Source organism: Fibrobacter sp., from assembly GCA_024399065.1.
GTDB lineage: Bacteria > Fibrobacterota > Fibrobacteria > Fibrobacterales > Fibrobacteraceae > Fibrobacter.
On sequence record JAKSIB010000009.1, the window covers coordinates 1 to 57,671 of the forward strand.

At 49.6% G+C, this 57,671-nt stretch carries 44 protein-coding genes and 1 tRNA gene (1 of these 45 running past the window's edge); 28 read left to right on the top strand and 17 right to left on the bottom strand.

All coding sequences use genetic code 11. The features are described 5' to 3' along the window. The 5 genes from MJZ25_06000 to mqnE form a co-directional block, all read left to right on the top strand. The coding region (locus tag MJZ25_06000) for a tRNA (guanine-N7)-methyltransferase (GenBank protein MCQ2123722.1) at window positions 1–320 on the top strand (320 nt) is incomplete at its 5' end. Between the two features lie 54 nt (window positions 321–374). Next, window positions 375–2,024 carry a DNA repair protein RecN gene (recN, locus tag MJZ25_06005; protein MCQ2123723.1) on the top strand — a complete coding sequence of 550 codons (1,650 nt, stop codon included), beginning with the start codon at window positions 375–377 and terminating at the stop codon, window positions 2,022–2,024. Beyond that, window positions 2,021–3,190, top strand: a complete 1,170-nt coding sequence (locus MJZ25_06010) for a CDP-alcohol phosphatidyltransferase family protein (GenBank protein ID MCQ2123724.1) — start codon at window positions 2,021–2,023, stop codon at window positions 3,188–3,190. Before recN ends, MJZ25_06010 begins: the two co-directional genes overlap by 4 nt. A gap of 47 nt (window positions 3,191–3,237) precedes the next feature. Then, window positions 3,238–3,311: transfer RNA gene (locus MJZ25_06015), tRNA-Met, on the top strand. Between the two features lie 105 nt (window positions 3,312–3,416). Beyond that, window positions 3,417–4,457, top strand: a complete 1,041-nt coding sequence (mqnE, locus tag MJZ25_06020; GenBank protein ID MCQ2123725.1) for an aminofutalosine synthase MqnE — start codon at window positions 3,417–3,419, stop codon at window positions 4,455–4,457. A gap of 40 nt (window positions 4,458–4,497) precedes the next feature. On the opposite strand, the gene MJZ25_06025 is transcribed toward mqnE, so the two are convergent. From MJZ25_06025 to MJZ25_06035, 3 genes are all read right to left on the bottom strand, one after another. Further along, complete coding sequence (locus tag MJZ25_06025) at window positions 4,498–5,817, bottom strand: pyridoxal phosphate-dependent aminotransferase (protein ID MCQ2123726.1); 1,320 nt, start codon at window positions 5,815–5,817, stop codon at window positions 4,498–4,500. 142 nt (window positions 5,818–5,959) lie between these two features. Beyond that, entirely contained in the window at window positions 5,960–6,322 is a 363-nt protein-coding gene (locus tag MJZ25_06030; GenBank protein MCQ2123727.1) for a hypothetical protein, read from the bottom strand. Window positions 6,323–6,362: 40 nt separating this feature from the next. After that, window positions 6,363–7,934 carry a 2-isopropylmalate synthase gene (locus MJZ25_06035; protein ID MCQ2123728.1) on the bottom strand — a complete coding sequence of 524 codons (1,572 nt, stop codon included), beginning with the start codon at window positions 7,932–7,934 and terminating at the stop codon, window positions 6,363–6,365. 293 nt (window positions 7,935–8,227) lie between these two features. Between MJZ25_06035 and MJZ25_06040 the strand changes: the two genes are divergently transcribed. Genes MJZ25_06040 through MJZ25_06050 form a run of 3 tightly spaced genes read left to right on the top strand, consistent with a single transcriptional unit; the run spans window position 8,228 to window position 13,285 of the window. Beyond that, on the top strand, window positions 8,228–9,658 hold the full coding sequence (locus MJZ25_06040; GenBank protein MCQ2123729.1) for an alanine:cation symporter family protein: 1,431 nt from the start codon (window positions 8,228–8,230) through the stop codon (window positions 9,656–9,658). Between the two features lie 10 nt (window positions 9,659–9,668). Next, window positions 9,669–10,049, top strand: coding sequence for a hypothetical protein (locus MJZ25_06045; GenBank protein MCQ2123730.1), 381 nt, complete (start codon window positions 9,669–9,671; stop codon window positions 10,047–10,049). After that, the gene (locus MJZ25_06050) at window positions 10,046–13,285 is read left to right on the top strand and encodes a DNA topoisomerase (GenBank protein MCQ2123731.1); all 3,240 of its coding nucleotides are present in this window, start codon (window positions 10,046–10,048) and stop codon (window positions 13,283–13,285) included. The genes MJZ25_06045 and MJZ25_06050 overlap by 4 nt, the downstream gene beginning before the upstream one ends. A gap of 27 nt (window positions 13,286–13,312) precedes the next feature. Here MJZ25_06050 and MJZ25_06055 read toward each other — a convergent pair whose 3' ends face one another. Together MJZ25_06055 and MJZ25_06060 are read right to left on the bottom strand one after the other, a co-directional pair. Beyond that, complete coding sequence (locus tag MJZ25_06055) at window positions 13,313–13,489, bottom strand: hypothetical protein (protein ID MCQ2123732.1); 177 nt, start codon at window positions 13,487–13,489, stop codon at window positions 13,313–13,315. A gap of 144 nt (window positions 13,490–13,633) precedes the next feature. After that, complete coding sequence (locus tag MJZ25_06060) at window positions 13,634–15,040, bottom strand: sodium-dependent transporter (protein ID MCQ2123733.1); 1,407 nt, start codon at window positions 15,038–15,040, stop codon at window positions 13,634–13,636. Window positions 15,041–15,281: 241 nt separating this feature from the next. On the opposite strand from MJZ25_06060, the gene sufB reads away from it, so the two are divergent. Continuing rightward, window positions 15,282–16,697 (top strand): Fe-S cluster assembly protein SufB, encoded by a 1,416-nt coding sequence (gene sufB / locus MJZ25_06065; GenBank protein ID MCQ2123734.1) that lies wholly within the window; start codon window positions 15,282–15,284, stop codon window positions 16,695–16,697. A gap of 383 nt (window positions 16,698–17,080) precedes the next feature. Continuing rightward, complete coding sequence (locus tag MJZ25_06070; protein MCQ2123735.1) at window positions 17,081–17,626, top strand: DJ-1/PfpI family protein; 546 nt, start codon at window positions 17,081–17,083, stop codon at window positions 17,624–17,626. 92 nt (window positions 17,627–17,718) lie between these two features. Here MJZ25_06070 and MJZ25_06075 read toward each other — a convergent pair whose 3' ends face one another. The 5 genes from MJZ25_06075 to MJZ25_06095 form a co-directional block, all read right to left on the bottom strand. Further along, window positions 17,719–18,387 (bottom strand): hypothetical protein, encoded by a 669-nt coding sequence (locus tag MJZ25_06075; GenBank protein MCQ2123736.1) that lies wholly within the window; start codon window positions 18,385–18,387, stop codon window positions 17,719–17,721. Window positions 18,388–18,548: 161 nt separating this feature from the next. Then, window positions 18,549–25,751, bottom strand: coding sequence for a hypothetical protein (locus tag MJZ25_06080; GenBank protein MCQ2123737.1), 7,203 nt, complete (start codon window positions 25,749–25,751; stop codon window positions 18,549–18,551). An 11-nt stretch (window positions 25,752–25,762) separates the two neighbouring features. Beyond that, a complete protein-coding gene (locus MJZ25_06085; GenBank protein MCQ2123738.1) occupies window positions 25,763–27,151 on the bottom strand; it encodes a prepilin-type N-terminal cleavage/methylation domain-containing protein in 1,389 nt (462 codons plus the stop codon). Between the two features lie 39 nt (window positions 27,152–27,190). Beyond that, window positions 27,191–27,694 carry a type II secretion system protein gene (locus tag MJZ25_06090; protein ID MCQ2123739.1) on the bottom strand — a complete coding sequence of 168 codons (504 nt, stop codon included), beginning with the start codon at window positions 27,692–27,694 and terminating at the stop codon, window positions 27,191–27,193. Beyond that, a complete protein-coding gene (locus MJZ25_06095; GenBank protein MCQ2123740.1) occupies window positions 27,691–28,266 on the bottom strand; it encodes a prepilin-type N-terminal cleavage/methylation domain-containing protein in 576 nt (191 codons plus the stop codon). The genes MJZ25_06090 and MJZ25_06095 overlap by 4 nt, the downstream gene beginning before the upstream one ends. Before the next feature lie 250 nt (window positions 28,267–28,516). Between MJZ25_06095 and MJZ25_06100 the strand changes: the two genes are divergently transcribed. From MJZ25_06100 to MJZ25_06110, 3 genes are all read left to right on the top strand, one after another. After that, the gene (locus MJZ25_06100) at window positions 28,517–29,437 is read left to right on the top strand and encodes an Hsp33 family molecular chaperone HslO (GenBank protein ID MCQ2123741.1); all 921 of its coding nucleotides are present in this window, start codon (window positions 28,517–28,519) and stop codon (window positions 29,435–29,437) included. Window positions 29,438–29,505: 68 nt separating this feature from the next. Further along, the gene (gene thrH / locus MJZ25_06105) at window positions 29,506–30,123 is read left to right on the top strand and encodes a bifunctional phosphoserine phosphatase/homoserine phosphotransferase ThrH (GenBank protein MCQ2123742.1); all 618 of its coding nucleotides are present in this window, start codon (window positions 29,506–29,508) and stop codon (window positions 30,121–30,123) included. A gap of 1 nt (window position 30,124) precedes the next feature. Continuing rightward, on the top strand, window positions 30,125–30,439 hold the full coding sequence (locus MJZ25_06110) for a YbjQ family protein (GenBank protein MCQ2123743.1): 315 nt from the start codon (window positions 30,125–30,127) through the stop codon (window positions 30,437–30,439). A 72-nt stretch (window positions 30,440–30,511) separates the two neighbouring features. Here MJZ25_06110 and MJZ25_06115 read toward each other — a convergent pair whose 3' ends face one another. Then, window positions 30,512–32,005 carry a hypothetical protein gene (locus MJZ25_06115; protein MCQ2123744.1) on the bottom strand — a complete coding sequence of 498 codons (1,494 nt, stop codon included), beginning with the start codon at window positions 32,003–32,005 and terminating at the stop codon, window positions 30,512–30,514. Window positions 32,006–32,254: 249 nt separating this feature from the next. On the opposite strand from MJZ25_06115, the gene MJZ25_06120 reads away from it, so the two are divergent. The 13 genes from MJZ25_06120 to MJZ25_06180 all read left to right on the top strand — a co-directional run bounded on the left by MJZ25_06120 (window position 32,255) and on the right by MJZ25_06180 (window position 48,545). Continuing rightward, window positions 32,255–34,399 carry a RelA/SpoT family protein gene (locus MJZ25_06120; GenBank protein ID MCQ2123745.1) on the top strand — a complete coding sequence of 715 codons (2,145 nt, stop codon included), beginning with the start codon at window positions 32,255–32,257 and terminating at the stop codon, window positions 34,397–34,399. Then, entirely contained in the window at window positions 34,396–34,989 is a 594-nt protein-coding gene (locus MJZ25_06125; protein MCQ2123746.1) for a hypothetical protein, read from the top strand. Before MJZ25_06120 ends, MJZ25_06125 begins: the two co-directional genes overlap by 4 nt. Before the next feature lie 50 nt (window positions 34,990–35,039). Then, complete coding sequence (locus MJZ25_06130; GenBank protein MCQ2123747.1) at window positions 35,040–35,420, top strand: NADH-quinone oxidoreductase subunit A; 381 nt, start codon at window positions 35,040–35,042, stop codon at window positions 35,418–35,420. Beyond that, on the top strand, window positions 35,411–36,658 hold the full coding sequence (gene nuoB / locus MJZ25_06135; GenBank protein ID MCQ2123748.1) for an NADH-quinone oxidoreductase subunit NuoB: 1,248 nt from the start codon (window positions 35,411–35,413) through the stop codon (window positions 36,656–36,658). The genes MJZ25_06130 and nuoB overlap by 10 nt, the downstream gene beginning before the upstream one ends. Beyond that, complete coding sequence (locus MJZ25_06140; protein ID MCQ2123749.1) at window positions 36,655–37,806, top strand: hypothetical protein; 1,152 nt, start codon at window positions 36,655–36,657, stop codon at window positions 37,804–37,806. The genes nuoB and MJZ25_06140 overlap by 4 nt, the downstream gene beginning before the upstream one ends. An 8-nt stretch (window positions 37,807–37,814) precedes the next feature. Then, window positions 37,815–38,936, top strand: a complete 1,122-nt coding sequence (nuoH, locus tag MJZ25_06145) for an NADH-quinone oxidoreductase subunit NuoH (GenBank protein ID MCQ2123750.1) — start codon at window positions 37,815–37,817, stop codon at window positions 38,934–38,936. A 14-nt stretch (window positions 38,937–38,950) separates the two neighbouring features. Next, entirely contained in the window at window positions 38,951–39,427 is a 477-nt protein-coding gene (locus MJZ25_06150; protein ID MCQ2123751.1) for an NADH-quinone oxidoreductase subunit I, read from the top strand. Beyond that, window positions 39,427–39,990, top strand: a complete 564-nt coding sequence (locus tag MJZ25_06155) for an NADH-quinone oxidoreductase subunit J (protein MCQ2123752.1) — start codon at window positions 39,427–39,429, stop codon at window positions 39,988–39,990. The genes MJZ25_06150 and MJZ25_06155 overlap by 1 nt, the downstream gene beginning before the upstream one ends. Beyond that, window positions 39,990–40,295, top strand: a complete 306-nt coding sequence (gene nuoK, locus MJZ25_06160) for an NADH-quinone oxidoreductase subunit NuoK (protein MCQ2123753.1) — start codon at window positions 39,990–39,992, stop codon at window positions 40,293–40,295. Before MJZ25_06155 ends, nuoK begins: the two co-directional genes overlap by 1 nt. Further along, window positions 40,288–42,243: an NADH-quinone oxidoreductase subunit L gene (nuoL, locus tag MJZ25_06165; protein ID MCQ2123754.1), complete on the top strand. Its 1,956-nt coding sequence runs from the start codon at window positions 40,288–40,290 to the stop codon at window positions 42,241–42,243. The genes nuoK and nuoL overlap by 8 nt, the downstream gene beginning before the upstream one ends. A gap of 22 nt (window positions 42,244–42,265) precedes the next feature. Then, window positions 42,266–43,795 (top strand): NADH-quinone oxidoreductase subunit M, encoded by a 1,530-nt coding sequence (locus MJZ25_06170; GenBank protein MCQ2123755.1) that lies wholly within the window; start codon window positions 42,266–42,268, stop codon window positions 43,793–43,795. Between the two features lies 1 nt (window position 43,796). After that, window positions 43,797–45,233 carry an NADH-quinone oxidoreductase subunit N gene (locus MJZ25_06175; GenBank protein MCQ2123756.1) on the top strand — a complete coding sequence of 479 codons (1,437 nt, stop codon included), beginning with the start codon at window positions 43,797–43,799 and terminating at the stop codon, window positions 45,231–45,233. Window positions 45,234–45,392: 159 nt separating this feature from the next. Beyond that, window positions 45,393–48,545, top strand: coding sequence for a non-lysosomal glucosylceramidase (locus tag MJZ25_06180; protein ID MCQ2123757.1), 3,153 nt, complete (start codon window positions 45,393–45,395; stop codon window positions 48,543–48,545). A gap of 514 nt (window positions 48,546–49,059) precedes the next feature. Here the strand turns inward: MJZ25_06180 and MJZ25_06185 are convergent. Together MJZ25_06185 and MJZ25_06190 are read right to left on the bottom strand one after the other, a co-directional pair. Then, on the bottom strand, window positions 49,060–50,211 hold the full coding sequence (locus MJZ25_06185; protein MCQ2123758.1) for a hypothetical protein: 1,152 nt from the start codon (window positions 50,209–50,211) through the stop codon (window positions 49,060–49,062). Beyond that, window positions 50,208–51,056 carry a TIGR02147 family protein gene (locus tag MJZ25_06190; protein ID MCQ2123759.1) on the bottom strand — a complete coding sequence of 283 codons (849 nt, stop codon included), beginning with the start codon at window positions 51,054–51,056 and terminating at the stop codon, window positions 50,208–50,210. Before MJZ25_06190 ends, MJZ25_06185 begins: the two co-directional genes overlap by 4 nt. Window positions 51,057–51,221: 165 nt before the next feature. Between MJZ25_06190 and MJZ25_06195 the strand changes: the two genes are divergently transcribed. Together MJZ25_06195 and MJZ25_06200 are read left to right on the top strand one after the other, a co-directional pair. Further along, a complete protein-coding gene (locus tag MJZ25_06195) occupies window positions 51,222–52,967 on the top strand; it encodes a beta-mannosidase (GenBank protein MCQ2123760.1) in 1,746 nt (581 codons plus the stop codon). Window positions 52,968–53,138: 171 nt separating this feature from the next. Next, complete coding sequence (locus MJZ25_06200) at window positions 53,139–54,023, top strand: phosphoribosylaminoimidazolesuccinocarboxamide synthase (protein ID MCQ2123761.1); 885 nt, start codon at window positions 53,139–53,141, stop codon at window positions 54,021–54,023. A gap of 335 nt (window positions 54,024–54,358) precedes the next feature. On the opposite strand, the gene MJZ25_06205 is transcribed toward MJZ25_06200, so the two are convergent. From MJZ25_06205 to MJZ25_06220, 4 genes are all read right to left on the bottom strand, one after another. Further along, on the bottom strand, window positions 54,359–55,168 hold the full coding sequence (locus MJZ25_06205; GenBank protein ID MCQ2123762.1) for a hypothetical protein: 810 nt from the start codon (window positions 55,166–55,168) through the stop codon (window positions 54,359–54,361). 135 nt (window positions 55,169–55,303) lie between these two features. Next, complete coding sequence (locus tag MJZ25_06210; GenBank protein MCQ2123763.1) at window positions 55,304–55,993, bottom strand: DUF4261 domain-containing protein; 690 nt, start codon at window positions 55,991–55,993, stop codon at window positions 55,304–55,306. Between the two features lie 4 nt (window positions 55,994–55,997). Then, window positions 55,998–57,110, bottom strand: a complete 1,113-nt coding sequence (locus tag MJZ25_06215; GenBank protein MCQ2123764.1) for a glycosyl transferase family 28 — start codon at window positions 57,108–57,110, stop codon at window positions 55,998–56,000. Further along, window positions 57,107–57,671: the end of an NPCBM/NEW2 domain-containing protein gene (locus MJZ25_06220; protein ID MCQ2123765.1), read on the bottom strand. It continues 1,922 nt past the right edge of the window; the window shows 565 of its 2,487 coding nt (coding positions 1,923–2,487); the start codon falls outside the window, past its right edge; the stop codon is at window positions 57,107–57,109. Before MJZ25_06220 ends, MJZ25_06215 begins: the two co-directional genes overlap by 4 nt.

A 57,671-nucleotide genomic window follows, 5' to 3' on the forward strand; every position in this document is an offset into this window, starting at 1 on the left:
ACAACACCGTGGACGCATTCCACATGTACTTCCCGGATCCGTGGCCCAAGGAACGCCACCACAAGAACCGTTTGCTCCGCCCCGACTTCTTGGAACAGGTGGCACGAGTGATGAAACCCGGCAAGAGAATTTTCTACTGGGGCACCGACCACAAGGAATACAACGAAGTAGCTCTGGAAGTATTCGACAACTTCAAGGGTTGCAAGGTCCTGGTCCGCAACTCTGCTGAACCTACCGAAGGCATCATGACCGGCTTCGAAAAGAAGTACCGCAAGGAAGGCCGCCCCATTTATCGTTCCATTATCGAGTTCGAAAAATAACGCGAAGGTTAGTGTCTTCTTTTGACATTCGAGTTTTGCTAGTTTATCGTTGCTATGTTAAAGTCACTTTCTATTAACGGATTCACTCTTATAGCCCAGGCGGACATCAACTTCCGCAAGGGATTTACCGCCATTACAGGCGAGACTGGCGCTGGCAAGTCAGTATTGTTAAAGGCCCTCCGCATCGTTTGCGGCGACAAGGCCCAAGCCAGCATGGTTCGCAGTGGCGAGGAGAAAGCTGTTGTGGAAGCGACTTTCGATATCCAGAACGTCCCCAAGGTCCAGAAGATCCTGGAAGAACTGGAAATTGATTCTGACGACGAACTGGTTATCCGTCGCGAAATTCTGGAAAGCGGCAAGGGCCGCGCCCGCGTCAACGGTTCCATGGTGAACCAGGCTGATCTCCAGCGCATTGGCGAAGAACTGATCCAGATGCACGGCCAGAGCGAACAGCTTTTGCTTCGCGATACCCGTACCCACGCCCAGATGCTGGACGCCTACGCCGGTAACGGAAGCTTGCTTGAAGAATACGGCAAGTTGTGGACTGCATGGAACGAAATCCAGAACAAGATCGCAGCCACCGAAGAACGAGCCAAGAATCTTGCCGCACAAAAAGACTTCTTGAAGTTCCAGCACGACGAACTGACCAAGGCCGCCCTTAAAGAAGGCGAAGAAGAAGAACTAGAAGACAAGGTCAGCAGCGCCAGCAAGAGCGAAGCAGAACGCCGCCACCTGGGCGACATTCAAGGAATGTTGGCTGGCGAAAACGGCCTCCTGGACATGGTGCAAAGCCTCCAGGCCCGTATGCGTACTCTCGCCATCAAGTGTCCGAATTACGAAGAAGAATTCAAGGCTCTTGAAGAAGTGGCCGATCCTTTTGAAAGCATCTGTAAGGACTTGATGCGTTTGACTCCGTCTACCGCCATGAACGCGGCAGAAATCGACAGAGCCAACACCCGCATCGCCCAGATTCAAAAACTGAAGCGCAAGTACCGCACCGATGTGGCTGGCCTCATCGCCTTAACGCAACAGCGCAAGGAAGAATTGAGCAGCCTCGAGAATCTCGACGCCGACCTGGAAGAACTTTCCCGCCAGTCCACCAAGACTTTGGCCGAATTGGAAAAGGTTGCCGCCAAGCTCACGGCGGCCCGCGTCGAGGCTGCAGCCCGTTACGACAAGTCCGTCAGCGACATTTTGCACACCTTGGGTATGCCCAAGGCCGAATTCACCACCTCCATCGAAAAGCAGTCCCTCGCCCCGATTGGCGCCGACCGCATCGAATTCCTTCTGGCCCCCAACCCGGGCGAAGGTTCCAAGAGCCTGCAGAAGGCTGTGTCCGGTGGTGAACTTTCCCGCTTGCTTTTGGCCATCAAGAGCGTCATGGCAGAACTGGACAAGGTCCCCCTGCTCATATTCGACGAAGTGGATTCCGGTATCAGCGGCGAAGTAGGCAACAGCATTGGTGAAGCCTTGTGCAACCTTGGCAAGCACCACCAGATTTTGACAATCACCCACCTCCACCAGGTGGCAAGCCGCGCCCAGAATCAACTGGCCGTCAGCAAAAAGGAAATCGACGGTCGCACATTCACATCCATTGTAGAACTGGATCACGACGGCCGCATCCAAGAAATTTCTCGCATGCTGGGCGGCGATAACGAAACAGTCCGCGAACATGCAAAACAGCTTTTGGAGAATAACCAATGACAGAACAAAAAACTGAGGAAAACGTTTCCGACGTAAGACTACGTTCACGAATTTGGAGCGCCCTTCGCGTAGCAGTATTTATCTGCGTCACCGCGTTCATCTGGAACGACATGCCGAAGACTGCAACCGCATTCGTGCTCATCGCCATGGCCATGGGCTGGGTCAATCTTTACCAGCTCCGCTCCGAAGAAGTGGAAAAGCCCTATTACAGGCTGTGGCTGAACACCATTGACGGCGCCCTTTCCTTCGTGGTAATGGCAAGCATCTTTGTCCACGACCTCCTCAAGGAAGAATCCGCCGAAAAGCTTTTGGCCGTAGGCTGCGTTTTCCTGCTGGCCCGCCTCATCGCCCACACCTTATTCTCCCTGGGCGTCCTTCGCGAAGGCAAACAGCTCCCCCGCAAGCGCCGCTGGAGCAAGCTGGCCAACATTTCCATTACCATCACCATGGCGGTCTACCTTCTGAACCTGGAAGACTACCAGCAGATTTCCATGGTCACCTCCATGTTGCTCATGGGCGCAAGCACCGTCGCCTATGCCTACTGGTACTACCGCGACCCCGCCCACCGTAAGCCCCTTTCCATTGCAAGCCAGCTCACCATGAGCCGCATCGTCCTCACCCCCTTCTTCCTGTGGGTGTTCTTCTACGATAACGACCTGGATTACAGCAACAACAGTCTGGTTTTCAAGGTTCTCTCCCTGGTCATGGTCCTTGGTTTCATGCTTACCGACTTCTTGGATGGCAAGCTTGCTCGTTCCATGGGCGAAGTCAGCACCTTGGGTAAGTATTTGGACCCGTTCTCCGACAAGATTTCCAACATGACCATTTTCATGTGCTTCATCGCTACCGGTTACGCCCCGGTGTGGATGGTGGCTGTGATCTACTTCCGCGAATCCAGCGTGGAAACTCTGCGCACCCTGGCCGCAAGCGAAGGCTTGATTATGCCGGCACGTCGCAGCGGTAAGTGGAAAACCGCCTTGCAGGGCATGGGCATTGTGGGCATTTTGGCAGGCGCCATCGACCCCATCCGCCATTTCATCCCCGGTTTTGACGGAATTTGGCCCTATTTCCCCCAGACCATCATGGGCATCATTACCTTGGTGACAGTGGTCAGCGGTGTGGATTATTTCGTAGCAAGCAAGCACATCCTCAAGAAATTCGTCTAAAACCCTTGCCAAGATAATAATAATTAACTATATATGGGCTACCTCGACGCGGGGTGGAGCAGTTGGTAGCTCGTCGGGCTCATAACCCGAAGGTCGCAGCGTTCAAGTCCTGCCCCCGCTACTAAAAAAGAACCAGTTGCAAAACTGGTTCTTTTTTTTGTCATCCTGGAGTGGCGAAGCCACGATAGGATCCAAAAACCAACGGGTCTTTTTCTACATTTTAAGCATGTCCCGAATGACTGAATCCGAAGCTCTTGATTTGTTTCTGAACGCCCCCCTAGACGAACTTTGCGCCATGGCCAACGCAGAAAAGGAACGTCGCCACGGCAAGTCCGTTTACTGGGTGAACAACCGTCAGATTAACTACACCAACGTCTGCGTGCTGCACTGCAAATTCTGCGCTTTCAGCAAGATCAAGAAGGATAGTCCCACCGCCTACGACTGGGACTACGATACCATTCGCGACAAGGCTGCTTTTGCCATCAACGGCGGCGCCCGTGAGCTTCATATCGTCGGCGGCCTTCATCCGGACCACCCCTTCGATTACTACATCGAAATGCTCCGTAAGCTCCGCGGCGAATTCCCCAAGGTGAACCTGAAGGCCTTTACCGCCGTGGAAATTGCCCACTTCGCCAAGCTTTCTGGCCAGACTCCCCTGCAGATTATGGAAACCCTGAAGGGCGCAGGTCTTGACGCCCTCCCCGGTGGCGGTGCCGAAATCCTCGTTCAGAGTGTCCGCGACCAGATTTGCCCCGGCAAGGAAACCGGCGAAGAATGGCTGGACGTCCATCGCGCCGCCCACAAGATCGGCATTCCCACCAATGCCACCATGCTTTTCGGCCACATCGAAAAGCCGGAACACCGCATCGCCCACATGCGCATGCTTCGCGACCTGCAGGACGAGGCACCGGGATTCTTTGCATTTATTCCGCTGGTCTACCATCCGGAACACAACGCCCTCCACAACATCGTGCCCAACATGACTTCTCAGGAGGACATCCTCCGCACTGTTGCAGTGGCCCGCCTGTTCCTGGATAACTTCCCCCACATCAAGGCTTACTGGATCCAGATGGGTATTGAAACCGCAATGAAGGCTCTGCACTCCGGTGCCAGCGACCTGGACGGCACCATCATCGAAGAAAAGATTACCCACGCCGCAGGAGCCACCGTTCCCGTAGGTATGAGTCCGGAACGCATGCGTCAGCTGATTCTTGGCGAAGGCCTGGAACCTGTGGAGAGAGATGCGTTGTACGAACGATTCTCTTAACGAAAAAAAACTCGGGTCATCAAGCCCGAGTTCTTCTTTTTTATAAAAGTGCAGCCATCCGCTGAACAGCTTCAGCAAACTGCGATGGTTCTTGCAACAAACTAATGACAACCCAACCATCTTCTTCAAAGTCGAAGAAGAAACCTGGCTGCACCAGCACATGTTTTTCCCGGAGCAAGCGAAGAGTCAGTTCTTCGTCGTCTTCGCCCAGATGAACTACTGCATACCAACCGCCGAGAACCTTGGGGCAGTACTTGCTGGGGAATGCGGCGTGCAGTGTTTCCCAGTTCTGTTTCAAGCGGGCGGTAACCTGCGATTCGTACTCTGCAGCGCGGGCAAGCAGCGGCGTTGCCAGAGCCTGTGCGCAGGAAGAGGTACTGAGGTAGGCGTCTTCCACGAATTCCAGGGCGGCGCGTATTTCTTCGAAACGTTCACGAGGCGCGTAGAAAGCCATCCAGCCGAACTTCAGCTGAGGCGCACCCACGGCCTTGCTTAAACCGTTCAGCCAGAAGATCGGGCACTTGGGTCCATCGACGGGTGCGTAGACCACATCGTTTCCACCACAGTCAAAATAATCCGCAGCATTCTGTTCCTCATTTCTCGTACCTCGAACACTTTGACCACTTAGTGCTTCAGTACTTACGTGGTCATGATCCCCGAATGGGGACTCGAGCCTGGAACCTGGAGCCTCACTCCTCAAATACTGCCAGCTGCGTTTGACTTCGTCGCTAAATCCGTAATCGCCGAAAACTTCATCCACCACAAGAACCAAGTTATTCTCTTCGCAAAAAGCAACAATCTCATTCCATTCTGCAAGGCTTACAATGTGTCCCGTAGGATTGTGGGGAGACACCAGCAGCAAGATGCGGGAACGTTCCGGAGCAGCCAGCAAGCTGTCCGTATCAATGACAAAACGGAACTCCGTTGCCGGTTTTTGCGCACTAGCCTTATCGCCATCCACAGATGCCTTAAGCTGAGCCAAAGACTTCAAGCCTCGAGCCTCGGGCCTGGAGCCTCTATCACGCACCAACTTCAAAAAATAGGGAGCACACTCCAGATGTTCCAGCTGGGCCAACGTATCCAACAGCGGATAGCCCGGCATAGGCGTCAGAATCACATCGCCCGGATCGCAGAATGTCTTGAAAAGAACAGAGTAGGCTTCGCTGGTACTGGCAGTGACGATCACCTGATTGGCGGTAAAGCAGCCTTCCCTTTCGCCATAGTAAGCAGCAACAGCTTCGCGAGCCTCACGCCAACCAGAAGCATCGGGAGACCAGTGTCCAAACTTTTCACGGCCTGCATCTACGGAAGAATCCAATTCCACCGGCAAGCCAACTCGCACCGGCGAGCTCACTGTCATATCAATGAAATCCGTGCATTCCTTTTTTGCCTTTTCCAGTTCAGCAAAAAAAGGACTTGGGGTCAAGTCCTTCGGTAAACGGTTCGACAATTTAAAGCTTTGGATTGCCACTTCGTTTCACTCCTCGCAAAGACACTCAGAGTTACTTCTTTCTGCTCTTGAGGAACTTCACCAAGATCGTGGCGATCAAGATTCCCGCAGGAACAACAACAGCAATAGTCAAAAGGATCAGCTTCTGGAAATCGCCCATTTCCTTCAAGGATTTCTTGAAGTTCTTGAGACGTCCAAGAAGGTCCGGCTTACCGGATTCAGCAACAGCACCTTCAGCCTCAGCGCTACCACCATCGTCTTCGGCCAAGTCCTCGGAACCGGCAAAAGCCTTGGGGCTAGGAACCTTGCCCAGCAGATCCATAGTCGCATTCCAGACAGGCTTGGCAAAGGCACCGACCTTGCCAGCGTACTTGTCATACCTTTTCCTAAACGGACGTATTAACCTTCCGAACATCTTTCGTCTCTCGTCTGTAGGGCGAAGCCCGTTCTCTCGTCTATTTGTACAGCAAGTTCACGCCACCGAACAGGGCGCGCATGTTAGCCTTGAGAGTATCGCTACTTACACCGCGGCCTTCAACTTCCTTGCCGCTGCCCTTCAGCACAATACGACTGAGACCGCGACCGGCCCACAGTTTATCCTTTTCGGGAACCACCACCTGGCGGTACTTGATCAGTTCCACCGGCATGCCGATTTCACGCATGAGGATGAGGCCTGCTTCAATAGGACCTTCGGCGGTCACGGACTTGACCAGAGCTTCGCCGTCCTTCTTGAAGTGGAAGATAAAGCGGCCTTCGTCGGGAATCACTTCGACGTTGTTGAAAATCAGGCGGCCGTTCACATTCACGCGCTGTTCGCGGAACACGTCCAGAACGCGTTCGGCGCTCATTTCGCCTTCCTTTTCGCTGTAGCTCTTGAGAATAGGCTGCAGTTCGGCAGCTTCAGCCAGGCTCAGCTTGTAGCCGAACTTGGTGATGATTTCGTACACTGCGGTACGACCGCTCTGGCTAGTAAAGCTCAAAGAGTCGTTCTGGTTACGGCCAATGATGGAGTAATCAATGGGGCGGTATGCACCCTTCTTCATGTCCTTGGTCTTGGAGGCGCCATCCTGATGGATACCGCTACGGTGAACGATTGCCTCGGCACCAATGAGCGGAGCGCGGGTATAGATGCTAACGCCGGACCACTGGGAAATCAAGATGGCGGTTTCGTAAATCTTGTCCAGGTGCAAGCCGGTATCTACGCCGGAATTGTGCAGGCCCAGAGCCACTTCGTAGAAGTTGGTGTTACCGCAACGTTCACCCAGGCCATTCAGGGCAACTTCCAGCTGGGTTGCACCAACGAAGAAGCTTTCGACGGTAGCGGCAGTGGCCATACCCAGGTCGTTATGGCAGTGAACAGAAATGGTCACATTCTTGGGCATGGCATCGTACACCTGCTTGATCTGGCTGATGTACAGCATGGGGCGGTAACGTTCCACGGTGTTGGGCAAGTTCAAGGTAGTTGCACCGGCTTCTACCACTGCCTTCAAAACTTCAATCACGAAGTCCATATTCTCCAGGCAGTCGCCAAAATGTTCGCAGCTGAATTCCACGTCGCCCTTGTCGCCCACCAGGGACTTGGCAAGCTTCACGCAATCTACGGCGCGGGCCTTCACCTGTTCCGGAGTCATGTGAAGCACATGTTCCATAGAGAGGGGGCTAGTAGCCAGGAAGGTATGGATACGGGGATGAGGTGCATACTGGACAGCTTCCCAGCAGCGCTGAATGTCGCTAGGTACGCAACGAGCCAAACCGGAGACCACCACCTTCTGGGCAACTTCGTCGCCTGCGGCAGCCATTTCGGCAGTAAGCTGGGCCAGTTCCTTTACAGATTCAAAATCCATTTCAGAAGAAGCGGGGAAACCCACTTCGGCACCCTGCACACCCAGCTTCAACAACTGGAGGTACACATCCTTCTTCTGGGCATTGTTCCAGGGCTTGGGCAAAGCCTGGTTTCCGTCACGCAGAGTGACATCATAAAAGAACGGTTTTCTTGCCTGGTCGGCACAATCCATCATACAGTTCATTTTTTATCTCCTGCCGGCATCCACACGCCGCAAGCCTTAATTTTACGCATCAAAGATAAAAAAATTGACCATAAAAAAAGAACCCGCATCGTTGTGGAAGCGGGCCTTTTATTGGTTAAAATCTTTGTAGCGTAGATAATAGCCTAGAACCTCGCCTCAGTATCACGAAGAGCGATGCAAAGTAGAAGTCGAAGGTCTAGAATCTTTTTCATGTTTAGGAATATACAAACAATCTTTCGAATTGGCAAGATGGATTTTCAAGCCAGCAAAATTCATTTATTATCTTTAAATTCATGATCGAATCTATTCATTCCGTAATTTCCAATATCAGTAATTTTCTATACCAGCCCTTTATCGTGCCTCTATTCTTAGTGGCAGCTGGTCTGTACTTCTCCATCCGAATGAAGTTCCCCCAGATACGCCTTTTCAAGGAAACCATTCGCGTTACCAAGGAAAAGCCCATGGAGGGCAGCGGCATTTCCTCCTTCGGAGCTTTAATGGTCTCTACCGCCTCTCGTGTAGGTACCGGCAACATTGTGGGCGTTTCCTCTGCAATTTGCTTGGGTGGTCCCGGAGCTGTTTTCTGGATGTGGCTTATCGCTATTTTTGGAGCATCTTCAGCCTTCGTTGAATCGACACTTGCTCAGATCTACAAGCGTGAAGACTTGGTTACCGGTCATTCTTACGGTGGTCCTTCCTACTACATCCAGACAGCACTGAAATGCCGTTGGTTGGGCATTATCTTCTCCGTATTCGTTTTACTGACCTACGTCATCGGATACAACCTTCTGGCCTCCTACAACATTCAAACCTCTCTTTCCAGCTATAGTTTCTACAGCGAAGAAACAACCCCGGCAATCGTAGGCATTCTTCTCGCCATATTGTTCGCTGCCTGCGTTTTTGGTGGAGCAAAACGACTCACCAAAATCACAAGCTACTTGGTTCCCATCATGGGCGTCATCTACGTGTTGGTCGCCATCGGTGTTATTCTCTACAACTTCACCAACATTCCTTCTATGTTCGCCTTGATTTTCAAGGACGCCTTTTCCTTTGAAGCTGGAGCAGGTGGTTTCGCCGGAAGCTGCATTATGTACGGTATCAAACGCGGTCTGTACTCTAACGAAGCCGGTATGGGTTCCGCCCCCAACGCCGCCGCAAGCGCCAGCGTCAGCCACCCCGTCAAGCAAGGCCTGGTCCAATCCTTCTCTGTCTTTATTGACACCTTGGTCATTTGCACCGCCACAGCACTTATGTGTCTTTCCACCGGCGTATCCCCCAACGGAGATCTTTCCGGTATTCCTTACGTTCAGGAATCCCTCCGCAGCGTCCTTGGTGGCATCGGTCCTATTTTCATTACCATTTCCATTGGTCTTTTCGGATTCACCACCTTGATCGGAAACTACTACTACACCGAAGGCTGCCTCCGCTTTATTATGGCCAAGCGTCCGGGTAAAACAGTCATGACCGTTTTCAGAATCATCGCAACAATCATTGTTTTTGTGGGCGCAATTTCCAGTGCAGGTTTCGCCTGGGATTCTGCCGACTTGTGCCAGGCCTTGATGGTTGTGGTAAACATTCCCTGTATCTTGATTCTCTCCCCCATCGCTTTCAAGGCCCTTAAGAATTACACGGACCAGAGAAATGCAGGCAAGGAACCGGTCTACATCGCCAAGGAATGTGGTGTAAAACAGGATACCGATTTCTGGAATAAAGAAGAAGACTAAGCAGGGAATAATGGAACACGAATTCACCATTAGGGGCCGAATCTCCAAGGGGATTGATTTGGGCGCAAAACTGCAATGGGTAGAGCAGGACTTTGAAAGCCTTGGTCTAAAATTCAATTCCCAGGACAAGTCTAGGTTTACTTTAAAAAGCGAAGATCTTGCCAACGACGCACTGGAGCAGGCTTGCATTAATTTGTCCATAGTTCTCGGATGCAAGGTAGCCATTTGCAAGGACCACGAAATATATGGCGTAGCCAACGTGTTTAATGGTGGTTCCGATTACGAAGTGGTGGACGAAGATTGCTTTTTGTGGGTTTACGAACGTGGCACATGCTTAGAAAGTGAACACACAAAATTCTTTAACGAAAAATTCGTATCTTTGCCACTATGATTCTTCTTGTGGCAGAAAAACCTTCCGTTGCAAACCAGCATTACAGACCAATGCTGGAACGTCTGGAAGGTGAAAAATTCACCCAGGGAGATGGATGCCTTATTGGCCAGAACCATTGCATCACTTGGTGCGTGGGTCACTTGATCACCTTGGCTCCCCTGGACGCCTATCCCGGATTTGAAGGCGGATGGCGATTGGCAAATCTGCCGCTGCTTCCTGAAAAGTTCCGCCTGATGGAAATTGAAAGCACCCGAAAACAGTTGGCCGTGGTTCGTGACATGATGAGCAAGGCGGATGTTCTGGTAAACGGCGCCGATGCTGGCCGCGAAGGTAACCTGATTTTCGATTTGATTCTGGATTACACTCCCGCTTTCCGCCAAAAGCAGGTAAAGCGTTTGTGGGTGAACAGTTACGTGGCCAAGGACCTGGACAAGGCCTGGAAAAATTTGGAAGACGCCACACAGCGTTTGAATTTAAGCTACGCCGCTCGCCTCCGTCAACGTGCGGACTGGATGGTGGGTCTTAACGCCACCCGAGCCTACACACTTACCGCCGGCCGCGGCAAGATGATTTCCGTGGGCCGCGTGCAGACGCCAACCCTCAACTTGATTGTGGAACGAGACGCCATGGTGGAACAGTTCAAGGAACTGTACTACTACAGCGTGGTAGGAACCTGGAAAGGATACCAGGCACAGCTCCTCCGACCGGATCGGGATGTCAAGCCAAAGGATGTCATTGCGAGCCCGGAGGGCGAAGCAATCGAAGCAGGCTCCACCCTCGTTTCCAAGCAAGCATTAAAAGTTGCAGTCTTTGAAAAAGAGGAGCCCGCCCAGGCCGTGGTGGACAAATGCGCCCCACCGGAAGAAGCGGTCATTACCGCCATCGATGTCCAGCAGAAAAAGCAGTTTCCGCAGAAGCCTTTCGACTTGACGGAACTGCAGAAAGAAGGCAACAAACGCTTCAAATACAGCGCCCAGCAAGTGCTGGACTGCGCCCAGAACCTTTACGAAAAGAAGCTCCTCACCTACCCTCGTACGGATTCCGCCTACCTGCCCGACACCATGAAGCAGGAAGCATACGCCTTGGCTCAGCGTCTGGCCACCCCCGCCCAGCAGGGGATCATGCGTCCGGAATCGGAGAACTTCGTTTTCATCAACTCCAGCAAGGTCACAGACCACTTTGCCATCATTCCTACCGGGGAACAGCCCAACGGCCTCCCAGAAATGGAAGAGAACATCTACAACCTGGCCAAGGAACGCTTTGTCCAGGCATGGCTAAAGCCTTATGTGTGGAACGAAATGGAAGTGACATTGAAAAGTCCTGCGGACTTTTCTGAGACGAGAGACGAGAGACGAGAGACGAGAGATGCAAATGATCTAGCAGAAGTCTTTAGATTAAAGCTTAAGAAAAACGAGGATCTTGGTTTCCGTGCCCTCGTCAAGGAAGAAAAGAAGAAAAAAAAGTCCGAGGCACGAGGCACTAGCGATGGTTCCAACCCTGGCGCAGATGGCAAGGCAGGCGACGACTCAAGCTCAGACGACATCACTAACATCGTTGAAAACTTTCCCGATTGGAATGTTGGCGACAAGGCTCCTTTCGATTCCCTGGAACTTCAGAAGAAAAAGAAATCCAAGCCCAAGTACTACACCGAGGCAACGCTCCTTGCTGCCATGAAGACTGCAGGTAAGCAGATTGACAACGAAGAACTTGCGGAAGCCATGAAGGACCGCGGCCTGGGCACGCCGGCAACTCAGGCAGGCATCATCGAGACTCTGAAGAAGCGCGGCTTCATCGAAGCCCAGAAAAACAATCTGGTCAGCACCCTCCGTGGCCGCGAAGTCATCGCCCTGATGGACGAAAAAGTCAAGTCTCCGGAAATGACCGGCGAATGGGAATACAAGCTTTCCCAGGTGGAAAAAGGCAACTTGGATCCCAAGGAATTCCGCGACGGCATCGTCGAATACGTCCGCGATCTTTTCGTCCGCCTGCACGAGCAATACGGCAGCCAATTCGAACGCGAAACCGTCACCGAAGCCATTCCATGCCCCAAGTGCAGCCAGCCCATGGAAATCGCCCCCTGGGGTTACGTTTGCAAGAACAGCGATTGCGGATTCAAGGCAGGCCATACCATCGCTGGCCGCACCCTGAGCCACGCAGAAATGGCAAAGCTTCTGGCCACAGGAAAATCCGACTTACTCAGCGGATTCAAGAGCAAGAAGGGAACCGCCTTCAGCGCCACCCTCACTTTGGCCGAAGACGGCAACATCGGATTTGAATTCAGCGACGAACCCCGCAACGCAACGCCTACGAATTACAAGTGCCCCAAATGCGGCAAACAAATCCTGGATTCCGGCAACCGTCTGATGTGCGGAAGCGCGGTCATCGTTCCTTCCCAGAACGATAATGGCGACCCCACGTTGACACCTACGACAGCCCCCACCTGCGACTTCGTCTTCTTCAAGACCATCGCCGGCCACATCATGACCGACGAGGAAATTGCCGAACTTTTCAACAACGGCACCACCGACGTCATCACAGGATTCATCACCAAGAAGGGAGCCCCCTTCAACGCCCGCGTAGTCTGGGACAACGACCACAAGGCAACCTTCGCCTTTGAAAACGACGGACACTTCCACGGCACCGAAACCAAGTTCAAGTGCCCCATCTGCAAGCACACTCTTGAAGAAAACAAGAACGCCATTTTCTGCACCGGCCGCGGCACCGACCGCGACGAGCAGGGCAACCCCTGCGACTGCAAGTTTACGCTGTTCAAGTCCGTGGCCGGCAAGAAGCTCCGCGCCGCCGACATCAAGGCACTCCTCACCGGCGAAAAGACCGAACTCATTTCCGGATTCAAGAGCAAGAAGGGCGACACCTTCGACGCCTTCCTAAAGTTGGGCCCCGACGGACGCACCAACTTCGAATTCCTCCGCCGCAACTTCCCCTGTCCCGCTTGCGGCGACCAGCTACAGTTTCGCAGAGGATCAGACGACCAAGGCCGCAATCTTTCCGCATATGTGTGCCGCAGCCCCCATTGCAACTACGGCATTCCCCAGGTGTTCTACCAGCGCACCTTTACCGACGCCGAAATGGAAGAACTCCTCACCAAAAAATGCACTCCCGTTCTAGAGCCATTTAAAAAGAACGACACGAAATTCCGTGCCGCCCTTGAAATCCGCGAAGGCGGAAAACTCGCCTTCAATAAATTGACCGTGGAAGTCATCGAAAAGAAGTAAAGGATTGAGGCATACCCGCCTCAAAAATCAATCTTCAATTGTTTCTCCAAGAATAACACTGGCATAGGCCACAGCCACTGCGGTTGCAGCAAGCATACTGCCGGACAGCACCAGCATTCCAGCAAAAGCAGCCGGAGTGAGAGCCAGGAGCATGGGGAAAACCACGCGGGAAACAGAACGAGAAGCATTGATAATTTGACGCATATTTGATTCCTTTTTTCTTTTTTACACTTCAAATATACGTTTTAGACAGCGACAAAAAGTGTCACAAAATATTTTTGTTTTCAGGAGCATCGCGCATAAAAAAAGCCCGCAAACATGCGGGCATTCCCTTTTCAACAGAACAACTTAGCCGAAAATCTTGTTGTAGAAATCCGGGGCAAACTTCTGCAGATAACCCTGGGCAAAAATGACCAGAACGATTGCGGGAAGAACCCACTTGATGTAGAAGCGGACAAACTTGTTGGTGGGGAACTTGAAGCCCTTACCGGTATTGACTTCCTCATAGAACTTGTCCTGGCCCCAGCCATAGCGGGAGTTACAGAATACCACGAAGAACAGGGCACCCAACGGGAGCAAGGTGTTGGAAACCAGGAAGTCTTCCAAGTCAAGAACATTGCTTCCCGGGCCGAAAGGTTCAAAGCCGGACCAGGCGTTGAAGCCAAGGGCACAAGGCAAGGACAAAATGATGATTGCAAAGATATTGACAGCCACCACCTTCTTACGCTTAAAGTTCTTCAAATCCATCCAGAAGGAAACGATGTTTTCGAACACCGCCACCAAGGTGGAAAGAGCTGCAAAGCTCATAAACAGGAAGAAGGCTGAGCCGAAGAAACGACCTGCAGGCATCTGTGCAAAGATGTTAGGCAAAGTCACGAACACAAGGCCCGGACCTGCACCCGGTTCCACATTAAAGGCAAAGCAGCTGGGAATAATGATAAGGCCAGCAAGCAAGGCAACCAAGGTATCCAAGGCGCAGATATTCACGGCTTCCTTAGCCAAGGTATGCTTCTTATTAATATAGCTACCGAGAATGGACATGGAGCCGATACCGATGCTCAAGGTAAAGAAGGCCTGACCCATGGCAGCAAACACGACCTCGTTGATTCCCTTTTCCATAAGGCGGCCAAAGTCCGGCAGCAGGTAGAACTTGAGGCCTTCTGCAGCGCCCGGCAAGGTCACCGCGCGGATGGCAAGGGCAATCATGATTACAAACAGCAAGGACATCATCCACTTGGTAATGCGTTCCACGCCCTTCTGCAAGCCGAGAGACACAATACCAAGGCCAAGGAGGGTGGCAACAATCATCCAGCCGGACTGAATGCCGGCATCACCCAGCATGGTACCGAAAGCCTCGCCCACTTCGGCGGGAGTCTTGCCCTGAAGGTCACCAACGAAGGTCATGCGGAAGAAGTAGTACATCATCCAGCCGCTAACCGTGGTGTAGAACATCATCAAGAGGTAGTCGCCAGCGATCATGGGGTACTTGGCGTAGTGCCACTTGGAGCCTGCAGGTTCCAGTACGTCGAAGGAACGGGCAATACCACGCTTACTGGCACGACCATTGGAAAATTCTGCAATGAGGGCCGGTAAGCCGAGAATCACCAGGAAGAACAGGTAGATCAAAACAAAGGCGGCACCGCCGTACTGACCGGTAATAAAAGGGAAACGCCAAACGTTACCGATACCGATTGCACAACCGGCAGCAATCAAAATAAATCCAAGACGGGAACCGAAACTTTCTCTTTCATTCATAATAAAGTCGTCCTTTTTTGCAAGATGTTTGAAAGATAATAAAAAGAGCGGTGAGCGATGAGCCATGAGCCGTGAGTTGTGAGTTATGAGTTGTGAGTAATGAGCATCTTTATTTGTCATCACCGCAGCATTCCATGTCATCTCGGCCACTTTTATTTGTCATCCCGGGCTTGACCCGGGATCTCCATTCCCTACGATTTTTGTATATTTACCGCCGTAAAATTGCAATTTGGCGGATATAATGAGCGAAAATTACAAGTACGGCTTTGTTACGGATATCGAAAACGACTCTTTTGAAAAGGGCCTTAACGAAGACATCATCCGTCGAGCCAGCGCTCTCCGCGGCGAACCCCAGTTCATGCTGGATTTCCGCCTCAAGGCTTACGAGAAGCTCCTGACCATGGAGCAGCCCAACTGGGGCGAGCTGAATTTTGCGCCTGTGGACCTGCAGGACATCGTCTACTATTCCGCACCCAAGAACAAGAAGGCTCACGAAAAGATCGAGGACGTGGACCCGGAACTTCTGGCCACCTTCGAAAAGCTGGGAATTCCTCTGGACGAACAGAAGCGTCTGGCCAACGTGGCCGTGGACGCAGTGTTCGACTCCGTCAGTATTTATACAAGCCACAAGAAGAAGCTCATGGAAATGGGCATTATCTTCTGCAGTATTTCCGATGCCATCAAGGAATACCCGGAACTGATCGAACAGTACCTGGGTAGCGTGGTTCCCGCAGGCGACAACTACTTTGCCGCCTTGAACAGTGCCGTGTTTGGTGACGGAAGCTTCGTCTACATTCCCGCAGGCGTCAAGTGCCCCATGGACCTCAGCACCTACTTCCGCATCAACAACAAGGAAGCAGGCCAGTTCGAACGCACCCTGATTATCGCAGACGACAACGCCGAAGTCAGCTACCTGGAAGGCTGTACCGCTCCTGAATTCAGCAGCAAGCAGCTCCATTCCGCCATCGTAGAACTGGTGGCCAACGAAAACGCCAAGATCAAGTACAGCACCGTACAGAACTGGTACGCCGGCGACCGCGAGACTGGCGCAGGTGGCGTCTACAACTTTGTGACCAAGCGCGGCAAGTGCGCCGGCAAGAACAGCCGCATCAGCTGGACCCAGGTGGAAACCGGTTCCGCCATCACCTGGAAGTACCCCAGCTGCGTTCTGGTGGGCGACAACTCCGTAGGTGAATTCTACAGCGTGGCTCTGACCAACGGCCACATGCAGGCCGATACCGGCACCAAGATGATCCACATCGGTAAGAACACTCGCAGTACGATCATTTCGAAAGGTATCAGCGCCGACAATTCCAGCAACGCCTACCGCGGCGAAGTCTCTATTCGTAAGAGTGCCGCAGGCGCCCGCAACTACACCCAGTGCGACAGCATGCTGGTTGGCGACAAGAGTGCCGCCCACACCTTCCCCTACATTACGGTAGCAAACGGCACCGCCCAGACGGAACACGAAGCAACCACCAGCCGCATCAGCGAAGATCAGCTGTTCTATTTCGAGAGCCGCGGCATCAAGCGCGAAGACGCCATCCAGGCTATGGTGGGCGGTTTCTGTAAGGATGTGTTCAAGGAACTGCCCGGCGAATTCGCTACCGAAGCCCGCCAGCTGCTGACCCTGAAGCTGGAACACTCCGTAGGGTAACTCGCGCGTCATCCTGAGCGTCCTCGCGCGTCATCCTGAGCGAAGCGAAGGATCTATTTCCATGTTTTTTGTCACTAAACGTGAATTTCTCTAAGTTTAGTGACACGATTTTTACTTTGTCTGCAAAGCAGCTTTAAAAGTTTTATCACCAAATCATCTAAAAGACCTAATTAGTGACAAACAAAGAGTCTTTTTTTATTACAACTAACAAACAACCCGCCATTTTTAATTACTTTGTTTGAAATTTCTGTCACTAAACACACATTTTCTTGGATTTGGTGACACATTTTCGCGAAAACGACCCTTTCAAACGTTCAAATTTCAAAGACTACTCGATTTCTGTCCAGCATTTGTTATTTTAGCAGCAAAAACAGAGGTACCCAATGAACGTTCTTTTCCTTATGGCAAATGGTTTCGAAGAAACCGAATTCGTCACCCCCTTCGACTACTGGCAACGCGGCGGCCTGAACGTAGCCTTGGCCTCCATCAGTGATAGTCTGGATGTTGTAGGCGCCCACGGTCTTGCCATCAAGGCAAACGTTCTTTTGAAGGATGTAAACCTCGCCGACTACGACGCAGTCTGCCTCCCCGGCGGCGGTCCCGGCGTCAAAAATCTCAAGGCATCTGCAGCCGTGGCCGAAGTTCTCAAGAGCTTTGACGCCGCTGGCAAATGGATATTTGCCATCTGCGCCGCGCCCCTGGTGCTTTCCCAAGCAGGCCTCCTCAAGAACAGAACCTGCACCTGCTTCCCGGGCTGCGAAGTGGAGTTAGACTGCAAGCAGTTCCTTACCGACCGTGTGGTAGTGGACGGCAACGTCATCACAAGCCGCGGCGCAGGCACCGCCGAAGAATTCGCATTCGAATGCTTGGCTCAGGCAACCGACCGCGCCACCTCCGAAAAAATTCGCAACCAAGTCGTCGCCCGCTAAGGCCACCCGCGCATCAATCATCACAAAGAAGCCTACCAGTCTCCTGGTAGGCTCTTTTTACTCAATCCAAATACACCAAACAACGATCAGAATTATCTATTCGGATGAACGTAGATTACCTCGCAAACCTTGCTGTAATCAAGCCACTTCTTGCCAGTGAAGAGAATAGACATCCAATTCAAGAACTTAGACCAAAAGTTATCATACTTTGATCCTTCAAGGACATACCAGTCTCCCTCCGGAGTCTTGCAGTAGTATTCATTTTCGTCGAAATCCAAATCCTTATCACCGACGAAGAGATCATCGCCAGTCAAGGCCTCGTCTTTTTCAATACCTTCGGGAACCTTATCTTCATCCACCTTTGTCATTGATTCTTCAATCTTTTCAGGAGTAATGGCTACAACCTTATCCGTCCTGTCATTAACCTTTTCAGGAGTTTTCGACATATCTTCCTCTATCGCACCAATTTCCGGATCAAATTCTTCCTCAGCCTCTTCGGAACCGGAAGACTCAGGTTCGGAGGTTTCCTCACTTGAACTGGATTCAACCACGGCACTGGAGCTAGACTTGGGAGCAACAGAGCTGGAACTTACAACTCCATCATCAGTTTTATCAACATCAGACTTGGAAGGCGAATTCCAACCCACCTCTTCCAAATCACTAGTAGTACCCGCAGAAGAGTCGGCGGTACATGCAGACATTGCGGCCATCAGGGCCACGCTAGACAAAGCCAAAACGATTTTAGAGGAAATGTACTTCATGATAAACCTCTCTTTTTTTTATTACATCATAAATATAGCCCCAAATTTCAACTCCGGGACACATTTTGTAAAAATTTTCTAACACAGCTTGGAATATGTGATAAAAAGCAAAAAATCCCCCACCCGAAGGCAGGGGATTTTTCATTAATCATACAAAGGCGTCACCATTCGTTTATGGAAATGTACACGGAAGCATCAATCTTTACATTAATCACGCAATTTTGATTTTGCTTAGAATAAATATCAAAAGAATTAAAGTCCCAATGAGCAGGATTTTCCTTCGTTCCATCAACCTTTGTATAAACCGTTCCTGAATGAGAGCCTCCATTGCAATCGGTATATTCTATTCCAAAGGATGTCGGACTTTCCGCCCAATAGCCAACTTGTAATTTAGCATTATCATAATGACGAGCATTCAAGGTTACGGAGTACCACTGATTAGCATTCATATTTCCTCCTGCTGACTGCGATTCATATTCACCATTCGAATTACAACACGTATGAACAACAGTGCCAAACGAAGTATAAACCGGTTCAGAATTAGAACCTTTCACAGTCAGTGTTGCCCGGCAAATTTCATACGAGCCATCTGTCGTTGTAAGGATTAAATCGTAAGTTTCATCATCTGATTTTGCTGCGGGAGCATTAAAGGAATTGTTCCAACAATTAGAATTACTACAATCAATCACTTTAGAAGTCGATCCATAATTCAATTTTGCGTTGAAATTATTGTTTATCCCGTTGATACTACTTACATCGAACGTCAAGCTTGTTTCACCAGCAACTTTTGTAACCTCGGTACCATTCTGTTTGATTACACAATCTGCCGTCACCCCAGTTCCCCGAGCTACAACATTCAAATTTGCGGAACAAAGCGTTGTTGAACCATCTTTTAAAACATAAGTATATGATTGGGGTGAATCTGGCAACGTAAAACCACAATCTAAAGAAGCACCATTATACCAAAAACAAGAGGAATTTTGTTTATTAACTTGAACGCCATTCTCCCAAACTACACTAGGTCCCTGGATAGTCAATTCCTTTTGAGATCCGGAGCTATTTGGAGTCGTTGAAACAAGTTTAACATTCTCTCCAGCCATAACACTCGTAACTGGAGTTCCCGAATTATCCTTAAATGAACATGATAGTTCCGAACTTTCAGCCGATTCAAACTCAATTGTACACTTCGTTGAAGCTTCCTCGGCACCACGCTTAAGGGACAACACATAAGAATTTCCAGCCGAACCCGTTACAGTGACACTACCACCGTTATTTGCAAAGTCTGTTACCGAGCCGCTATTACTTATAGCCCAGGAACATTCACCATCAGCACCATCGCAACCATTAACCGAGGGAGTAAACGTTGCCGATGTTCCAGAGAACTTTCCTGTGGGGCAATTACCTAAAGTCAAAGTAGACTTTCCGACAGTGTACGGAACAGGGTCACAAGCCTGTGTTCCATTAATCGTCAAAACGAGATAGAACGTGCCATTTCCAGTAAGCCCTGTAATAGACTGAGTATATGTTTCATCCACAGTGACGGCGTGTTCACTGCCAATAACTTTACCTTGCGGGTCATTATACCACAACTTTGCCGCATAAGAACCATAATTGCCAGCCTTTAAATCTGCCTTAAAATCAGTGCCATCTACACGGCAATTTTCAGCCGTTGCCGGAGTGGTTTTATTCACTACGAAAGAAGCTTCGCATTTATCCGTATTGTAGGTTACACGATAAGTGTATGCACCATCAGTTGAACTTACTTCTGGCGTCCAGTTTTCAGAGCAATTTCCACCACTAGTAGCGCACGTAATATCACCACTAGCAGTCTTTGGCCCATCTAATTCAACCGTCACAGCACAACCACTCGGAGGGCAGTCCAAAATATTATATGTAAATGTCGGTATATCCTGCCCTTCAAAAATTTCACTTCGAGAAACACTACAATCGCCCATGGTAGGTTTCTTCACCTCGACAGGATGTGTTGTACAGGTTGATTGTTCTCCCTTTTCATCCGTCATAGTTATCGTAAAAGAAATGTCTTCATCATAATTCAGCGAAGTGAACAAGTCCGTTGCCGGAACAAAGAAATTACCGTCCATGCTACAATCCGTAGTCACGGCATCCACCAGATTAGACGAGCTTTCAATTTTACAACCATTTTGAGGAGCCTTCTCCGGATGAGATATGCTCGGCGCGGAAATGTTAAAACCTGTTCCGGTGGCGTTCAATCCTGCATAGCAAGCATTTCCAATACCCGTGGCATTGGGGCAAGAACTTTCCACACGAACAACATCAAATCTGTACGAGCCGTTGAATACAATTTTTGAAACCACCTGCGGATCAAAGCCATCCTCTGTCATAAGATTTACAATAGGAACCGTAGCACCACGATTTGCGTAAGATATTGTAAAGTCATTGCTATTCTTACCATTCTGGTCAACAAGATGAGCCGAGATGGAACCTTCAGTGGCATCTGAATTTATCGATACTACAAGGTTCGCATCGCGTAAGTTTACTGTTTTATCATCATCAAGATTGATTTCACAATCAAGTCCACCAGAGCAAGACTTTGACGTTTCCCCAGAATAAATCGTTTCATTGTCTGTGCATGATTGCACATCACCAACATAGAACGTACCGCAATCCGCAGTGTAAATAGAATGGCCACAACGAATCATTGCCGTAGCATTTTTCGCATAACCTGTTTTCTTTGTAGAAATAAGCCATTCAAACCACTTGCCCGTTTGATCCGTAATTTTAACCTTGTGATCACCCTTTTCCATAAATCGATAGGTACTTCCCGCCATTCGAGCACCCTCATTCCAGAATGCACCGACATTATCTGTACTGTAGCAAGAATAAGAACGACTACCATCAGTGAAAGCTATAGAACCTCCAGCAAAATAACTAGAGGGAACGTCACAACCGTTATAGTAGTACTCAGGGACAACGTTTTCTTCACACTCGTCATTATCTTCAAACCAGCTAGAATAGCCTACCCAAGGTGTTACGTTGGAATCATAAGGCACCAAACCTCCGATATATTTGTTTCTAAAGGAGCAATAAATTTGCGGTGCAGCAAAGCAACTGGATTCCTTATCAACGTCTGTTGTTGTCCAGGACATATCACTGTAGTGATACTTTGCGTTTTTCAACTTCAAGCCAACATGGTACCTTTGATTTGCGGAATTATTGGTGTTAGCAAGAGCAACACCTTCCGCAGGAAGTTTTTCGATATCGTTAAGATTCAATGTTGCGATACCGATAGACTTAGTCGACCCTTCAGAATACCCCAAAGCAACTTCAACGACAGGGCCGTTCAACGTCAACTTTATGGTACAGTCATTTAACGCAGATGAAGGAATTGCGCCAAACAAACTTGTAGATGACTTCATTATATCTGCAGAAGTACAATAGGTTCTAGTGGTGTTTTGCCCACTAGCGTAGCAAACCTGAGCCTGAGCAGAGAAACTTCCAACAAAGGGAATCTTAAACGCAACAACATTTAGCGCAAAATAGCTTGTAGCAGATTCATTGGATCTAAAAATCACGCCATCATCAACCTCGTCTCTGGTGTCATCCCATCCAAGGAATCCACCTCCTGAAACAGTTCTCTTTACTGTCATTGTTCCGTTGAAGCCTGCATCGACATAATTAAGCAACACCATAGGTTGCGAAGGTCCAGCGCTAATATAAGCAGAAGTCACATTTGGTTTTGTATACGTGTAGATTCTTTCAAAATCACTACAACCACCATACCTGTTGTATTTAATACAAGAGTTTTTTGATCCCTGAGAATATACAGACATCCAGTTTGCCTGTTGATCGATTCCTTCACCAACAGAGCACTGTGATACCGTTTCACTACAGTAATCAATGCAGTTTTCATAATTAGCAGCAGTACATTTATCTAGGAAATCCTCAGACACACCCTTTTTGTTTTCCTTTTTGCCAAACGCATCATAGAAGCAGTGCTCGTCGCGTACGTTAAAGTAAGCAACCAGGGTATCATTAGAGTTAATACCCATATCATCAAATCTCTTATTTCCGTAGCTCTTTCTTGGTCCACAATCGCCACCATAGCACTTCCAGGTCGAGAACTTGTTACTACCACCGTCATCCGCCACCGCAGTAACGGAGTAACCGGCGTACACATTATACACATCATACCCATTAACATGGTCACTAGGCGTAGCTGCAGTTGTTTCCCCGTTTATATAGACTTTTGTCGAGGCGCCCACAACATCATTGCCTGTAATATTCACAAAAAGTTTATACGGTTTTCTCTTGAGAGAGGCATGCAACGTATAGGTTTCATTGTTTTCTGCTTCAAGAACCGTATCACGAATTACAGCAATACAGCTACCAGAGATATTTCTGTTTTGCAAATGAATTCCAAGGTTTGTACCGCAAGTCCAGGAATTATTTTCTTCATTTACTCTTAAGCTATTGCAGTAAGGATACACCCATTCTGTTTTCTGTTGCGCACTGTTACATGACGGCCAGTTATCACTCGTAATTGCGGCGCAATCATATTCCACACCATCTACGCCAAGAACCTTATCATGGTCTGAGCAGTAACTACTAGGAATATCCGCCCTATTAACATTTGCAAACCCCGTAATAGATACCATGAAATAGTTTGGAGTACCAATAACACAGCCGTTATTAGGAGGAATCAATTCAAACACAACAGTACCGCTAGCAGCGCCAGGCAAAGCCTGCACAGTAAACGCTGGGAAATTGTCTCGACTAGCATCAAACGTTACAGTATAGTAGCGATCATTTTCTGTGCTTGCAGAAATGTTATGTTGGGAAACGCCAGTTTGCGGGGTTATAATCCACTTTTCATCTGGAATGTTGGATACTCGAACATCAACAGACTTTGTACCTGTACGAGTGCCTGCAGAAGTCCCCATGTTTACGGTAATTGCAGAGCCACCCGGAGTAATCTTTTCATCGGTACCATTGAAATACACCTTAGGAGTTTCGCCATTTTTGCCAGCAATCACTACCCAGAACGGAATTCCATCAGCCGAATAGGTTGAAGACGTATAAGTACACTTATAAAGACCTTCACCAATGGGGCTACCTTCGGTGTAAAGCTTTCCAGAAGGAAGGCTCGGATTACACTGAACGTTAGAAGGATTCTTTTCTTCTGTAGCCTTGTTGAGGTTAATAATACTGTAGTAATCAGAAAGGCGGCCCACAGGATCCTGGGTCAAATAGATTACACGAGGCAAAACAATAATAGATGGTGCAGGAGTAGCATAATCATTTGAGCTTAGTTTTTCAGGATCAAGTTCCTTGTTCTTGTACTGAGATTCCAAAGAAATATGGAGCTGCGGAGCTGTTGCAACGTGGTAGCTGTCACGAACAGCATTAGAAGTGGTCGTACCAGAGTCACCACTAGAGCTTCCATTTGGATTAGCAAGTTTCGTATACTCAGGATTTTCTTTAATGATTCCTGCACCGACCAAAGCAGTCAACACGCTCTTTTCAAAGTGGAAAGAACCGCTATTCAAATCTTTAAAGGTAGATCCCTTTGCCATAATGGCACTACCTTGAATATCCAGCTTATCAAGGAAGTTATCAATATCAGCTTCAGAGTAGATAAAATACCTATAGCTAGAACCATTCCCTCCCTTTTGCAATGTTGCCGCACCTTGAGCAAAGTAGAGCATTGCAACGGCATCGTTCTTTGTAGGAGGAAGTCTCATTTGACTTGGTTTTGCGTCAAAGTAGAAAACAAACTTTCCATCAAGTTCTTGAGAACCAACATCATTAAGTTGGGTGTTGTTTATTTTTAAAACAAGGAACCCATTATAAAGATTTTCGGGGCTGTCAGAAGTCAACTTCTTATAGCAATTATTCATGGCAGAAATATTCGAGCTTGACAAACCGTTATTTGCAGGAACATCATAACCAACGTTCTTACAAGCGTCATTACCTAGTTTTCCAAGCCATGCAGTAGAATCCTTGAGCAGCAATGGCTGGGGCACATTCCCGTCACTGGCTATCAAATTGCCATAAGCATTCATCTTGCGAATGCGTTCCCAATAATTATTTCCAATATTCTTGAGTACGCCATCATTGTTATCCCACTTCGAAAGTTGATTTGCAGGATCCGTTTTCAAATTTGCAGCAGAAAAAGAAAACATTCGATGATTTTTACGATCATCATCCGAGCCGTCTATTTGAGGTTGTGTCGAACCCTGGGTAAACGCTCCATATCTCATAGGGGTATTGTTTTTTTGCGTCAACAGTTCATACTGATTCGTTCCAGAATACTGGTAAACATTACCTGCAATTGTAATTCTTCTATTTCCGTTACCATCACCACACGAGCCACCACAACCGGCATCGATTGTCTTTGGGAAGTAAGCATTACCCTTTACCTCAATCGTTCCAAAATTATCGCTACCAACCTTCAAAGTGGCCTTGTCAGTAAATACAAGATTTTTGCCGATCACAGTATTGTAATTTTGAGATCTTTCAAAAACACCATTAACCGTGAGATTACCAGAAACTTTCATAGCACAATTTGAGCTAATGTTTCCATTGACAAACAGGTCGCCGCAAACAGTAAGGGGGCCACCAGCACAAGTTGTCATATTGCCACCAATATACACAACGTTGGTATCTTTGCCGGCAATGCAATTACCAGAGGCATCCACTTCACCAATAGTCAAAGTACCCTGGTTACCATAATCACCCTTGATGTAAAGGTCCTTACCCTGATTGGTTCCACCTTGGTAAGTTACACTTCCTGTAACAAGGAGATTATCAGTAATCTTAGGAACGTTACCTTTAAGATCACCATTAATCAAACCAGACTGCAATACGTTATCGCTGGTAACATTACCCAATTTTCCAGAAAACGCCTGGTCAAAATTAAGCGATGTTGATTCCTGGGGAATGTTAACACGGTAAAGTCCGTTTACCTTAAGAATTGAGTTTTCACTGTACTTGGCATTGCCACTTCGTGCAGTACCAACAGAAGTAATTTTCAACTTGTAATTAGACGTTTCAGTATTTACACCTGTTAGCCAAACTGTATAGTTCTGCTTTGAGGTTCCAAAGTCCTTGACAACATCGTTAAGTTTAATGGGTTTCTTGCCATTAGATGCGCTTTGATACTGCCCAATAATAGCGCCAACATCGTTAGCGTTAAAGGTCATCCATGCTCGTACCGCGTCAAGCCCAGCCCTAGAAGACTGCTGAGCTTCCGCAAGAGCCATTCGGCTTGCACTTGAGCTTTGAGTAGTACTTAACCACTTATAAGTCGCTGTTGCAGCAATCGTTGCAATCAGCATGAACAACAACACCGTTACTAAGGACACACCCTTTTTATTAAACATACTTGTCTCCCTTAATCTCTAGGACCATTACTTGGGATAGGAATAACTTGACGAACTGTAGAGGTTTCACCATTTTTCTTTACAGACAAAATCAGAAGGAAAGCCTTAACATTCTTTTTGTCGTCCACTTGAGGCACAAACGATTCATCGTCAAAATTGAAATTGGACGTTTCCACCTTCTTAAGTTGAATATCAGAAATCGTTACAGAGCCGTTTGCCGCAACCGGAGAATAGCTAGCGAAGGTAAATGCCATACAGGCATTGGTTATCGAGCTACTCGCAGTAAAACGGAATGTTCTCCTCGTAGGCTCATTTTGAGCTACCGGGAAGAAGAAATTGAAATCATCTAAACCAGGATAGCCATTTCCATCCATATTACGGAAACCAACTGCAGCATAATCTCGCCCAGGGCAGAACATACGACTAAGGTCTTCCTTGAAAGGCAATGAAAAAGAAATTTCGTATTCAATGTTAGCTTCAAGATTTACCTTTTTACAAAGGTCCGGCCAAGATCCAGAACCACTATTAGCCTGTCCAACAAAAACCTGGTTAGCCTTCTTTCCAGAAAGTTCTGGTTGTCCGTTTTCCAGATCATAGTTTGTAGAAAAACCAGAAAGTGTAGCCGATTCCTTATCAGTGGAAGATTCTACAGCTGTAAAGAAGAAATTTCCATCACCATACCTTGGGATAAGTCTAAAAGTCTTTATGCTAGGATCACTATTCGGAAGCAATACAGATTGTTCATAAGCGGATACCGTAGCAGAACCAAGCACACGAGGCTTTGCAGGAACAACCTTAAACCCAGCGATGTTATCAGCCATTTCTACAGCTTGCAAGGCTTCAGAACCGTTCTTTTGCGGGCAATCATTCGAAGCAGTTGAAGACGTATTGGGAATCGTACGACAAGATCTAAACAAAGAATTATTGCGCAAGAACCACTTCACTTCTTCCATTGCCATAAACTCGCCCGTAGTTTCATGGTAGCGAAGTCGACGAACAACCAAGGTATCCGTATTACAACCAGATGCAGGGCACCCATCAGTTTGAGGGACAATTCTAAAGGATGAAGAATCCTTTTTCAATACAGCAGCATTTTGAGGATCAATGTAAATGGAATCACCCGTAAGAAACACATCTGACGTACTTGCTCCACCTTGGTTGGAACTCTTCGCTCCCGTTTGAGAAATATCTTCAGCCATAAGCACCGCAATATTGCTTGCCGTTTCGCTGGACCTGATCATGGATTCTGAACGGACCCTAAACTTCGTACTATCACTGAACACCTGCCCAGCAATAATAACGATGACCCCCACTAGGGCAACATACACCATCAATTCCATGAGGGTAAAGCCCTTTTTAGCGTCATTCGTAATACGACAATTAAAATTTTCCTTCTTCATATCCAAATCACCATAAAAAAGTGAGCATTAAAACGTTCTTTAACGTACCACGCTAGACACAGAAATAGAATGAGGAGTTCCCTTATAAGTCCATTCAACCTCAACATTCAATTTTTTTGCATAGACATGATTCGTGGGATAGTAACTCGTTTCTACAGTACTCTTGTAGTCATCATCATCTGAAATGTCTACGCGGACTGTATAATCAACAGAAGTTGTATGTGCCAACGTTCCTGGAGTTCCTTTCCACTCACGGGTTTTATGCAAAACAAGCTTCTGCTTAGCGCCCGAAGCATCCTTAGTTAGTTGCAACGCAGATACACCCACAGCGGAGAGAGAATCTATAACCTGCTGAGAAACAGCTACAGCACCATCACGAGATCGGACTCGCATAATGGCATCACGGTTGCTGCTTTGCAATTGATTCAAGGCGACAATCATAAAGCCCAAAACCGCGGCGGAAACCAGGATTTCAGCGATGCCAAAGCCAGCTTTACGTCGACGAACTGCAGGAGACAACTTATTTTCTGTTCTTAAAATCATAACGCGAACCATCCTCCATTGTAGGTATAAGAACGGAAACGGTTATCCGTAGGAACCTTGGCAACACCAGCCCACTTACCGGATGTTGTGTATTGCATCAAGAAATAGCCTTCATTGGATTGGTCACTTAAATTGCTTCCTCTAAAGGAATTCAACCCCAATCGAGGAATGAAGTACGCTGATTTTCCCGAAAGATTCGTTGTTGCTCCGGAAACAGGGGAACTTACACCACTAGCCGAGGAGCGAAAAAAGACCCCTCCTTCCAAATTCATAGACTCTACAACATCCCCTTGGCAACCTCCAGCAGTCTTACGCAGTGTTATGGTTGAAGAACCATTTGCGGCTTCAACGCAAAGAGAATCACTTGTTTGCCTAGCTATAGTAGAAGCCTTTTCCAAAAATGCGGCAACATTTACAGCAGCGTCTCGAACGCGATTATTCTGAACCGCACCCTGAAGGCCAACAACACCCATACTTGATAATACGCCGATAATAATAACGACAACTAGGACTTCCACCAGGGTGAAGCCCTTTACATTAACAGCACGATACTTGCGATTTTGTCTAATCATATCCAAGTCCACCAAGAAAACGAAATGTCATGCCGACATCCCATACGAAAATCAATATAACTTAATTTTTACAATAATGTTATTTTAAAGCATTCCTCACACCCCCAAATGAGCCGTAAATCACGTTCAAAAAGGGTTTTCGCCCTCGGATATCCCTACAAGAACAATAGGTTTGTCGTTTTTCCGCTTTCAGACCTTTTAATTTTTGCCGTTTTTGGGCGTTTTGCCTAGAATTACTATATTTGGTGCCATGAATCTTAAGGACCGCATCATTCGATCTACGGGTAAGAAGGCACCCTTCCGCCTGGTTCTTGTGGACATTACCAACACAATGAACGAAATTGGCGCGAAGCACGGGGCTCAGTCTTATTCCCTGAAGTTGTTGGCTGAAACCGCCATTTCCTCCATCTTTTTGAGCAGCAGCCTCAAGATGAAGGGTACCGTTAGCGTAACCGCCACCTTTGGTGGTGAAATTTCCTACGCCAAGGCTGATACCAGCCCCCTCATTAGCCGCAAGGAAGACGAGGAGTCCTACTACTTCGTACGCGCCATGATTCCACAGGACGACCTGCTGGCTATCAAGGGCGACGAACCGGCCCTGATTCCCCAGAATTACCAGGTGGTGAAGCTGAACGAATACGGCAAGCGCGTTCACGAAAGCGTGGTCCAGGCTGTCAGCGCCTCCATGGGCCAGAATTTGGCTACCTACTTGTACCAGTCCGAACAGATCCTTTCCGCTGTGGGTATCGAAGCCCAGTTCAACAAGGAAGATCCCTGTAAGCTGGATTACGCCATCGGTTTCTACGTAGAAGCCTTCCCCGAAATGGAAGAAAAGGACACCACCATCCTGGAACAGGTGGTGCTGAACCTCCCCAAGTTCTCCGACATGTATGCAACCCAGCAGAACGGTGGCAAGACCATGGTGGACGAACTGCTTTTCCAGTTCGAAGGACCTTACGAAATTGAAGTCATCAAGGAATTTGGCGCCAAGGCCTACTGCCCCTGCAGCAAGGAACGCACCATTAGCTCCCTGGCGGCGCTACCTTTAAGCGACTTGAAGGACTTGGAAAAGGAAGGCAAGGATCTTGAAATGGTCTGCGACTTCTGCCGCAACAAGTACACCATTACACTGGACGACCTCCGCGAAATTATCGCCGAACGCAAGAAATAAAACATCAACCTCAAAGGGAGCTTCGCGACCGACCTCAAAGTTCAAAGTGAAGCGTCCTCGGAACTATTATGTTTACTAAGCAATGTGTTGTAACCCTGGACCTGGAAGGCGTTCTCGCCCCCGAAATCTGGATCGCTGTAGCAGAAAAGACCGGCATCGCCGACCTGCGCCTCACCACCCGCGACATCCCCGACTACGATGTTTTGATGAAGGGCCGTATCAAGATCATGGAACGTGAAGGCCTTAAGCTTTCCACCATCCAGGACGTGATCCGTAACCTGGGCCTTTTGAAGGGCGCCCGCGAATTCATGGACACCCTCCGTGACGAAGCCCAGGTAATCATCCTCAGCGATACTTTCCAGGAATTCGCCTACCCCATCATGCAGAACCTGGGCATGCCCACCATTTTCTGCCACAACCTGATTGTGGAAGACGACATGATCAAGGGTTACCACCTGCGCCTCAACGACCAGAAGACCAAGGTGGTCAAGTCCCTGCAGGACCTGAACTTCAAGGTTTTCGCCAGCGGCGACTCCTTCAATGACACTGGCATGCTGAAGCAGGCCGACAAGGGTTGCTTCTTCTGCGCTCCGGACTCCATCGTGGCTCAGTTCCCCCAGTTGGATTCCACCAAGACTTACGCAGAACTTCTTGAAAAGTTCCACCAGTTCCAGGATACTTTGTAATATGAAGCTTTATACAACGGACTTTATTTCTGGAAAAGAAATTGAAACCATCCAGATGGTCAAGGGCAGCATCGTGTTCAGCAAGAACGTGGTTCGCGACGTTTTCGCTGGCCTTAAGTCCATCATTGGTGGCGAACTTGCTGGCTACACCGAAATGCTGGAGCAGGCCCGTCAAGAGGCAACAAACCGCATGGTTATTCAAGCCCAGAACATTGGTGCCGATGCCATCGTATCCGTACGTTTCATGACATCTGCCGTTATGGCTGGCGCCGCAGAAATCATTGTCTACGGCACCGCGGTAAAATTCAAGAAATAAAAAAGAGAACATTACAAAAAAACACCTGGGCGAAAACCCAGGCGTTTTTTTATTCAAAACCCCAAAAAGCTCTTATTTCAGAGTGGGAGTTTCCCAGTCGATCCAATCGGACTTATTCCACTTAATCTGCTCAGAATTCTTGGTGTAGTCAATCTTACCAGTCTTGATTCCATCCTTACCCACCAGGAACTTGTTGATGAAGTCCTTGACTTCGTCAAACTGGCCGTTGGGCAAAGAGCAGTGGGCGTGACCGCCTTCCTGGCTATAGGTGTAGTTTTCGCTTACTCCAAGTGCATCGAACACTTCCTTGGAAGCCTGGCCGCAGTAGTTGGAGGGAACTTCACCAAGCCATTCCTGGCCTGCGTTGTCGATAATCAGCAAGGGACGGGGAGCCACCATACTCACCAGCATGTGCTGATCAAAGGGCAGAGTGTTTTCCTTTCCATCATAGCTCTTGAAGGTAGTCTTCATCCAGTTGCCTTCGGAGCCTGCACTGTTCAAGCCCTGGACAAACTGCTTACCTTTCTGCTTGTTGACCTGTGCGCCAACGCGCCAGAGGGAGGCGCCACCGGAACCGGATTCCTGAGGAATAACCAGGGCGATTCGGGAGTCGAAAGCGCCTGCAGCAAGAGAACCCTTGCCCCAGCGTGAACAGCCTGTAATGCCCAGATGCTTCACATCAATGCCTGCTTCAGGGGTTTTCTCCAGAGCGTCAATCAAGCGGCTAACGCCCCAGGCCCAGGCCATGATGGTACCGGCGCTGGCATTGGATCCGTAAATGTCGTAGAACTTGCCGCTTCCACGATTACTTTCGGGAGCCACGTTATCGGGATTGAAGATAATCTGGGCAATATCAAGACCAGTGAGTGCTCCACCTAGGCTACCACAGGTATTGCCCATAAAGCCACCGCCAAAGCCAATCATTGCAGGCTTCGGGTTATCCTTGGTTCCTGCACCACTGATGTTTACAGCAAAGGAAGCGGACTTACCCTTGTCGGTCACCGTCACTGTAAAGGTGCTTCCAGCTAGTTTACCTTCCACCTTTTCGGGATTGCGGGGCTTGTCGCCGTACATGATCTTTTCGTACATGGCGCCAATTTCTTCTCTGCGGCACTTCCATTCATCCTTGGTGGAAATTCTTGTTCCTGCGAGAGTCTTGAAGGGGTCAGGCAGCTTTGCATTGTTGATGCTGGTGGGAATATCACCGATGGTGCATTCGTCGCGGTAATCCTCCTTGAATGTTGCCGCGGGAAGTTCCGCTACACTACTGGAGCTTAACACTCCCTCGCTGCTAGAACTCGCAATCACGCTAGAGCTGGAAGCAGTCGCACTACTGGAAAATACGGCACTGCTAGAATTTGGAATGTCCGTAATTCCCGCAACTGAACTGCTGGACAAGCCCACATCAGCAACGTTGCTGCTAGAAGACTCATCGGCAACCCCAGCTTCAGAACTGTAGCCGAGATCGTCGTTACCAGGATTTACGGAATTATTATCGTCGCCGCAGGCGCCAAATACACCTAAAACGGCCAAGGCCGTAATGGCCATGCACTTTGTACTCTTCATTTTTAACCCAAAACAACCTCATCCCAACCATTTGAGATGGAGGTAGCATAAATATAAGTTTTCGCAGTGTTCTTCATCACATTGTCTTGTCGGATTGCGTTGTCCACAGACAACAACCTTACACCAACTTTACCCACGCTCGGGGTATTCCAATTTGGAATATTTAGCCAAACGGGAAAAACCCTATTTTCTGCTTATTTTTGCCGTTTTTCCAACCAGTTATCAATTTTTTAGATATACTTGATAATAATGGAACAGGTCACCCTTTCATCTAATCAGGAGCACATTGTTGACGTGCTCATCCGAAAGAATCCGGCACTGGAACGCGGGATTCTCGAAAAGGCTGTTGCCTTCATTGCTACCGCCCACGAAGGTCAGTACCGCAAGAGCGGCATGCCTTATACAGAACATCCCTACGAAGTAGCAAAGATTCTCGCAGACCTTAAGCAAGACCAGCCCACCGTTCTCGCCGGCCTCTTGCACGACGTTGTCGAAGATACTGAATATACCTTGGAACAGCTTTCCGAAATGTTCGGCGAAGATGTGGCATTCATGGTGGACGCTGTTACAAAGATTACTGCAGCCCAGGAAGCCAACAAGACTGCCCAAAAGGCTGAAACATACCGTAAGCTCATTATCGCCATGGCCAAGGATCCCCGAGTCATCATGATCAAGATCGCGGACCGCATCCACAACATGCGTACCATGCGTTACATGAAGCCGGAAAAGCGTCAGGCCATCGCCCAGGAAACCCTGGACATCTATATTCCGCTGACACACCGTTTCGGTCTCTACAGGCTTAAAACTGAACTTGAAGACTTGAGTTTCAAGTACGTCAATCCCGATGAATACCAGAAGCTGGTGGACGCCCTTATCGAGAATAAGGAATCCCGTGAAAAGTATATCCAGTCCGTGATTGGCCCGCTTCAGTTCAAGATGGCTTTGGAAGACTTTGACTGTACAATCCAGGGCCGCACCAAGAACATTTACAGCATTCACAACAAGATGATTAGCCGAGGCTGTCAATTCGAAGACATCTTCGATATTTTCGCCATCCGAATCATCGTGGAATCTATTCCGGAATGCTACCTGGCACTCGGTTACGTTCATAACCTCTGGACTCCGCTCCAGAGCCGTTTCAAGGATTACATTGCCACCCCCAAGCCCAACCTTTACCAGAGTATTCATACCACGGTGATCGGCCCGGACAACAAGATGGTGGAAGTCCAGATCCGCACCAAGGATATGGACATTGTGGCAGAAAAGGGTTTCGCAGCCCACTGGGCCTACAAGCTGGAAACACAGCACGAAGGCGAAGAACTGGCATGGCTGAACCACATGGTGAAGCTGCAGTCCGAAATTTCCGACTCCAAGGAATACCTGGACTTCCTGAAGGTGGACTTGAAACCTCAGGGCATGACCGTGTTTACCCCCAAGGGAACTTCCATCGAACTTCCCGACGGAGCCATCGTCCTGGACTTTGCTTTTGCGGTCCATACCGAACTGGGCCTGCATTGCATTGGTGCCCGCATCAACGATGAAGTGGTGAACTTGGACAAAGTCGTCCCCAATGGCGCTACAGTCCAGATTCTTAAGAGCCCCCACCAGGAACCTAGCCCCGAATGGCTGGAGATGGTCAAGACCGTCAAGGCCAAGCAGGAACTGCGTCGCTGGATCCGTTCCAGCACCATCCAGCAGGCAAAGGAACTGGGCAAGGAAATCTGGATCCGCGAACTTCACCTGCAGAAGATTGAAAAGGACAAGCGCCCCAAGGAAGAGGACATCAACAAGTACTTCGGCACCGAGGACATCAACGATTTCTTCCAGCGCATTGGCGAGGGCGAACTGCCACTGGTAGACATCCAGCACTTTATCAGCGGTGGCCGCGACGTGACCAAGGAATCCGCATCCCTCCGTTTCTTCCCTGGCTTCAACAAGGACAAGAAACTGGACGTTCGCGACGAAATGCCGCTGCAGATTGGCGGCGAAACAAAGCTTCTCATTCACTTTGGCAAGTGCTGCGGCCCCGTGCCAGGCGACAAGATTATAGGCGTACTTCGCCCCCAGATCGGCATCGAAATCCATTGTGCCGACTGTGCCGAGCTCAAGAAGTTGCCCAAGGAACAGCAGGTGGCCGTGGAATGGAACGAAGAAACAAGCCATTCCTTCACCACCCACCTGACTATTGAAACTGACAACCGCAAGAACATTACTTTGGATGTACTCACGGAACTGAAGAAGGCCAACATCTTCCTGGAAAGAATGACTGTGGCAAGCAAGCATTCCTCCGGCCGAATCAAGATTGTCTGCAAGGCCTTCCGTAAGGACCAGATTGAATCCGTAATGAATTGCATCAAGAACATTTCCGGAGTCCACGAGGTAGTTAAAGTATGATTTCCACTTTGCACCATAGCGACTACACCTTAAAGAACCGCGCCTTCAACTGCCGAATGCGCAATCGCTATTACGAAGAAGTCTACTATGCCTTCCGAGCCCTTTTCCCCAACGAAGTTGCCGAACGTAAGGAGCCAAACCCGGTGGCGGACGCCATCTGGTTCCAGCACCTGAGTCGCGAAATCAAGCGTTACGAGCGCCTGCTCATGACCTGTCTGGAATATGCCCAGGCTGCCGTTTTTTATGGAAAAAACGGCAATGCGGCCCTCTACTCCAAGGACAAGCGCTGGGGTATCCTCCAGGAAGAGATCTTCTTGGTACACTTTTTGCAAGAGTTACAATCTACGACCCGCTACGTGATTGCCCGAATCGAAACTGACCAGATGCTCCAGCAGTGGAGCGGCGAAATGCAGGACATGAAGGCTAAGCCGGTGGGTTCTGGTTATGTGAACGCTATCCAGGAAAAGCTGAACGAAATGAATGCCGCAACCATCGTCGAATTCAAGGACTTGCTCAAGCATGTTCTGGACCGATTCCAGATCGGCAACACTTTGTTCGGAACCGTCCAGGAATTGCAGAATTTCTATTAGGAGGCTCGAGGTTCGAGGCACGAGGTAAAGAGTTTTAATTAAGGTAATATATGTCTGAATACATTATTCTATCCATATTCCTATTCCTAGGTGCGTTCATCGCGGCGGCAGCCACGGTAGTTGGCCTTTTGCTAGGCTACCGCACCCGAAAAACCAAAAACAAGATGTTGCCATACGAATGCGGTATGGAAACTTTCGGCAATGCCCGTATCCAGTTCAAGGTGGGCTACTACGTGTTTGCATTGCTTTTCCTTGTTTTTGACGTCGAAGCTTTGTTCCTGCTCCCGGTCATGGCCAATTTCAAGGAAATCATGGCAGGGAACACAGCACTCTCCCCCATTGTGGTGGTGGTTGACTTGGTGATCTTCTTGGCGATTCTGGTTTCCGGCCTCGCCTACGCTTGGAAAAAAGGAATTCTCAAATGGGAATAATCAATTTTGCACCTAAGATCCTGGATCCCATTCCCGGCGGCAAGTATGTTGTCAATGCCGTGGACTATGTGGTAAACTGGGCTAGAGCCAATTCCATTTGGCCCCTGACTTACGGTACCAGCTGCTGCGCTATCGAAATGATGAGTAGCTCCATGGCCCGTTACGACATCGCTCGCTTCGGTTCCGAAGTGTTCCGCGCCTCCCCCCGTCAGGCCGACTTGTTCATCCTAGCAGGTACCATTACGAAGCGCATGACTCCCGCAATCCAGATGCTGTGGGAACAGATGCCGGGCCCCAAGTACGTACTTGCCATGGGCGCTTGCACCATCAGCGGCGGCCCTTTCATTTACGACAACTATTCCGTGGTCCGCGGCGCACAGAATATTCTTCCGGTGGACGTATTCGTGCCTGGTTGTCCGCCCCGCCCCGAAGCTTTGTTCCACGGTCTCCTTACACTTCGTGAAAAGATTCTCAAGGAAACCTGCCGCAGCCCCTGGCAGGAAGGCTATCCCGAGGATGTTTCCCGCGTGGACCGTTACCGTGAAGCAGCCAAGGCCTGGGCTGAACTTGAAAAGATCAAGGACGAGGAAATGGCGGAAGCCCGCGAAAAGTTCAAGGCTGAAAATCCTGACTACAAGAGCGCCTTCAAGCCTGTCCGCGTGGTGAAGGAAGCCTTCCCGGAAGTGGAACGCCCGGCTGCAGCAGAACTCACCGCAGGTGAACTCTCCCAGGCTGACATTTTCGACAAGATCAAGGCTAAGTTCGAAAGTGCAACGGTGGACGAAGCAATCCTCGCTACCGCAAGTTCCGACAGCCCGGTGGAAATTACACTGGATGTAAAGGACTACTTTGCTGCTACAGAATTTGTAAAGAACGATCCGGCCCTCAAGATGGATTACCTCATCGATGTAACTGCCATCGACTACCCGGACCACTTTGAATTGATTACCCAGCTTCGCAGCATCGATTTGGGACACAAGGTCTTCTTCTGCATCCCGCTGAAGAAGGACGAATCTATTCCCGAAGAAAAGCGCGCCACGTCCCTGCTTGCAAAGGTCCCCAGCATTACGGGTCTGTACCCTGCCGCAAGCGTCAAGGAACGCGAGGTCTACGATATGTTCGGCATCAACTTTGTGGGTCACGACGACCTGCGCCGCATTTTCCTGGACAAGGATTTCGTCGGTTTCCCGCTGCGTAAAGATTTCACTCACCCCGAAATGATTAAGAGGCCCGTATGAGTATGACACAGCTCCCCCCGGGATTCAAAATCATCCGTGACGAAAATAGCGAAGCCTATTCCGACGAATTCTTCGTCAACATGGGCCCACAGCACCCCAGTACCCACGGTGCCCTCCGCCTCGCCATCCGCATGGACGGTGAAACCATCGTAGAACTGGTTCCCCATCACGGCTACATTCACCGCGGCATGGAAAAGCAGGCCGAGTCCATGAGCTACCTGCAGTACATTCCCATGTCCGACCGTCAAGACTATTTGACCGCCATCCAGAACAACCTGGGTGTGGTTCTCGCCTACGAAAAGGGCATGAACGTAGGCGTTCCTCTTCGTCAGGAATACATCCGCGTTATGCTTCAGGAACTTGGCCGTATTGCAAGCCACCTGGTGTTCTTCGGCTGCTTCGGCGGCGACCTGGGCGGACAAACCTGCTTGCTCTTCGGTTTCAAGGAACGTGAAATGATTCACGACATCCTGGAAGAGGTTACCGGTTCTCGCTTGACCATGAACTTCTTTAGACCGGGTGGCAGCCGTTTCGACGTGCCCGACACCTTTATCCCCCGCGTAAAGGCTTTCCTGGAACACCTGGAAACCACCATGAAGGATTACGAACGTTTCCTCAGCAAGAACGTAATCGTTCGCGAACGTAGCATCGGTATCGGCGTTCTCTCCAAGGAAGACGCTATCGCCTACGCATGCTCCGGCCCCGTGGCCCGCGCAAGCGGCGTAAACTTCGACGTTCGTCGCAACAATCCTTACAGCATTTACAGCCAGCTGGAATTTGATGTGCCTGTGACCTACAATGGTGACTGCTACGACCGCTACAACGTCCGTATCGCAGAAATCCACGAATCCATGCGCATCCTTCGCCAGTGCGTCGACAAGTTCCCCTCCGAAGGTCCGTGGCGCAGCAAGGAAAAGCCCGTAAAGCTGAATCCTGGCCGTTACTACAGCGAAATCGAAACCGCCAAGGGCCTTTACGCAACCTACGTGGTGGCTGCTGCAGGCGACAAGCCTTACCGCATTCATACCCGCGGCCCCAGCTTCCCCCACATTGGCGTGTTGAACAAGATGTGCCAGGGTTTGACCGTTTCGGACTTGGTAACCATCATGGCTACCCTGGACCCTGTGATCCCGGAAATTGACAGGTAGGTAATTACATGTTCGTTCCCTCCATAACTAATCCTGTTGGCGACTTTGTTCGAGAATGGGTACCGAAGCTTGCAGAATATCTGCCGGCAGCAATTCAGTCCGATACCTTGAACAATATCGTTGCCTTTTTGATTAACGCCGTCATCTGCGTCATCGCAGTTTGCGTCGTGAACATCGGTTCCGCACCGATCCTCATCTACATGGAACGTAAGGTTTGCGCTCACGTGCAATGCCGTCTCGGCCCCATGCGCCTTGGCTGGCACGGTACCATCCAGACCATCGCCGACGTTCTGAAGATGCTCTTCAAGGAAGTCTACGCACCTGGTGGAGTTGACAAGTTCGTCTACTTCCTGGCTCCGCTGATTGTGCTGATTGCACCCTTCATGGTGGCAGCATTGATCCCCTTCGGCCAGAACCTGGTGGTTGCAGACATCGACATGGGCATTCCCCTGATTATCGCCATCAACGGTTTCGGCGTGCTGGGCATTTTGCTTGGCGGCTGGTCCAGTAACAACAAGTACTCCTTGCTCGGTGCTCTTCGTAGCGGCGCACAAATGATCAGCTACGAAATCTCCTTTGCCTTGGTACTTTTGTTCGTGGTCATGATCTCCGGTTCCACCAACCTGATGACCATCACCCAGACCCAGAGCGGCACCGTCTTTGACTGGATGATTTTCAAGGTTCCCGTACTTGGCTTTATCGCCTTCATCCTGTTCTTCATTTCTTCTACTGCAGAAATGAACCGCGCACCTTTCGACATTGCCGAAGCTGAACAGGAATTGACCGGTGGTTATCATACTGAATATAACGGCACACCCTTCGCCATGTTCTACTTGGCAGAATACATCGCATTGGTGACCAACTCCTCCCTGGCAGTGACTTGCTTCCTGGGCGGTTTCCACGCACCTTGCCTGGGCATTGCCGCAATTGACGGATACCTCACCATGATTCCGGGAGTTATCTGGTTCTTTGCCAAGGTATTCTTTATGATTTGGTGCTACATGATGGTCCGCTGGACTTTCGTCCGCCCCCGTGTAGACCAGCTGATGAGTTTTGAATGGAAATTCCTGCTGCCCCTGAACCTGCTGATGCTGGTGGCTGGCGCTGCTTATGTGGCTTTGGTAGGCTAAGGTAGAGGTATTTTATGGATCAGAAAAAGATTTCTACAAAACAGTACTTCAAGACTTACTTGAAAAAGTGCGTTACTGGCCCGTGGAGCCTTCTCTGCGGTTTGTCCGTGAGCCTCAAGTATTTCTTCAATCCGAAAAAGATTGTCACGGAACAGTATCCGGAAAATCGCAAGACCTTGAAGATGCACGAACGTTTCCGCGGCCGCCTTTCCATGGTGGAAGACGCCGAAGGTAACAACCGTTGCACCGCTTGCGGCATGTGCGAACGTAGCTGCCCCAATGGAAGCATCAACGTTCAAGCAACAAAGAACATCGCCGGCAAGAAGGTCCTGGGTCGTTACGTGTATCACTTTGCAAGTTGCACCCAGTGCGGCCTCTGCGTAGAAGCCTGCCCCTTCGGCGCCATCGAAATGGCTCCTGAATTTGAAGTGGCTACTACCGACATCAACTCGCTGGAAATGATTTTGAACAAGAAGGAGGGTCAAGGCTAATGTTCCCGTCTCTTTCAAGTTTGGCAAACGTATTCCCCACAGGCGGAATCGACATTGCCTTCTACGTGGTCGCATTCGTCATGGTGGTGACAGCCATCTGCACTGTTGCGGTCAAGAACATTTTGCAGAGCGCAGTATTCCTCATTTTCTCCTTTGTAGGAACTACCGTTCTCTACTTGCTGCTCCACGCTGAATTCAACGCCCTGGCACAGATCATGGTGTACATCGGCGGCGTGGTCATCTTCGTTATCTTCACCATCTTGCTCACAAGCCATTTGGGCGAAGAAGCTTTCTCCACGAAGATTCCCCGCTACTTTGCAGCATTCGCAATTTCCATTGCATTCGTCGCCATCATGGCCAAGTGCCTGGTGCCGGTGCAGGAACTTGTAACTACCGCAGCAACAGCTCCCGAAGGATTCGCATCCTTGAAGGCATTGTCTGTTCGCTTGCTGGGCTACGGCGCCGACGGTTTCATTCTTCCCTTTGAAATCGTAAGCGTATTATTGCTGGCAACCTTGATTGGCGCAATTACTATCGCTCGCCGCGGCAAGGAGGAAAAGTAATGACTTTGATGAATTGCCTTATCCTCTCGTTCATCCTTTTTGGCATTGGCCTTTGGGGCCTTATGCGTCGCCGCCACTTGGTGGGCATGCTGATTTCCACCGAAATCATGCTGAACGCAGCCAACATGAACTTTATCTCGTTTGCCTACTTTAGCGCAAAGGACGCTACCGCAGGTTCCGTGTTTAGCATTTTCGTCATCGCAGTGACCGCATGCGAAATGGCAGTGGCCTTGGCCATTATCGTTAGCATGTACCGCCGTCGCAAGAGCCTTGACGTAGAACAGTTGAGGGATCTCCATGATTAATGACGTCTCTATCAGCTATCTCATTTTCCTGATGCCGCTCCTCACTTTCGTGGTGAACGGCCTCTTCCTGGGCAAGCGTTCCGCCAAGGGTGCCGCAGCATTCGCCATCGTCTGCAACGGTATTGCCATGGTTTCAGCATTGCTGCTTGCCGTCAGCTACTTCACTTCCGGCTATGCCCCGCAGAAAGCGATTCTCTTTGAACTTCCCTTCTTGAAGTTCGCAGAAACCTTCGCTGCAAACATTGGCCTCTTGGTAGACCCGCTTTCTATCATGATGCTGGTGGTGGTTACCTTCATCGCGTTCCTGGTGAATATCTACAGCGTAGGCTATATGCGCGGCGACCGTGCCGAGGGTCGATTCTTCGCACTGCTTTCCCTGTTCAGCTTTAGCATGCTGGGCCTTGTGGCTGCAACCAACCTTTTCCAGATGTTCATCTTCTGGGAACTGGTGGGCGTCTCCAGCTACCTGCTTATCGGTTTCTGGTACCACAAGCCTTCTGCAGTTAGTGCTTCCAAGCAGGCATTCATCCTCACCCGCTTTGCCGACAGTTTCTTCCTGCTGGGCATCGTGATCGTGAGCTTCGTGGTACAGAGCTTTGACTTCGAAAAGATCAACGCCCTTACCTTGAGTGCATTCCAGAGCCAGTTCATTGACCTTGGCTTTATGGTGATGACCAAGGCAGAAGCTCTTGTTCTCGGCGGCGTCCTGATTTTCACCGGTGGCTGGGGCAAGTCTGCAATGTTCCCCATGCACATTTGGTTGCCGAATGCTATGGAAGGTCCGACCCCGGTTTCCTCCATCATTCACAGTGCCACCATGGTGGTGGCTGGCGTTTACCTGGTAGCTCGTCTGTTCCCCTTCTTCGCTCTCAGCGGAAGCACCATGAACTTGATTATGGTGGTGGGCGCATTCACTATGGTATTTGCAGCTGTTATCGCCTGCACTCAGAAGGATATTAAGCGCATTCTCGCTTACTCTACCCTTTCTCAGTTGGGTTACATGATGTTCTCCCTGGGCGCTTGCCGTATGGGTGACGTTGTGGTCACCACCGGCTGGACCGCATCTACTTACCACATTTTCACTCACGCATTCTTCAAGTGCAGTTTGTTCCTTATCGCAGGTTCCCTGATTCATCAGGTTCATACCAACGATTTGGACGCCATGGGCGGTCTCCGCAAGAAGATGCCCTTGACCTATGTCTGCGCATTGATTTCCATTCTCGCCATTTCCGGTATCCCGCCGTTCTCCGGTTTCTTCTCCAAGGACGAAATCATTCTGACGGCATTCCAGGGACACCATTACGTGGTATTCGGCTTGGCTCTCCTGACCAGCGGTCTCACCACCTTCTACATGTTCCGTCTGTTCTTCCTTGCCTTCCACGGCGCACCCCGCTCCGAAAGCGTCAAGGCCGGACACGTTCACGAAGACTTCTTTATGACTCTCCCCATTGCAATTCTTGCCGTGCCTGCTTTGGCCAGCGGTTTTGCAGCAAAGGGTCTGTTTGAAGAATTCTTTGTTCCGGGCAAGTTGAATGTTCCGCAGTTGGTTCAGTTGGCAGAAGCCCACTGGATTCCCTACGTTGCCGTAGCAATCGCAGTTGTAGCATTGCTCATCGCCTGGGTTCTTTACGCAAGCCCCAAGGCTAAGGTGGAACGCGCCCTCGACGACATCAACCGCGGCAGCGTCTACAAGGTGATTTACCACAAGTTCTATTTCGATGAAATGTACTACGCCGTGGTTCGCCAGTTCGTTATCGGCGGCATTGCTCGCGCAGCTCGTTTCATCCAGGATTACATCATCGAAGGTATCCTTGCTTTCGTCGTGTGGTTCGTACATACATTGGGCAGTCTTGTTCGTCGCGCCCAGAGCGGCAACTTGACTTTCTACCTGGGAACCCTGGTGGTCGGCGTACTGCTGTGGCGTTTCTTCGGTCAGCTTCCGTTTTAAGGATTGAGAGGTTATAAGTACTATGGATACATTACTTTTTAATCTGATTTGGCTCATCCCGCTTTTGACAGTTCTCGTCTGCGTTCCAATTCCGGGAACCAAGGCAAAACTGATCAAGGGCATCCACGCCTTCTCCGGAACTTTCGTTCTGGCCCTGGTAGGATACCTCACCTACCGAGTATATGCACTTTCCGGAACTCCTATCGATGACAAGGCTGCCCCGCTGTTCCTCCGATTCTTTACGGACATTCCCTGGATCAATTCCCTGAACGCACACTACATCGTTGGCGCCGACGGCCTCAACATGTTCCTGTTGCTCCTTACCGCGGTAATCGTGTGGGGCGGCATTCTCGTAAGCTGGGAAATCAAGGGAAACCAGAAGGTATTCTTCGCCTTGATCCAGATGCTTGCCACAAGCGTCTACGGCGTTTTCATGAGCATGGACTTGGTTCTGTTCTTCGTGTTCTACGAAATGGAAGCCTTGTGCATGTACCTGATGATTGCCGGTTACGGTTCCGGCCGCAAGGACTACGGCGGTAAGAAACTTACCTTGACTCTCGCCTTCGGCTCTTCCATGATTCTGGCAACCCTTTTCGGCCTCTACTTCGAAAGCGGTTCTACCAGCTGGAGCCTTGTGGAACTTTCCAAGACTACCCTCCCCACAAGTTTCCAAATGTGGGCATTCCCCCTGATGTTCATGGGCTTTGCCGTTAGCTCCTCTTTGTTCCCGTTCCACTTCTGGAGCCCGGACGGTCACGCTTCTGCACCTACTGCAGTTTCTATGCTGGCAGCAGGCGTCATGATGAAGATGGGTGCTTACGGTTGCCTTCGCGTCGCCATGTTCCTTATGCCGGAAGCAGCAAAGGTTTGGCTCCCCTACGTTGTGGCTCTCCTGATCTTCAACGTGGTTCTCGGCCCCTTCATTGCCCTTCGCCACAAGGACCTTAAGTACATCACTGCTTACAGTTCCATCAGCCACTTGGGCCTTATCTTCCTGGGCCTCGCCGCCATCACTCCGGTGGGTCTCCGCGGCGCATCCCTCCAGATGATTTCCCACGGTTTCTTGACTGGTTTGTTCTTCGCAACCATCGGTATGATTTACGAACGTACCCACACTCGTGACATTACCGAAATGGGCGGCATTATGCGCAAGGTTCCCTTCCTTGGTGTAGGCTTCGCTATCGCAGGTTTCGCAGGTCTCGGCTTGCCGGGCTTCAGCGGTTTCGTTGCCGAAAGCAATATTTTCATTGGCGCTTTCGCTCAGGATTCCACCCTCACCCGCGTTGTGACAATCCTTGCAATTCTTTCTATCACCACCACGGCAGTTTACATTCTGCAGACTGCAAACCGCATGCTCCACGGCAATATGCCCGCCAAGTACGAAACTTTGACCGATGCAAACCTTCGCGAAAAGATTGTGGTTGTGGTTCTCGTTCTCTGCTTGCTTTTGATCGGTATTTTCCCGGGTTGGATTGCAGATATGCTTGACCAGAGCATCGCTCCCATCTTTGCAAAACTTGCAGCAGCCCAAGCACCGGTGATTGGAGGTTAAAATGAGTTTTACTGTACCTAATTTCATCATCCCCGATCTCGTTCTTCTGATTCTTCCCTTCCTCGTGATCGGATGCCGCCTGGTCATCAAGAATTCCAAGTTGCCTTGGCGCTTGGCTTGCGTTGGCCTCATCGCAGTATTCGTGATGCTGAACTTCTTGCCTCTGGTTGGAGGCGAAGGCAATTACTTCATTAGCAACTGGCGCGTAGACGACTTTGGAGTTCTCATGCGTGAAGTGCTTACCTTGAGCGCCCTGCTGGGCCTGCTCCTGGCAAAGGACTACTTCGATCATGGCGCCGATGGCAAGCCCCAGATGAACCAGATTGCAGAATTCGCAGGAACCGTGGCATTCGCAACCTTCGGCGGTTACATTGTTGTATCCGCATGCGATTTGCTCACCTTCTTCCTGGGCCTGGAAATGGCAACCATCCCCATGTACATTCTGACCGCTTGGAACAAGAAAGACCAGATGGGTTCCGAAGCAGCCACCAAGTACATCTTGATGGGTTCTGTGGCAACCGCATTTGAATTGTTCGGTTTCAGCTACCTCTACGGTTTCGCAGGCTCTATCAGCTTCGACGTCATCCAGAGCGCCGCTGCCGCAGGAACATCTCCGCTGCTGTGGATCGCCGTACTGTTCCTCTTCTGCGGAATCGGTTTCAAGCTGACCTTGTTCCCGTTCTACACTTGGGCTCCGGACGTTTACGAAGGCGCACCGTCTCCTGTTACCGCCCTTTTGGCAGTAACTTCCAAGGCTACCGCCATCGCATTCCTCGTCGTCCTGATTTACGGCCCGTTGGCTCCTGTGCAGGAACAGATTGCTCCGCTGATCGCTCTTCTCGCAGGTGTTACCTTGTTCGTAGGCAACCTGGGCGCTTTGAAGCAGATCCGTCTCCGCCGCTTCATGGCCTACAGCTCTATCGCTCAGGCAGGTTACATCATGGTTGCTCTCCTCGGCCCTGCCGACACAGCAAAGACAGCCATCATCTACTACCTGTTCCTCTACACCTTGGCTAACTACCTGGCATTCTTTGTGTTCGGGGTCATTGGCCATCGTCGCGAAGAATCCTTCGATTCTCTCAGAGGTCTTTCCAAGCAGAACGTCAGCCTTGCAACCGCTTTGGCAGTAGCAATGTTCAGCTTGGCAGGTATTCCGCCTCTTGCAGGTTTCTTTGGTAAGTTCCACTTGTTCTTCAGCGGTGCATCCACTGGTCACTACGCTCTCGTGGTATTTGCCGTTCTGAACAACGTGTTGGCTCTCTACTACTACTTGCAGGTCATCAAGAGTGCCTGGGCTGACGAACCGGAAGGAGAACTTACTCCCCTCCGTATGACCAAGCGTCAGATCATCGTCACCTTCCTGCTGACCGCAGCAGTAATCCTCATGGGTGTTCTCCCCCACTTGAGCAACAACATCTTCGCAGGATTCTCTCTGTAGATTTTCCCAAAAGATTCTTGATCAACGGTCCGCTTTTACGCGGGCCGTTTTTCGTACTCATTTGTAACCATATTCAGGAACGAACCCGTCCTTTGTCGCTAGCCAAAATGCTAGATTATGTACGATAAATTTTAACCCTCCATTCAATGGAAATCATATATGAGCACTAAAGAATACCTTGCCGGCGCCAAGATGGCCGGTTCCGTCCAGAAGCTTATGACCCCGGGTCTCGCCGTGGAATTCATCCAGCCCTGGTATACCCCGCTTTCTACCACTCCGTCTACCACCGGTATCGCAGTGGGCGGCATTGGTTCCACCTTTACTGCAACTCCCGCAGGCACCACTCCGGTGATGAACGTAATGCCGGGTGTTCAGGTTCGCACCGAAAAGCCGGAAGACCTTCGCTTCAACAATTTCTTCTTCCGCGAATCCGTCATTAGCGACAAGGCTCAGCTGGTCATTTACAACTTCGCAGCATTCACCACCTACCTGGGCAAGTTCACTCTCGTGGACGCCAAGGGCGCAGCTCTCTTTACCGAAGCTGACCAAAAGAAGGCTGAAGCAAAGCTCAACAAGACTCTTTCTGATAAGGAATTCTTGAAGAACAACATGGCTGCATTCGAACGCTGGCACATCCAGTGGAGCGACCGCACCGCAGCTCTCCTCGCTAAAATGTCTTTGACCAAGCCCGGCGCTAAGGTTGAAGAAGTAAACCGCGCAGTTCTCATCGATTTCTTCGACGGTGTTGTTGGTGAAAAGATTGCTCGTCAGGGCGCATTGACCGCAGCATGGGCAGACGACAAGACTTTCCTCGGCCAGGAAGGTTATGACGCTGCTAAGATGCAGTACACCGCACTCTATCCTGTTAGCGAAACCAAGTACGAAGGCAAGGGCGTTCAGATTACCAAGACCCAGTCCAGCTACGTGACTCCGGGTGACGAACGTCTCTCCAGCCTGCCGGTGAACGCCACCGTATTTACCTTGGAAAACACCACCAAGGAAACCCGCGAAATGACCATCGTCCAGGTTCAGGACAGCCTCTGCGGCTACTACGCTCGCAAGGACCGTCAGGGCGTGCAGGACTCCAGCTTCGTTCTGGTTCCCATGGCCAAGAATCCGAAGGCAGTCAGCTTCAGCATGGAAGCTGCCGACGGTCGTGACGTTCGCGGTATTGAATTCTACAACGAAGAACAGCAGCCCGCTAGCGACTTCAACGGCTGCATGGGTATTTCTGTTGCATGGAACAAGAAGGACAACCTGAACGTTTCCGTGAAGCCCATGTTCTACCAGGACGACGCCGCAGCTACCGTCAAGGCAGCACTCCAGAGCGGTCGCGTCAATAACACTTTCGTGAAGAACGTTTACAGCGGCCGCGAAACCATCGCCGGCGCAATCGCCGTGACCGTAGTTCTCAAGCCGAAGCAGAAGGTTTCCTTCCAGTTCAACATGGTTCTGGACTTCCCGGAAATCAAGCTTGTAAAGCTCACCAGCCAGAAGAAGTACACCGCCTTCTATCCGGAAGCTTACGGCCGCGTCGGCGCCATCCTGGACGAAGCTCTGGCTGCAGACAAGACCATGGACGCACGCCTCAAGGCATTCGAAGCTCTGGTTCCCAAGGCCAAGGTCGCAAAGATCTACAAGGAAGCAAAGAAGCAGGTGGAATTCAAGAGCCTCGCTATCAATACCTTGAGCTTCCTGGCCGAAGCAACCGTATGGGACAAGGAAGACCGCTTCCTGGTTCGCGAATGCGCTGACTATCCGTTCTTCAACTCTCTGGACGTTTACTTCTACGGCAGCTTCAGCCTGCTGGCTTTGATGCCGCGCCTGGACGGTGTTGTGATGAAGCGTTTCGGTGACGCCATCCTCGCCATTAACGAAAACCGTCGTCGTCACCACGAATACGTGAACCTCCCCTTCGCTGATCTTCCGGATCCGAAGCTGGAAGGTCCTCGCGCTGTTCGCGGCGCCGTAATTCATGACCTCGGTAGCCCCTTCGATGCAGAACCGGATGCCTACGACTGGCACAACGTTAAGGAATGGAAGGATCTTGCTCCGAAGTACGTTTTGATGGTTCTCCGTCACTATCACAAGACTAAGGATATGCAGTGCCTCGCTGATTGCAAGGAAGCAGTCTATGCCGCCATGGAATACTTGGAAAAGATGGTCAACGAAGGTGAAAACTTCCCGCTGACCCACGGTACCGACGATACCTTCGACAACCTCAGCTCTCACGGTATTTCCGTTTACTGCGGCTCCCTCTGGATTGCAGGCCTCCGTGCAGCTGCAAAGATTGCAGAACTCCTTGGCGATAAAGAACAGGCTGCCAAGTGGAACGAAAAGTCCGCCCTCGCCAACAAGGAATTCGACGAAGCCCTCTGGGACGAAAATGAAGGTTACTACCACTTCTTCGTTACCCCCATGGAATTGAAGGACGTTAACGTTGAAAAGTATGCCGCCCTCCGTGAAGCCGTGAAGGAATCTATCGAACTTCCGGAATGCCCGAAGGCTGGTGTCAAGGCAATCAACGCTTGGTTGAACGCTGGCGAAATTCCGTCTGACGTTGAACTTTCCAAGATGGAACTCCGTGGCCTCAAGAAGGCATGGCTCACCGCTCAGTGCAAGGAAGCATTCACCGCTTCTTGGGACAAGAAGGTGACCAACGACTGCGACGATGTCTTCGTTGACACACTCCTCGCAGACACTTACCTCCGCATGCTGGACTTGAAGCCGATTTGCGATGCAGCAAAGGCTAAGAAGAACCTCCTGAAGGTCTTCAACACCAACTACAAGGCTAACAGCCCGCTGATCGGTGCCGCAAACCTGGTTCGCAAGGACGGTTCTCCCCTGGATGAATTCAACTTCCAGGCTCACGACGTTTGGATCGGTATTCAGTACAGCGTCATGACCGCTTGCATGATGCACGGCCTCGTGAAGGAAGCTGCCGACCTGGGCGACTCCATGACCCGTAACCTCTACGATGAAGCCAAGGTTCCCTTCGCTGCACCGGAAGGCTTTAACGGTTCTTGCCGCCTGCACGCCGCCGCTCTGGTTTCAGCCTTCGGTCTCAGCCAGGCTGCCGCCGACAAGATGCACAAGGCATTGCTCGCCAAGGGCGCACTCCTTGCTGATTCCCGCATTAGTCCGAAGCTCCCGCGTAACGTGGCTGCCTTCACCAAGGCTTACGGCGCTATCGCCAAGGATGCCAAGGTTGATGCAGAAAAGCTGTTCACTCTGATGCACAGCACTGCGCTGAAGTACACCGCTGGTAAGTACTTCCGTCCTGGCATGGTGTTCGCTTTATTGTATAAGTAAGAGTAAGGCGAATCGTTAAAGGTCACGACGTAAGCTTGTACGGGAAACGGTCCTCGTTTCACTGCGGATTGTTTCCCTTTACAACTTACATCGCTCCCTTAGAACATTTTTTCGCCAATTACTTATACCACCCGTTTTTGCGGATGTTCGCTTTGTTGTATAAGTAGTTTCGGTCCGTGAGGTAAGCTCGCACGAAAACAAGGCCGTTCCGGGTTGTTTTCTTTGCGACTTACCTTCACTCCCCTATACAATTACTTATACATGCCGTTTTTGCGGTTGTTCGCTTTGTTGTATAAGTAAGTTTCGGTCCGTGAGGTAAGCTCGCACGCAAAACGGTCCTCGCTTCGCTGCGGATTGTTCACTTACCGACTTACCTTGCTCCACTACGAACTTATTTATATCGTATTGTGAAAGAACTTCAAGAAGCGTCTGGTTACAGGCGCTTCTTTTTGTTTTGCTTAGTGATTTTCTTGTAGAGGGAGTGCGCGCGTAGACGATTCACACTTAGCATTGCTTATGGTGCATAATACACGAAGTTTACGCCTTCGAATACAATCTTGTCTAATTCAAAGAAAGAACCATCTTGAATAAAGAAACTCAGAAGAGCAATTTCCTTGGAAACTTCATTCCATTCCAACTGGTTGGCCGAGGGCTTCAAGATTTCATCGCCAGGTTTCAATTCAATTTCAGTCCACTTTTCCGCAGCAGGCAAATTCCACATGGCCTTATTATAGGCACCGTCATCCGTAGCAACCGCGTTTTCCAAACCTAAATTCAGATTTCCATTGCTGCGATATGTCACACGAATTGCAGTAAGCCCGCTCATATCAAAAGCCAACGAATCAGTCCCCAGATGGGTACCAAGAATCACCATTCCGGAATCGCCAATGTCGTATTGTGCAGAAAGGAAGTAGCCATGATCAGCAGAGGAATCCTGCACTGCATCAAAGCTCCTACCATCTTCAGGACGGGTCCATTTGCAATCGCCCATGGAAGAAAAATACCAACCGTGATTCGGATAGTACTTGGCCAAATTATTGAGACTATCTCCGTCTTCAAAATCTTCGAAAGTGAAAATTCCCGCACTATCCAATTGAACGGTATCCGGCTCCGAAATTGCAGAAGTCAAAACCGTATCCAGCGTTTCACCTGCATCAAGACTCATTTCGACAATTGCAGAGTCCCCAAGCAGCAAATCAAACTTTCCTGCAGGAACGTGGGCGAAAACAAATGCGCCGTCTCGCCACAAAGCCATATACGGAGTTTCCGCCAACACCATCTGGAGAGAGGCAGCCTCAGCACTGTCCATACGAACAACAACAGATGCAGACGGTTCCAGCACAAGTTCTTTTTGCGTAGAATCAAAGTTATTCCAAGCCATGAGGGCGGAATCACTGCCTGCTATCCCTTCTAGATAACACTCTTCGACGGGGACTTTCACGTATGCGACTCCGGAGTCATCCGTCGTTGCTGATTCCAGTTTGTTCAAAGTTTCCTTGGAATAAAGGTTCACGTGAACATGAGCCAAGGGTTTCTGCCGCGCGTCAGCCACATGCAAGGCAATACCATTAGTCGTTTCACTAGTGGCGCCAGACATATCTGATCCAGAGCCAGAGCAGGCCCAAATCAGCAAGGTCGATATTAATGCCGTTAGCAGTCGTTTCATGACCGAACCTTTTTCATCATGGGGAACATCTGAAAATTTAATTGATAAACACTATCGCATTGTTCAGCCGGCATGGAATTCACCACGTTCACGATGGATTTACGAGCATCCGCCAAAATTCCACGGATTTTTTCAATTTGCGAGGAATCCAACGCCATAGTCAAGGTGCTAATGTCGCGATTTTCCTTGGGAATATTTTCAATAGACTGCCGACCCAATTCCGTCACGGTTTTCTGATATTCACTGATAGACGCGCTGAGCCAGTGATCCTGCGTGCGAACGTGAGCATCCGAAGGAACAATACGACCTTGTTCGTTTCTTTTTGCAAGTCCCAACTGAAGGAGAGCTTCCACCGACGTCACAATTTGCGCTGCAGTAAGCTTTGGAATGCAGGAATTTCCTAGCGACACAGCATCCTGTTCGCCTCTATATTCATAAACATCCAAAGCAGAACGTACCATCGGATAATACCACTGCTGGAAATAGCGGTAGCGTGCCTCATCCAGCATACGGCAACGGGATGGACGCATTTTCTGTAAGGTTTCAAAATGCTTTCGGATTGCATCAGGTGTCTTAGCTTTTCCATAAGCAACCATCTCCTGGAAATACTCCGATTTGCCTTCCTTGAAATTAAAGAATGCAACAAACGTATTTACAGAAGTATCAGACAAGTGGCGTTTCGATCGCAAAATTTTCACGAGAAGGCTTGCATCTATGTCCACAGCTGTTGCAAAAACTCGATAGCTAAAAGTCGGATCAAGAGATTTTTCCAAGTCATAGAAATCCCGCAAAAAAAGCCGGTAATCCAGATAATCATAGATGTTGATTTTATTTCTGGCAAACATATATAGCCTCTACAATATGGATTTCTCTCATAAACATCTACTTTATAACATCCATAAATATAACAAATTTTTACAAAAACGTTGACATTTTTGTCCACACCTTTGTGAGTTTTTTCACCATAGAAGAGCCACACCAATCTATTTTCTAGACAACAAGGAGTGATTATGAATATCGGAAAACTTTTACTCATTTTGGGTGCCACAATTGCCACAGCATCCTTTGCGGCGAAATACGAAGCGGAAGCAGGGACCTTGACCAATGACGCCAAGAAAGTCAGTGACGGCGGGGCTTCCGGCGGAGCCTATGTGGACATGCAATCTGGCAATTTATCCATCAACAACGTCAATGCAGAAAAGACCGGCAAGTACTCTTTAAAGGTTCGTTACAAGGTGGGCGATTACAAGGAAAACCTCCTCAAGGTAAATGGCGCCTCCGCAGGAACTTTGGCTTTCGAAGCCTCCAACAACTGGACAGATTTGTCCACAGTGGTTACACTCAATGCAGGTAACAACACCATCCTCATTGAAAAATACTGGGGATGGGTCAGCGTGGACTACATCGAAGTAAACCCCTACGTATCCGAACCGTTCAAAATCAGTTCAAACCTAGTAACACCCAACGCCACTGAATCCGCCCAGAAGCTTTACACTTTCCTGGTCAACAACTTCGGCAAGAAAACCATTAGCGGTGTAATGACCGGCGACATGGGCAGCTACTCCATGGGCGCAGATTTCAAGACTCACGACGACGTAAAGGAAATTTACAGCAAAGGCGGCAAATATCCTGCGCTTGTCGGCGTAGACTTTCTCTTCGCAAGCGGCCCTAACGCAAACAGTTCTTGGAACCAGGAATACACCAACAAGGCTCTTTCTCTCGCAAGAAACCTCTGGAAACAGGGTGGCATACCCAACTTCACTTGGCATTGGAAAGACCCGCTGGACAAGCAGGATGCCTTCTACATCAAGGGTGCAACCGACGGCACCTACACCGACTTCGACTTTGCAACAGCCTTTAAATCCGGCACCACCGAATGGAACACCGAAAGCGCCGCCTACAAGGGCATCATCGCTGATGTAGACCATATCGCCGATTATTTCCTGGATCTTCAAAAAGACGGTATTGCAGGCATCTTCCGTCCGTTGCACGAAGCAGGCGGCAAATGGTTCTGGTGGAGCATCAATTCCGGAAAACAGTTCGCAGCCCTCTACCGTCTGGTATTCGACCGCATGGTGAAAGTCAAGGGCGTAAAAAACATGATCTGGGTTTACAATCCCATCTCCCCCGCTGTTTATGACTGGGATCCGGGTGCAGACTATTATGACGTTATCGCCATCGACATATACAACAGCGCAAACGATCATTCCAGTTGCTCCAGTGACTTTGACAAGTTCAAGAGTGCTTCCAAGTCATCCAAGATTATCGCCCTTACGGAAAACGGACCCATTCCCGACATCAACAACATGGTGAAGGAAGAAGCCATGTGGAGCTGGTGGATGCCCTGGTACAGCACCTGGGGAAGCACCTTCTCCTCCCAGACATCCAATGCCATGTGGAAGAGCAATCTGAACGACGAACGAGTGATTACTTTGGAAGACATGCCGGGCTGGGCAAGCTACACACCAGTCGTGAACAGCAGCTCCTCCACCCCGGCAACAACAAGCAGTTCGTCAGAGTCCATAGCCTCCAGCAGTTCCTCTGAATCCGCAATTACAAGCAGTTCCTCCAACGAGACCCAGCACCTTGCCAAGACATTTAACTTGAATGTATCTTCTGAGATCACAGGCATTTTCGACATGAACGGTCATTACATGGGTAGCGAATCCGCCCTGACCAAACTGCCCCAAGGACGCTACATCATCCGTTCACGTGCTGCAGGCAAAACAACAAACTCTCTCTACCTAAAGAAATAAAACCAAACTCCCATACCAAACAAAATCACCGGCCTTCGGGTCGGCGATTTTTATAACTCTTTGATACTAAACAAGTTACCGAAAGCAGAACTAGCAATCTCTTTTTTCGCCCAAAACAAAGCATTTATAACACTAAACAAAAGCCCTGCCTTTTACTAAATTATGGCTACTATGAGCTTAAAATTTGAAACCCCGATTACTGAAGTTCCGCTGTTCCACCAGGGTAAGGTACGCGACATGTACGACCTGGGCGACAGTTTCCTGATGGTCGCTTCCGACCGTCTTTCCGCCTTTGACGTGGTCCTCCCCACCCCCATTCCGGGTAAGGGCAAGATCCTGAACCAGCTTTCTCTGTTCTGGTTCAAGCAGCTTGGCATGAAGAACCACCTGATCACCGCCGACGTGAATGAATATCCGGAAGTGCTCAAGAAGCACGCCGACTATCTCCGCGGCCGCTCCATGATCGTGAAGAAGGCTCACCGTCATTCCGTGGAATGCATCGTCCGCGGTTACATCGTGGGTTCTGGTTGGAAGGATTACCAGAAGACCGGTAAGATCTGCGGTCACGTTCTCCCCGAAAATCTTCAGCTCTGCCAGAAGCTGGAACAGCCGCTCTACACTCCCAGCACCAAGCCGGATGTAGGCCACGACGAAAACATCAGCTTCGAACAGACCTTCGACATCGTCGGCGAAAAGGTTGCAACAACCCTGAAGAACATGTCCCTGGACATCTACACCAAGGCTCGCGACTACGCAGCTTCCAAGGGCATCATTCTCGCTGACACCAAGTTCGAATTCGGCGAAATCGATGGCGAAACCATCCTCATCGACGAAGTTCTGACTCCGGACTCCAGCCGCTACTGGCCTGCAGACAAGTACGAAGTAGGCAAGAACCAGGAAAGCTTCGACAAGCAGTACATCCGTGACTGGCTCGAAACTCTCGACTGGGGCAAGTGCTACCCGGGTCCGGAAATTCCGGCAGACGTGGTGAAGAACACTCTCGATAAGTACATCGAAATCTTCGTTCGTCTCACTGGCAAGCAGCCAGAGCTGTAATAGCGTCAGCTACACGCTTTTCGAAAGACTCGCCCTTGCGGCGGGTCTTTTTGCTATGGGGGCGAACTTTGGTGAACTTTTGTTTGCGGTTGCAGGGGCTTTTACGTACATAACCGGAGCTTTTGGCAAATTCTGTACGTAAATCGTTAGTTTGTACACAACGTAAGGCGCGGTGAGGCGGCCTTTTTACGTACATAATCCACGGAGATTCGCAAAAATGTACGTAATCAAACAGGAGCAACTTATTCACGCGAATCCGACAGCGCCAAATCAAAAGGATGCAGAGGCATTTTTACGTACAAAACCACAGCAAATTCAGCATTCTGTACGTAAAGTTACAACAAATGCACCCTCGCAAGGGTCTCCACCTCATGGATAGACAGAGGCATTCTTTTGTTTTCCATAGTGAAAATCAAATTCTCCCCCAAGATGAATCCATTTTTTCCATAGGTACGCAACTTCAAAAGAACATTGCCCACATAGTCTAAGTCATCCATCAAGCCAAAGTGTTCCCATACGATTTCTTTACGGGTCCGCACATTCAAGCAAACGAAATCTGGATGAATGCAAACCCCATTTTTCAACTGGAGGGGAAACTCATAGCGAAAGGGAACTTCAAGACGCTCCAAAACCTCCGCAATGATGACCTCGGATTTTGACCGAACGCGGACATTTTGCGAAGTGTATAATTCTGAGTCTACCTCATTAAAGCTTAGCCCATCGAATTCAACAGCATTCCAGCATTCAGCAAAATATGCGTCGGAAACCACATGAGGTTCTATTAGCGCTTTTCTTTCAGCACTCGCCGCTTCAAAAAATTGAACCAAGCCCATTTCACTGTACCTGCGTTCAAAATTTTTTAGCAAATCCACCTGTTTCAAAATCTGCTTAAAAACTTTTTTGTCGTATGTTTTCTGAGCAAGTTCCTTTGCAAACTCCAAATCGTCCTTAGGGATATAATCACCAGGAGCAACCGTCTTAACATGATAGTATTGAGCAGACCCATTACTTTGCACAATACGCAATGTTCCTGCAGGAGATTTATTTATCAAAGTCCCAAGATGGCTGGCAAATCGAACCAATTCAGCAATTCGTTTTCTAACCATAGGGACGATGCAATCAACAGAAAGTTGAACCTTCGTCATTTTTTCCTTATGTATTCTGATATAGAAAAACGATTTCTGAATCGTTATATTTTTGATGTAAGAAAGCAGGGACAATGTACAAAAAAACGGCTCCCCAAAAGGAGCCGTCCGTAAAAGCGAATAAAGGAACAATCCTTATTTCTTCTTAGTCAGGCGGAAGATGCCCTGCTTGTTGAATTCCGGAGAATCCTTCGGGAAGGGATTCTTGGCTTCCTGACGGAGCACGAAGGTTTCGCCCTCGCCCACTTCCACTTCGGAACCGGACTTTGCAGGAACGCCATCACCGAAGATAACGTCTGCAGCCAGGAGCAATGCTTCCTGGGCATTTTCTTCTGCAGAGGAAATGCAGAGATCCGGCAAGGCAAAGCAAGCCATGCCCAAAGTATAAATCACGTCTCCGTTTTCCACAAAGTTGATCCACGGGTCCATGGGATATTCGCCATCTCCCAGTTCTTCACGGAAACCAGGAACACTCCATGCAGCGCCAGACTGCTGCATATAAACACCGGAAGCGCCGGCGTTCAGCAACTTGAGAATAGCCATGTTCACCTGAGTCACGTCTTCGATGCTCTTGACTTCGCCCAAAAGGAAAAGCAAGGACCTGTGAGCATCGATGGAAGCAAGTTCTTCTGCGGGAACATCCTGATGTTCCTTGAAGATTTCCACCAGGCCATCCACGTGATCCTTACGGACCACATTGAACATCACGCCACAACCAGGAATCACAACGGACTTGGCGTCAGCGGCAATAGTTACAGTTTCAGTAACTGCGATAAGATCAGCAGCACCGACATTCATGGGAAAAGCGAGAATAAATTGAGGCATATTTTTATCCTTCCATAACGGATTTTACTGCGGCGGCTAAGGGAGATTCCTTCGGAGGCTCAGGAATACGGACATGAGGTCTCTTTTCAACCATGGACATCAGGCTCTCCGCACTCAGTTTACGTTCGCTAATGCGGTTCGCATAGCAGGAACGGCTTAACTCCTTCGCAAGAATGTCCTGTTCATACTGGCCCGGCGTCGGGACAAACACACACTTCGCACCAAGGTAAGCCATATCCATCACGGTACTGTACCCGCCTCGGGACACCAGCCATTCGGAATTGCGGACAACGTCTGCAAATTCTGCGTCAGGCAAATGGGTGTAGAACTGAATATTGCCTTCAGTCCAAGAATTTACTCCAGCTGCGGGGCGACCCTGGATAATCACATGATTGCCCGGAATCTTGGCGAAAGCCTGTTTCAGCAAATGTTCAAATCGGCCACGAGCCGGTTCCACACCGGAAACTACAGCTACAAACTTATAGCGCGGTTTCGCACCTTGTTCACCAGCAACATTTCGGCCATCCGCGCAATCAAAATTCATTTTGGAAAAGCGAGACAGCGGACCCACAAACTTCAAAGGCTTCGGGCTGCGAGCCACATGGGACATTCCACCAGCAAGTCCAGGAGCAGCCTCGTAATCCGGCACCCAGATTTCATCAAAGCGCTTCATCACTGCAGCATGCCACATCTGGCCCACAGGTTCAAAAGAGCTCAGCGCCTTCGGGAACGCAATACGACGCTGATGAGTCATGTAAATGGACTTCGCCGCATTTGAGAAAAAACCGAAACGGTTGTCGGACAATATCAAATCATAGTGGAAACGTTTCTGCAATTCTTCGGCAAACTTATGCTCAAAGCGAGCCACCATATTCAAATGCATGCCATTCTTGAAAAGCCACAAGCCCATGTTGTAAGCATTTCTCGGGTACACAATATTGTATGACGGTGCAATACGCTGGCGCAATTCCGGAAAGGCGCCGCGCAACAAGCGGGCGTTAGACTCAACTACGGCCAGTTCCACCTGGGCACCCTGCCGCAAGAATTCCCTCACCACGGGAATGCAGCGGGTAGCGTGTCCCAAGCCCCAGTCCAATGGAGCAACTAGGACTTTCACTTAGCGGCCTCCAACCAGGCTGCAGCCCAGTCGCCATGGTCGCAATCTCGGTCCTTTCCGCCCTGATCCAAAATCAGTTCCAGTTCACGGACGCCGCTAACATCAACGCGAATGGTTTCCTTTTGAGTGGAATACATTCTGTTGCTACGGTAAATATTGTTTCCGTCGCCACGGACAATGAAGTAGGCACCATCGCCACAAGCACTTTCGTCATCCAAGCCAATCACGGCATGGAACGTATCGAAACTGCGAGGCAGCTTATACACAATTCTGGAACTTGCATGGGAACCAATACCATAGCGGAAGGTTTCCTTATCCAAGGTAATCTTGCCATGTTCCACAGTTTCGTTCATCTGCGGCTGTCCCCAGTCCTGAGTGAAGCTGTGAATTTTGGCATCAGACAGCAGCAAGACATTAGGCGCGACCACGAACTCTTCACGCTTCAGCTTCAAGGTATCGTTATCCGGCATGACACATTCAAAGATTCCGCGGTTCATACCCGGCTTGATCTTCGAAGAATCCACCAGCAAGGTATCAGCATCCACGGACATCAGCATGTCA

Excerpts from the sequence above, each read along its gene's own strand:
- MJZ25_06075 (MCQ2123736.1), bottom strand. The coding sequence starts at position 18,387 with ATGAAGTACATTTCCTCTAAAATCGTTTTGGCTTTGTCTAGCGTGGCC.
- MJZ25_06175 (MCQ2123756.1), top strand. The coding sequence starts at position 43,797 with ATGAGTTTTACTGTACCTAATTTCATCATCCCCGATCTCGTTCTTCTG.
- MJZ25_06155 (MCQ2123752.1), top strand. The coding sequence starts at position 39,427 with ATGTTCCCGTCTCTTTCAAGTTTGGCAAACGTATTCCCCACAGGCGGA.
- MJZ25_06045 (MCQ2123730.1), top strand. The coding sequence starts at position 9,669 with ATGGAACACGAATTCACCATTAGGGGCCGAATCTCCAAGGGGATTGAT.
- nuoB (MCQ2123748.1), top strand. The coding sequence starts at position 35,411 with ATGGGAATAATCAATTTTGCACCTAAGATCCTGGATCCCATTCCCGGC.
- MJZ25_06115 (MCQ2123744.1), bottom strand. The coding sequence starts at position 32,005 with ATGAAGAGTACAAAGTGCATGGCCATTACGGCCTTGGCCGTTTTAGGT.
- sufB (MCQ2123734.1), top strand. The coding sequence starts at position 15,282 with ATGAGCGAAAATTACAAGTACGGCTTTGTTACGGATATCGAAAACGAC.
- mqnE (MCQ2123725.1), top strand. The coding sequence starts at position 3,417 with ATGTCCCGAATGACTGAATCCGAAGCTCTTGATTTGTTTCTGAACGCC.
- MJZ25_06060 (MCQ2123733.1), bottom strand. The coding sequence starts at position 15,040 with ATGAATGAAAGAGAAAGTTTCGGTTCCCGTCTTGGATTTATTTTGATT.
- nuoK (MCQ2123753.1), top strand. The coding sequence starts at position 39,990 with ATGACTTTGATGAATTGCCTTATCCTCTCGTTCATCCTTTTTGGCATT.
- MJZ25_06025 (MCQ2123726.1), bottom strand. The coding sequence starts at position 5,817 with ATGACAGTGAGCTCGCCGGTGCGAGTTGGCTTGCCGGTGGAATTGGAT.
- MJZ25_06130 (MCQ2123747.1), top strand. The coding sequence starts at position 35,040 with ATGTCTGAATACATTATTCTATCCATATTCCTATTCCTAGGTGCGTTC.
- MJZ25_06120 (MCQ2123745.1), top strand. The coding sequence starts at position 32,255 with ATGGAACAGGTCACCCTTTCATCTAATCAGGAGCACATTGTTGACGTG.
- MJZ25_06035 (MCQ2123728.1), bottom strand. The coding sequence starts at position 7,934 with ATGAACTGTATGATGGATTGTGCCGACCAGGCAAGAAAACCGTTCTTT.
- MJZ25_06095 (MCQ2123740.1), bottom strand. The coding sequence starts at position 28,266 with ATGATTAGACAAAATCGCAAGTATCGTGCTGTTAATGTAAAGGGCTTC.
- MJZ25_06040 (MCQ2123729.1), top strand. The coding sequence starts at position 8,228 with ATGATCGAATCTATTCATTCCGTAATTTCCAATATCAGTAATTTTCTA.
- MJZ25_06010 (MCQ2123724.1), top strand. The coding sequence starts at position 2,021 with ATGACAGAACAAAAAACTGAGGAAAACGTTTCCGACGTAAGACTACGT.
- MJZ25_06200 (MCQ2123761.1), top strand. The coding sequence starts at position 53,139 with ATGAGCTTAAAATTTGAAACCCCGATTACTGAAGTTCCGCTGTTCCAC.
- nuoH (MCQ2123750.1), top strand. The coding sequence starts at position 37,815 with ATGTTCGTTCCCTCCATAACTAATCCTGTTGGCGACTTTGTTCGAGAA.
- MJZ25_06080 (MCQ2123737.1), bottom strand. The coding sequence starts at position 25,751 with ATGTTTAATAAAAAGGGTGTGTCCTTAGTAACGGTGTTGTTGTTCATG.
- MJZ25_06185 (MCQ2123758.1), bottom strand. The coding sequence starts at position 50,211 with ATGAAACGACTGCTAACGGCATTAATATCGACCTTGCTGATTTGGGCC.
- MJZ25_06110 (MCQ2123743.1), top strand. The coding sequence starts at position 30,125 with ATGAAGCTTTATACAACGGACTTTATTTCTGGAAAAGAAATTGAAACC.
- MJZ25_06100 (MCQ2123741.1), top strand. The coding sequence starts at position 28,517 with ATGAATCTTAAGGACCGCATCATTCGATCTACGGGTAAGAAGGCACCC.
- nuoL (MCQ2123754.1), top strand. The coding sequence starts at position 40,288 with ATGATTAATGACGTCTCTATCAGCTATCTCATTTTCCTGATGCCGCTC.
- MJZ25_06150 (MCQ2123751.1), top strand. The coding sequence starts at position 38,951 with ATGGATCAGAAAAAGATTTCTACAAAACAGTACTTCAAGACTTACTTG.
- MJZ25_06210 (MCQ2123763.1), bottom strand. The coding sequence starts at position 55,993 with ATGCCTCAATTTATTCTCGCTTTTCCCATGAATGTCGGTGCTGCTGAT.
- MJZ25_06050 (MCQ2123731.1), top strand. The coding sequence starts at position 10,046 with ATGATTCTTCTTGTGGCAGAAAAACCTTCCGTTGCAAACCAGCATTAC.
- recN (MCQ2123723.1), top strand. The coding sequence starts at position 375 with ATGTTAAAGTCACTTTCTATTAACGGATTCACTCTTATAGCCCAGGCG.
- MJZ25_06125 (MCQ2123746.1), top strand. The coding sequence starts at position 34,396 with ATGATTTCCACTTTGCACCATAGCGACTACACCTTAAAGAACCGCGCC.
- MJZ25_06195 (MCQ2123760.1), top strand. The coding sequence starts at position 51,222 with ATGAATATCGGAAAACTTTTACTCATTTTGGGTGCCACAATTGCCACA.
- MJZ25_06070 (MCQ2123735.1), top strand. The coding sequence starts at position 17,081 with ATGAACGTTCTTTTCCTTATGGCAAATGGTTTCGAAGAAACCGAATTC.
- MJZ25_06170 (MCQ2123755.1), top strand. The coding sequence starts at position 42,266 with ATGGATACATTACTTTTTAATCTGATTTGGCTCATCCCGCTTTTGACA.
- MJZ25_06205 (MCQ2123762.1), bottom strand. The coding sequence starts at position 55,168 with ATGACGAAGGTTCAACTTTCTGTTGATTGCATCGTCCCTATGGTTAGA.
- thrH (MCQ2123742.1), top strand. The coding sequence starts at position 29,506 with ATGTTTACTAAGCAATGTGTTGTAACCCTGGACCTGGAAGGCGTTCTC.
- MJZ25_06180 (MCQ2123757.1), top strand. The coding sequence starts at position 45,393 with ATGAGCACTAAAGAATACCTTGCCGGCGCCAAGATGGCCGGTTCCGTC.
- MJZ25_06085 (MCQ2123738.1), bottom strand. The coding sequence starts at position 27,151 with ATGAAGAAGGAAAATTTTAATTGTCGTATTACGAATGACGCTAAAAAG.
- MJZ25_06055 (MCQ2123732.1), bottom strand. The coding sequence starts at position 13,489 with ATGCGTCAAATTATCAATGCTTCTCGTTCTGTTTCCCGCGTGGTTTTC.
- MJZ25_06090 (MCQ2123739.1), bottom strand. The coding sequence starts at position 27,694 with ATGATTTTAAGAACAGAAAATAAGTTGTCTCCTGCAGTTCGTCGACGT.
- MJZ25_06140 (MCQ2123749.1), top strand. The coding sequence starts at position 36,655 with ATGAGTATGACACAGCTCCCCCCGGGATTCAAAATCATCCGTGACGAA.
- MJZ25_06190 (MCQ2123759.1), bottom strand. The coding sequence starts at position 51,056 with ATGTTTGCCAGAAATAAAATCAACATCTATGATTATCTGGATTACCGG.
- MJZ25_06030 (MCQ2123727.1), bottom strand. The coding sequence starts at position 6,322 with ATGTTCGGAAGGTTAATACGTCCGTTTAGGAAAAGGTATGACAAGTAC.